Here is a 57,671-nt window from a genome sequence, read left to right as displayed (position 1 = left end):
AGAGGACAGATATGAATTTACATGATTTTTATTATGATCTCCCTCAGGAACTGATCGCACAGGATCCTCTGGAGGACCGCTCTTCTTCCCGGCTGCTGGTACTGCACCGGGAAACGGGGGAGAGAGAACACCGGATCTTCCGGGATATTGTGGAGTATCTGAAACCGGGAGACTGTCTGGTGATCAACGATACAAAAGTGATCCCTGCGCGTCTCATGGGAGTGAAAGAGGGAACAGGAGCCGGGATCGAAGTCCTGCTGCTGAAAAGAAAAGAGGGAAATGTCTGGGAAACGCTGGTGAAGCCGGGAAAGAAGGCCCGGCCCGGCGCGAGGATCCTTTTTGGAGACGGACTTCTGAAAGGAGAAGTGATCGATGTCGTAGAGGACGGAAACCGCCTGATCCGGTTTGAATACGAGGGGATTTTTGAAGAAATCCTGGACCAGCTGGGTCAGATGCCTCTGCCTCCGTATATTACGCATCAGCTCAAGGATAAAAACCGCTATCAGACGGTCTATGCAAAACATGACGGTTCCGCGGCGGCGCCTACGGCAGGACTTCACTTTACGCCGGAGCTGCTCCGCCAGATCGAGGAAATGGGCGTGAGCATCGCGCATGTGACACTTCATGTGGGACTGGGCACGTTCCGGCCGGTGAAGGTGGAGAATATACAGGAACACCATATGCACTCGGAATTTTATGTGGTGGAGGAGGACCAGGCGGAGCTGATCAACCGGACGAAAAAAGAAGGCGGACGGGTGATCGCCGTCGGAACCACAAGCTGCCGTACGCTGGAGTCTGCCACCGGGGAGGACGGTATACTGAAAGCAGGAGGCGGATGGACAGATATCTTCATCTATCCGGGCTATCAGTTCCGGATGATTGATGCTCTGATCACGAATTTCCATCTTCCGGAATCCACGTTGATGATGCTGGTGTCGGCATTCGCGGGAAGGGAACTGATTATGGAGACCTATGCGGAAGCGGTGAAAGAACGGTACCGGTTTTTCAGTTTCGGGGATGCGATGTTTATCGTTTAATATCAAAATCGTACTCAAGGCTTTGTGGACAGCAACAGGCAATGCTGCAATTAAAACTGAATAAGTTTACAGAGCAGGGATACCGTTTTTATCAATGCTTCCCAAAACAGGCTATTTCTAAGTTCTTGCCCTGTGGTAAGTTTGGGCATAATTGTCTATGCAGGATATAAAGTTAAGAATAAATTGCTTCTTACCCTTGCATATGTTATAATGCCAGTAGGCAAAAGGTAAGCAGAATATCTATGGCTAAAGAACGAAGCCCCGAACCGTGTTGCAGCACAGTCCGGGGCTTCTTCTTTTCTTTTATAGTGGCAAAGCACCCACTAGGCTATTCCTCCCGTTGCCGGGTGTCGGTTGGACAACGCCAAAATTATATCATGGCATTTTGTGTTCCGCTATATCTTTTTAACAACGGTTGTCATTATTATGTTGAAAAGTTATAATACAGATAATATGGGGACTTTCTAAAAAGCCTCCGTCCAAAGGAGACAGGATCATGAACAATATAACAGAGTTGAAACCTCCGGTAGAAGTGCGGTACAAGGAGGAACTGGAGGCTTTGCGAGCGCTGGATACCGGGCGCAGGCCCCTGAACTGGAAACTTTCCCCGAACGCGGTGCGGACTTTTATCCTGGGGAGCAGGGAACCGCTGGAGTGGAACGGGAAAAAGATCCAGGTGAAGAAAAAATATCTGGGAAATGACGCTCTGGTGGAGCGGTGCATCATCACGCTGGCGGGCAGCAGGGGACTGATGCTGGTGGGAGAACCGGGGACAGCCAAGACCATGCTTTCAGAGCTCCTGTCGGCGGCGATCAGCGGCACCAGCCTGAACACGATCCAGGGTACAGCCGGCACGACGGAGGATATGATCAAATACAGCTGGAACTATGCGCTGCTTCTGGCAAAAGGGCCGTCAAGGGAAGCGCTGGTTCCATCTCCCCTGTATACGGGAATGGAGAAAGGGATACTGACCCGGTTTGAAGAGATTACCAGGACTCCGGCGGAGATCCAGGACAGTCTGATCAGCGTGCTCAGCGACAAGGTGCTGAATGTGCCGGAGCTTGGAGACGATGGAATCCTTTTCGCGAAGGCCGGCTTTAATGTGATCGGAACCGCCAATACCAGGGACAAAGGCGTCAACGAGATGAGCAGCGCCTTGAAGCGCAGGTTTAACTTCGAGACGGTGATGCCGGTGAGAGATGTATCCATGGAAAAAGAGATCATCCTCAATGAAGTGAAAGAATTGTCCAGGGAGAATCGGATCGATATGGAACCGGACGAAGATGTGGCGGAGATCCTAGCGTCCACATTCCATGAACTGCGGGAAGGGGTGTCTTCCATGGGACACCGGATTGACCGTCCTTCCGCGGTGATGAGTACGGCGGAAGCGGTATCTGTCTATTATCAGACCATGCTTTCGGCGTATTATTATGGAGACTCTCATATGGACATGGGATGTCTGGTCCAGAATCTGGTGGGCGCGGTTCAGAAGGAAAACAGCGATGACCTGGAGAAACTGCGGGGATATTTTCAGACAGTAGTCCGCGACAGGGGAGGAAAAGAGGGCGGTTTATGGAGCAGCTATTACGAAGCGAGGAAATATCTGAGATAGGAGAGCATTACGACCTGAATGCGCCGGTTCTCTTTTTTCCGGTCCGCCATCACAGCCCGGTCTGTTCGTTCCATCTGAAAAAAGCCATCGAGGACTATTCTCCCGACTGTATCCTGATCGAAGGACCGAAGAACGCGGAAGCGCTGATCCCAACGCTGATCCACAGGGACACAAAGCCGCCGCTGGCATTGTACTATTCCTACAAGGACAGAGAGGGGTTTATCAGTCCCGCAAAGGAGGAATATAAATGTTATTATCCGTTTCTGGACTGTTCTCCGGAGCTTACAGCGCTCCGGCAGGCAGATCAGAGAGGGATACATGCAGAATTCATAGACCTTCCCTATATGGAGATCCTTGCGGGGACCGCCGAAAACCGCGGGATCCGGAGCGAGGGAGAGAAGCAGACTTATAATGACGATTATCTGCTGAGCAGGAGCCGTTATCTTAAGCTGCTCTGCGAGAAGACCGGGCTTCGGGATTTTGAAGAATTCTGGGAGAAATATTTTGAAATCCGCGGACTTTCCATGAAGACGTCTGAGTTTGTCCGTCAGATGCGCGTCTACTGCGGACTGTCACGCAGTCATACGCCGGCAGAAGAGCTGGAAGCGGATGGATGTCTCCTCCGGGAGAGGTATATGGCGCAGAAGATCGCCGGGGCTTCTGAAAAATACCGGAAAATTCTGGCGGTTACAGGAGGATTTCATACGGACGGGTTGAGAACGCTTCTGGAATATCAGGAGGGAAGAGGGGTTCGTTTTCTGGGAAAACCGGTACGGCTCCACAAAGCGGATGAGAAGGACCAGTCGGTGTATCCCATGGCCTATTCTATGGAAGCGGCGGATGCATTGAACGGTTATGCCAGCGGCATGCAGTCTCCGGGATTCTATGATCAGGTCTGGAAATGGCTGGAGGCGGAAGAATCCCCGGACAGAGCTTATCCGGATACAGTGCTCCATTTCCTGGCAGCCACAGGCAGGAGAGCGCGCAGAAAAGACGAAAGCATTTCCGTCTACGACGAAGCATGCGCTTTTTCCATGGCGGAAGGCCTGGCGTCTCTTCGCGGAAAGAGAAGTCCCGGCCTCTATGAACTGAGGGACAGCGCGCTGTCGTCTTTTGTGAAAGGAGAATACAGTGTGTCTACGGACGGACCGCTGAGGATTCTTTCACAGATCACGACCGGCGAGCAGACAGGAACGCTGTGCGCGGAAGCCGCAAGACCGCCGCTTCTGGATGATTTTGAAAGACAGTGCGCGCTGTTCGGACTGAAGATTCATTCTACGACAGAGCAGGAGTGTACGCTGGAAATTTTCGCGAAAAAAAAGCATCTTCAGATGAGCCGTTTCTTCTATCAGACAGAATTTCTGGGGTGCGGGTTTGCCAGGAGAAAAAAGGGATCGGATCTGGTGAAGCGCAGGGATCGGAACCGGGTCCGGGAGATCTGGTATTACCGGTGGTCAGCGCAGGTGACCGCGGCGCTCATCGACGCAAGTGTTTCCGGCGGCACGACAGAAGAAGCAGTCCGCACCCGGTTCCGGATGCGCTTCGCCGGATGCGGAGGCTGTCAGGAAGCGGCGGAATTGCTGGTATCCGGTTTCCTCATGGGACTTTATGATGAGCAGGAAAAATCGGCGGGACGGTTTGCGCGGATCCTTGCGGAAGACGGCGATTTCTTTTCCCTGAGCAGGGGATTTTCCCATCTGGTTATGCTGAGCGAGCTTCAGGATCTGTATCAGGTTCGTGACAGGATGGATCTGGACCGGCTGATCGAGATCTGTTTTCAGAAGATTCTGCAGCTTCTGCCGTTTATGGGACAGACCGGAGAGGAAGAACAGCAGGCATGTATGGAATGTCTGCGTTCTCTTTATCAGATCACGGAGAAAGAAACTTATGCTTTGTACCGGCCGGTATTTGCAGATGCGATGGAACGGATGCTGGAGCGCAGACCCCTGAACCCGGGTATTGAAGGCGCGGCGCTTGGACTCTTTTATGGCATTGACGGCAATTCCGGTGAAAGGATCAAAACTGCCGCGGAAGGATATATGCAGGGGACCGAAGAAGCGCGAAGGGGGAGCGCGGCATTTTTGCGGGGATTGTTTTTCACGGCCCGTGACTATGTGTTTGCCAGCGGGGACTTCCTGGAACTGATCGACGGACTGCTGGGGCGTCTCTCCACGGAAGAATTCCTGAAACTGCTGCCGGAGCTTCGACTGGCTTTCAGCTACTTTACTCCCATGGAGACAGACCGGATCGCGGCCCGCGCGGCAGCGTTCCATGGAAAGAAAGGGCAGGATATCCTGCGGGGGAGGGCGGCTTCACCGGAGGAGTATGCCTACGGAGAAACTCTGGACCATTATATTCGGGAGCAGATGAAAGGAGCGGATTCATGAACGGTACAGAACGGATGAACCGCTGGCGGCTGATTCTGGGAAAACAGGCAAAAGACCAGATCTCTTTCGGGGATGGAGGATGGCTGGAAGGGGGCATCTCCTGTTACGACCTGGAAGACGCGCTGGATTTCCTTTATTCACGGGAATACGGAGAAGATGTGCGGCGGGAAGGCGGCACGGAAGGAAGCCGGCTGACCGCTGCTGCCTGGATCACAAAGATCCGCCGGCTTTTTCCCAAAGAGACCGTGGAGATCCTGGAGAGACATGCGCTGGACCGCTATCAGCTCACCGAACTTTTGACGGACAAAGAAGTGTTGGAAAAGCTGGAGCCCAATCAGGAACTCCTGAAAACGATTTTGCAGCTGAAGCATCTGATGAAAGGCGAAGTGCTGGAGACGGCGCGCCGGATTGTGAAGAAGGTGGCGGAGGAGATCGCGGAAAAGCTGAATCAGGATATCCGCCGCTCCCTTCTGGGAAGCCTTGACAGGAACAGTCCCAGCCCGGTAAGATCCATCCGCAATCTGGATATAAAAAAGACCATACGGAAAAATCTCAGGCACTATGATACGGAAAATGAAAGACTCTGGCTGGAACAGGTCTATTTCAGCAGCAGGACCCGGAAATACAGCCAGTGGAGGGTGATCATCGCGGTGGATGAGAGCGGATCCATGCTGGACTCGGTGATCCACAGCGCAGTGATGGCGGGAATCTTTGTCAAACTGCCTATGCTGGATACCAGGCTGGTGATTTTTGACACCCAGGTGGTGGATCTGAGCGCTCACCTGGACGATCCGGTGGAGACGCTTATGAGCATCCAGCTGGGAGGAGGAACTAATATCGGCGGCGCGCTGCAGTACTGCGGGACGCTGATGGAGAATCCGCATAAGACCATAGTCGTGCTGGTGTCCGATCTGTGCGAGGGCGGAAGCCTTGCAGGGCTTCTTACAGTGAGCCGGGGGATCATCGAGAGCGGGGCGAAGCTGGTCTGCCTGACTGCTCTGGATATGGAGGCCAATCCGGTCTATGACCGCAGAACCGCGCAGCATCTGGCGGATCTGGGAGCGTATGTAGGAGCCATGACGCCGGAAGCACTGGGAGATTTCTGCGGAAAAGTAATGCGGTAAATATATGAGGACTGTAAGATGGAAGAGCTAAAAAGACTGCTGATCCAGGCAGGGGACGAATATCTGACCGGACTTTCCAACCGGGGGATGGTGAAGAGAGCATATAAGGATTTGGAGCAGGAGACACCGGAGGTATCCTGGAACGGGAATGAGGCGGAAGTCAGGCTGAAAGACGCAGTCTGCCGGATCAAGGTCCCTCTGGGGGACAGCGCCTGCAGCTGCCCGTCCAGAAGTATGTGCCGTCACCGGATTGCCGCCATGATCTTTCTGAGAAAAGGACTGGAAGGGGAAAGCGGAGAAAAGACCTCCGATGAAAAGATAAATCCTGAAAAGGAACTGCTTTCTGTCCCGCTTCGCCGGCTGCAGCAGGCGTGCAGAATCAAAGCGTACAGGGAATTTCTGTCCCATATAGAGAGAGGGGAATATCCCCGGATTGAGGAAGGAAGCACAGTCACCGTACAGATTCCATGGGAGAATGTGACCGTGAAACTTTTGAGTCCGCTGGAATATTCCACCTGCACCTGCCACAGCAGAGAGCTGTGCGCGCATAAAGCGCAGGCGATCCTGGCATATCAGCTCCTGAAAAAGACGATTACGCCGGGGCAGCTTAAAACACTGGAGGACAACCGGGAGAATCCGGACAGGGAAACGGTCCTTCAGGCAGTCCGTTCCATAAAAGAAGGGATCCGGCTGCAGCTTATGACCGGATTATCCAGGCTGTCGCCGGAAGCAGAGGAAAGTATGGAGCGGCTGGCGGTGATCTGCCATGGAGCCGGTCTTCCTGCCTTTGAGTCAAGGTTCCGGGGAGCGGCTGTGGAATTCCGGCAGTATTTCACCCGTTCTGCCGCTTTCCGGGAAGCAGATCTGATGGGACGTCTCCTCTTCTTGTATCGGGATGCCGTCCGCCTGGAACAGGCAGGACCGGAGGAAATGCGCAGCCTGGCAGGAACTTTCCGCGACACCTATGAACGGGTGCCGCCCCTGCATCTTATGGGAGTGGGGAGCAGTTATTTCAAAAACAAGACAGGTTATGAGGGAGAGAGATATTATTTTCTGGAATTGGAGCAGAAGAAGTGGTACACCTGGACGGACGCGCGCCCTTCCTTTTATGAAGGAATAAGACGGCGTCCGCCCGGGAATGAGAAACACGCGCAGGCGCCCTGGGGCCTGAACTGCAGCCGGGGAAAGATGATGGAACTGGAGTTTTATCTGACCGATGCGAAGGCCGCGAAAGGCGGCAGGCTGTCTGTGAGCCGGGAGACAAAAAGCGAGATTGTGGGAAACCGTGATCTGTCCGGTAAGGAGATCCGGGAGATGGTGATCTGGGATTACCGCCGGCTCTTCCAGCGGCAGATGATCCAGAACCGGGAACCGGTCCTGGCAGGAGCGGTTCATTGTAAAAAAGGCAGATTCGACACCGTGAAGCAGCGTTTCGATATGGAAATCTATGATGTACAGGGAAACTGCCTGCACGTGGCGGTGACTTATTCAAAAGAGGAAAGGCTTACGATCCGCGTGCTGGAGCGTCTGAGCGGGCGGCTGGACAGACAGGAAGACAGCCCGCTGGTATTTTTCGGGATACCATATCTGGAAGAAGGAAAAATCTGCCTTTATCCTGTGGAATATTTTGACGGCGCGGGACTTTGTCCATCTGTAAACGGTTCGGAAAGCGGGCAGGAAAACAGGAGAGATGTCGGCGCGCTGTCTGCCGGAGTTATCCGTGCCGCGGAACAATGTCTGCAGGAGATCAGAGTGACGCTGTCAGATCTTTTCCAAAGCGGACTCCGCTCAGTGCAGCCGGAAACATTATCCCAGATGTACAGTATGGAAAGAGAGGCAGCCGGTCTGGGCCTCCATCTGGCCGGAGAAGAACTGTCGCGTTTAAGAGGACAGCTGGAAAGTCAGAGACACCAGATAAAATCCGATCCGGAGCCGGTGATCGGGATCTGGGTCCGGCTAATGGAATACATTACATTGGGACTGCAGAGAACGCAGATGGATCTGGCGATGGCCGGAATGCGGGAAAACAGTTTGGAAGGGGAAGAAACGTATGAATCTGAATGAAGAAAGAAATTATCAAAAACTCATGGATGCTCTGGACGCATTGAGGCTTTCGGAAGAAAACCGGAAAACTGCGGATATATATTTCTCGCAGAGCGAAGGAAAAGAGGCAGAGATTCTGAAGCAGGTAAAGCCGCAGGATCTGTCGGAGCTTCCGGAGGAGGATCAGAACAAAAGCATATCCTATATAGAGCATCTGAAAAAGAGAGGAAAGAAGGAAGAACTGTCCCGGTATGTGCGGTTTGTGGCTGCGGCAGGCGGTTCCACGGCGAGATACGCGCTGTTCCATCATGTTTATATGCTGAAAGATTTACAAGAATATCTGCCGTCGGATCAGTCTCTGGCAATTCGGGCGGAGGCGCTGGTCTGGAACATGTGGACACTTTCCTGGATGAATATTAAAGAACTGGTCCGTCCCGTTCCAGACAACCTGAAGCTGCTACGCCAGGCCATGAGTCTGTGCTGCCATAAATATGACAATGCAAAAGTGCTTCTCTCTGCGCTCTATCTGAATGAGAAAAAGAAAAAGGAAGAGAATCAAAGAGCGATTCAGCAGATACTGGGCAGACATTTTTCTTCAGAAGGATCTGAGGAACGGGAAATAATCGGGTTTTTGATAAAAAATCTAGTCTCCAGTCTGCCGGCGGTATTCCAGTCTCCCGGTCTGAACGAGGAAGAAAAAAAGATGCTGCAGGATTATGTCGTGACAGGAAATCCGCAGGGTTCCTTTCCGCAGGATCTTGCAAAGGTCCTGACAGGGAAGCAGACGCATCAATATCTTCTTACACTTCTGTCAGGATGCGCGTTCCTGGCGCTGCCGTACTCCAAAAGTTTTCCGGCGTTTCTGCAGATTATGGCGGCGGCAAATCCGGCGGATACGATGAACGCCTGCAGACAGATGTCGGAGGATGCCTGGTTCCAGGAACATGCATCCAGGCTGGAGTGGATTCTTCCGGTAAGTACCGGATTTTTTGTTCAATGGTATATGAAGAACCGGGTTGACGGAAGATTCCGCCATATGATTTCCTGCGCCCAGGATCTGGTACTGGAAGAGATGGAGAAAGGCACCACGACTACAGAGGATTATCAGTATATCATGGAACAGATCCGGAAGACAGATCCGGTGCTGTACCGGAAAGCAGATACTGCCGTTTCCGGAACCTTTTACCAGAAACTGGCGGATGAACTGACGGGAGGGCTTACTGCCGGACGGGAGGAAGCAAAGAGGTATCTGCTGGGAGAAGGTTCTGTTGACGATCTTTGTCCTTATGTGAATTCCTGGAGAGGCGGATACGGATATTTTTATCAGGGAATGAAGCAGCTGGATTCTATGGAAAAAGGCGGAGGGCTGTTTTACAGGAGAGCAGTAGTCCTGGAAGCGCTGAAAATGCGGGGAGGTTATTTTGTCTATCATTATCTGCCCAGAGGAAAGGATTCCGGAAAGCTGAATGAAAAAGTGGAAGAACTGGTAAAAATGCTGGAGGAAGAGGACGTTCCGATCCAGTACCAGGCAGACGCCATGGAGGGAATCTATTCCGGATATTACTCGGAGACAGATAAAAATCATTTTATGGAAGCGGCGGTGGAGGCTCTTTCCAGGAGATTCCAGGCCCGTCGGCAAGAGTTCTGCACAGCGCTTAAAAACAGTACTGCGGTGGGCAGGGATATTTGTCTCAGGGTGCTGGATACATACTGGCAGCAGGAGAAAGAGACCATTCTTGCCTGTGCCCTGGACGGTTCCCGCCAGGTGCGCGCTGCCCTGGTTCTGATCTGCACAGGGCATCCTCAGTGGGAACCAGAGATCCGGGCATTCCTTTCTTCCGGGAAATCCCAGGAGAGGGAGATCGCGGTTCAGGTTATGAGAAACTGGGGCGTGGAAAATTACCGGGAAGAACTGGCAGAGGCGCTGGAAAAGGAAAAGAGCAAAAAACTGAAAGAACTGCTGCGGGAATGCCTGGGAGCGGAGCCGGAAGGAGAAGAGGCTGTTCCTGCGAAAGAACAGTCTGCGGAAAAAATGGTTTCGGAGATCCTGAAGGGCGGCAAAAAGAGAAAGGTGGCCTGGGCGTATGAGACGCCTTTTGGTCAGGTGCATAAAAGGGATGGAAGCGCTGTCCCGGAAGAATATCTGCAGGCGCTTCTGGTGTGCTATGCGGATATGTCCGTACCGGGAGTCAGCCCGGAGGCGGCTCTTCTGGCGGCGGAACTGGATGAAAAAGAGCTGGGACAGTATGTGAAGGAACTTTTTGACAAATGGATGGATACCGGGGCAGAGGCAAAGAAAAAATGGGTACTCTACGCGGCGGCGATCCACGGGGGAGAGGCGGTAGTCCCTCTTTTTCACCGGCAGATCCAGGAATGGCCCCAGCATTCCAGAGGCGCTCTTGCCGCGGAGGCAGTAAAGGCACTGGCACTGAACGGAAGTTCGGAAGCGCTTCTTCTGGTGGACCAGATCTCCAGGAAATTCAAATTCCGTCAGGTAAAGACGGCCGCCGCCCAGGCGCTGGATTATGCGGCCGCTGCCCTGGGGATCAGCCGCGCGGAGCTGGAGGACCGTATCGTGCCCACGCTGGGATTTGACGAGAATCTGGAGCGCACTTTTGACTATGGCTCCCGGTCATTCCGGGTCTATCTGACTCCGGCTCTGGAACTGGAGATCTTTGACGGAGAAGACAAACGGCTGAAAAACATGCCGTCGCCCGGAAAGAAAGACGATCCTGAAAAAGCGGCGGAGGCTTACGCGGACTTTAAGCAGCTGAAGAAACAGCTGAAAACGGTGGCCGCTAATCAGAAACTCCGTATGGAGCAGGCCATGTCCGCGGAACGGCTCTGGAATGTAGCACAGTGGAAAGCGTTGTTTATAAAGAACCCCGTCATGCACCAGTTCGCCATCGGACTGATCTGGGGGATCTATGAAAATGGTTCCTTAAAAGAAACCTTCCGTTATATGGAGGATGGAAGTTTTAACACCGTGGATGAAGAGGAATACGATTTCCCGGAGGAGGGGATGGCAGGGCTGGTGCATCCCATCGAACTGTCCGAAGAGGAACGGAATGCCTGGAAGGAACAGCTGGCTGATTATGAGGTGACGCAGCCCATCGAGCAGCTGGACCGTCCTGTGTACCGGATCCGGGAGGAAGAAAAGGGTAAGAATGAGCTGACCCGTTTTGGAGGCAAATTGTTGAATGGCTTATCCTTGTCCGGAAAACTGCAGAGTATGGGATGGTACCGCGGCTCTGTCCAGGATGCGGGCGTCTATACGGACTTTTACCGGGAAGATGGAAATCTTGGCGTGGAGCTGGAATTTTCCGGAAGCTATGTGGGAGATGAGAATGAGGAAGTGACGGTCTACGGAGCGGTCTTTTACAAAGCAGGAACCGTTGCACGGGGAAGTTATGTGTATGACACGGTGAAAGATGAGAACCGGTATACGCTGGATCAGGTGCCGCCCAGATATTTCAGCGAGATCATACTGCAGCTCGCGCGGGCTACGGCTTCCAGCCAGGAGCAGCTGGCTTATCCGGAGTGCAGACAGTGACATTTTTTAGATTGACATATTTCACTTCAAGTTTATAATTGACATATTGATAAATGACGAGGCAGTCTGAAAGAGGGAGATTACAATGCAGGATATGAAGCGACTTTTAAAACTTATGGGACCGTACCGGAAGGATGTGTGTGTCGGCGTGGTCCTGATATTGATTGAAAGCTGTTTTGAACTTTTTATCCCGGTTCTGACTGCGGATCTGATCGATGTGGGCGTGGTGAATCAGGATATTCCCTATATTTTTCATAAAGGTGTGCAGATGGGGATCTGCGCTCTTCTGGCACTGATTACGGGACTTCTATATGCCCGCTTTGCGGCAAGAGCTTCTTATGGCTGGGGAGCCCGGATCCGGGAAGCGGAATATACGCATGTACAGAATTATTCTTTTTCCAACCTGGATCATTTTTCTTCGTCTTCTTTAATCACAAGGATGACGACGGATGTGACCGTTCTGCAGAATGCGATCAACGGAGGCTTCCGCCCCATGGTCCGCGGGCCGTTTATGCTGATCATGGGGATCGGCCTCTCTTTCTGGATGAACGCGGAACTGGCGCTGATCTTTGTGGTATGCGCTCCGGCCCTGGGCATTGCCCTGTATTTTATCACCCGGAAAGTCGGCCCCATGTATACCCTGCTGCAAAAACAGGTAGACCAGCTGAACAGTGTGGTGCAGGAGTGTCTGACCGCGATCCGTGCGGTGAAGGCGTTTGTCCGGGGAGAATATGAAGAGGCCAGGTTCCGGGAGGTCAATACAGAGCTTTCCGACGCCAGCAGAAAGACCTTTCATATAGCGGTGCTGAATCTGCCGGTCTTCCAGGCGGCCATGTATCTGGTGGTCATACTCATGCTCTGGTTTGGCGGCAATATGATCCTGCGGGGCACGCTTCAGGTAGGAGATCTGACCGGATTTCTGAGCTATGTGATGCAGGTTATGAATTCCCTCATGATGATCGCCAACGTGTTCCTGCTGCTCAGCCGTTCTCTGGCCAGTGTTGTCCGGATCAATGAAGTCCTGGATGAGAAAATCGTTCTGGATTCTCCGGAAAACGCGGTCTGTGAGGTGCCGGACGGCCGTGTGGATTTTGAAAATGTGTCCTTTAAATATCGTTCAGACGCGAAGGAATATGCTCTGTCAGGGGTAGATCTGCATATCAGGGAAGGCCAGAGCGTGGGAATCCTGGGAGGTACCGGTTCTTCCAAGACCACGCTGGTACAGCTGATTCCCAGACTGTATGACGCCACGCAGGGCGTGGTGCGCGTGGGCGGCCGGGATGTGCGGGAGTATGACCTGAAGACGCTCAGAGATGCGGTGGCGATCGTTCTTCAGAAGAATGTACTTTTTTCGGGTACTGTCCGTGAAAACCTGAAATGGGGCAATCCGGATGCGGATGACGAGACGCTGTGGGAAGCATGCCGCGCCGCCTGCGCGGACGAATTCCTGGAACGGATGCCGGACGGACTGGATACGGATCTGGGGCAGGGCGCCGCTAATATTTCAGGAGGACAGAAGCAGAGACTCTGCATCGCGAGGGCATTGCTGAAGCATCCGAAGATCCTGATTCTGGACGATTCTACCAGCGCCGTCGATACGGCTACAGAAGGGAAGATCCGCTCCGGGCTTGCCTCCTGGACTGATGTGACGAAGATCGTCATTGCCCAGAGGGTGACTTCCGTGATGAATACGGACCAGATCGTGATCCTGGACGACGGAAAAGTACACGCCATAGGCACGCATCAGGAGCTTCTGGCCCATGATCCGATCTATCAGGAGATATACCATACACAGATGAAAGGAGGCGAGGAATAATGGCAGCGCGTCAGTTCAGCGGAAAGAGACCGGAAAATCTGGGATATACGATAAAAATGCTGCTGGCTTACATGGGACGGCATAAGTTTATGCTTTTGATTGTGGCGCTGCTGGTGACAGTAAGCGCTGCGGCAAATCTGCTGGGTACTTATATGATCCGTCCGATTATAAACAATCTGGCGGACGGGCAGATCTCCTCGCTCATCCGGGGCGTGGCAGTCACTGCCCTGATCTATGTGGTGGGCGCTCTTTCGGCATATGGATATACACAGACCATGGTAAAAGCCGCGCAGCAGGTACTGTTCGATATTCGCCGGGATCTTTTCGCCCATCTGCAGACTTTGCCTCTTAAATTTTTTGATACGAACCGTCATGGAGACGTCATGAGTTATTTTACCAATGACGTGGATACCATCTCGGACGCGCTGAATAACAGTTTTACCATGATGATCCAGAGTTTTATCCAGATCGTGGGAACCCTGACGCTTCTGTTTATCCTGAACTGGAAGCTGTCTTTTCTGGTAGTCATCGGATATGCCGCCATGTTCCTGTATATCCGGTTCAGCGCGGCCAGGAGCAAAAAATATTATTCCCGCCAACAGGAAAGTCTTGGAGACCTGGACGGTTATATCGAGGAAATGGTCAGCGGGCAGAAGGTGGTTAAAGTATTTAATCATGAAGAAGCGAATCTGGAGACATTCCGGAAGAAGAACCGCGCGCTTCAAAAGGCTGGTACGGGCGCGCAGGGATATGCTGCCACGATGGTCCCGGCGGTGGTCAGCATCTCTTATATGAATTATGCCATTGTGGCGGTGCTGGGAGGAATCATGGCCCTGAGGGGAATGACCGATGTAGGCGGCCTGGCAAGTTATCTGGTCTTTGTACGCCAGGCGGCTCTTCCTATCAATCAGTTTACCCAGCAGAGCAATTTTCTTTTGTCCGCGCTGGCAGGCGCCGAAAGGGTATTCCGTGTCATGCAGATGGAGCCGGAAGTAGATGAAGGAAAGACCGATCTGGTGCGTGTCAGAGAGCAGAATGGAGAATGGGTGCCCTGTGAGGAACGGACCGGACACTGGGCCTGGAAGAAACCGGACGGTACACTGGTGCCGCTGCGGGGGGACGTCCGTTTCGTGGACGTGGATTTTGGCTACGAAGAAAATTATCCGGTATTGAAAAATATCAGCCTGTACGCCCATCCGGGTCAGAAGATCGCGTTTGTAGGTTCTACGGGAGCCGGGAAGACGACGATCACCAATCTGATCAACCGGTTCTACGATGTGCAGGGAGGGCAGGTGCTGTACGACGGCATCGATGTTAAGGAGATCAAAAAGGACGCTCTTCGCCGTTCTCTGGGCATTGTGCTGCAGGATACTCATCTTTTCACAGGAACGATCGCCGACAATATCCGGTTTGGAAAGCTGGACGCCACACAGGAGGAGATCGAGAAGGCGGCGCGGATCGCCAATGCAGATTCCTTTATACGGCGTCTGCCGAAGGGATATGATACGATGGTGACTTCCGACGGGGCAAACCTGTCCCAGGGACAGCGTCAGCTCCTGGCCATCGCCAGGGCGGCCGTGGCAGACCCTCCGGTATTGATACTGGACGAAGCTACTTCTTCTGTGGATACCAGAACGGAAGCCCTGATCGAGAAGGGAATGGATCAGCTCATGGAAGGAAGAACGGTTTTCGTGATCGCCCACCGGCTGAGTACCGTGCGCAATGCGAACGCGATCATGGTGCTTGAGCACGGACAGATCATGGAGAGAGGCGATCATGAGGATCTGCTGGCTCAGAAAGGCAGATACTATCAGCTCTATCATGGTATGTTCGAGCTGAGCTGACATGAAAGGAATTCAGAATATATGACGGAAAAACAGAAAAAACAGGCGGCCGCAGGAATCCTGCTGGCAGTGATTCTGGCGGCAGTCCTGGGGTGCCTGTGGCTTCTGCCAGGGCCGGGGGGATCCGCCGTGCAGATCGTACAGGACGGGGAGGTCCTGTACACCTTTGACCTGGCAGATATGGGGGATCAGACCTTTGACGTGGAGTATGAAGGCAGGACCAATACGATCCAGATAGAAGGAGGACGGATCCGGGTGCTGGAAGCGGAGTGCCCGGATCAGACCTGCGTGCATATGGGATGGCTGGCGTCGGCAGCGCCCATTGTCTGCCTGCCAAACCATCTGGTGATCGAATATGTGCAGGACCAGGAATTAGACGCGGTAGTCCGGTGACGGCGGAACGGTAAGCCTTATGGCTTGTCTTTGAAAAGAAGTGAACAGCAGCATGGTATCATATCGGTTCAAACGTTCCCTGCATTCCTCCAGCGTGCCGACCGCGGGCGGACAGGCCCAGGTGGTTCCGTAATTGCGGCAGGTATTTTCTTCACAGATTTTCCGTATTTCCGGGTACAATACCAGCTCTTTGACAGAGATAAACTCTGCCTGTCCCATACCGCTCTGCATGGCGGCGTCTTTCACTTTTTCACGGGTATTCATCGAGTATTTCCTCCGATTGATTTTATATTATCATAAACCTGCCCGGATCGTTTGCCAAGATCTGCCGGCGCGTTCTGTCTGAATTATTTTGTGACAATCACAAAACTTTCATAAAAAATATCAGAAAATCACTTGTATTTTCTCTGAAAAACTTTCATAATATAGGTAACATAAACAGAAAGTGAGTGATGCCGATGGAGATTCATTGTTCGCCGGAGGTTTCTTCCGAGTACCTGGACGAGGTGTGGGAGATCCTCCGGGATAAGGAATTCCTGTCGCTGTGCCAGTACTGCCATCATCAGCGGAGCAACCGGCTTCTGCACAGTCTGAATGTTTCTTACATCTCATGGAAGATTGCGAAACGGCTTGGATGCGATGAGGGAGCGGCGGCAAGGGCGGGGCTGCTGCACGATTTTTGCCCATATGATTTCAGTGAGGAGACGCCTACCGGAGAGCGGCAGGTATTCTATCATCCGAAAGCTGCGGCGGAGAACAGCAGCCAGCATTTTGAGATCAGCCGGAAGGAACGCGAAGCCATATTGACGCACATGTTTCCGCTGGGACCTGTTCCCACGAACAGAGAAGGCTGGATCATCTCATTTGCCGATAAGATCTGCGCTGTCATGGAGGTCTGCAATGTGGCGATCGCCCTTGCCAGACACAACCGCGTAGTGGTGGTATCCGCAGCGATTTGAATGACTGGAAAAAAAGGGGACCGGCTCAGGGAATGGAGTCGGTCTCTTTTGGATGCAGCAAATCCATGATTTCTTTCAATGTATCCAGCACCTGTCTGTCCCCGAACCGTCTGCGGTTTTCCGAATAGGCATAATAACCGCCCTGGATCTGGTAAGTCAGGAAAATATTGAAACGGGCGTCGTCTCTGGTGTCCGGAAGGATCCGGAAGATGTGTTCTTTCAGGGCGGATTCGATCCGGATGGGCAGGACGGACGCCTGGGTTCCGGAGAAAAGGATATCGATCAGATGCTGCTGGGCATTAAAAGCGGAAAACAGCTGCATCGTGAAAAGCGTAGGATCTTCCATGAAAAGATCCGCCCGTTCGATGCTTTCCAGGACTCTTCGGATTACATCGTCCTGCATGCGCGTGGAGAGATCGTAGATATCCTGATAATGAAGGTAAAAGGTCGCCTTGCTGATCTGCGCCAGTTCCGCCAGTTCTTTTACCGTGATCCGTTCCAGAGGTTTGTGCGCCCGCAGTTCTAAAAAGGCATTGCGAATGCTTTTCTTTGTTTTCTGTTCTCTCAAATCCATATCATTCTCCTGTACGATTTTAAAAATATGTCCATTAGTTTACAATCGGGCAAGATTGTAAATAGTTTCCCGAAGCATAAACTGTTATGATGATTATAAGAAAATATTAGACGGCAGTCAATTAATTGATGGAGGTATTTTTATGGACATGTATGGATTTTATACGGGGACGATTTTTGACGCTTATGAATATCTGGGCGCGCATGTCACTCCGGAAGGGACCGTATTCCGTACGTTTGCGCCGGGCGCGGACCGGATCGATTTTCTGTGTGACGGACGGGTAATCCCCATGCAGCGGGTCCATGACGGAAATTTTTACGAAGCAGCCGTTCCAGATATAGAAGACGGGTGCGCGTATGAATACCGGATCTGGCAGAGAAATGGAAGTTATGTGGATCATTGCGATCCTTACGGATTCGGCATGGAGCTGCGTCCGGATCACCGGTCAGTGGTCCGGGATCTGGGACGCTATACATTTCATGACCAGCGATGGATGAAGCGCCGGACATCACGTCAGAATGAACCGCTGAATATTTATGAAATGCATATGGGATCCTGGAGACGAAAAGAGGACGGTTCCTGGTACCGGTATTCGGAATTAGGAGAGTTGTTGATTCCGTACCTGAAAAAAAGCGGATATAATTATGTGGAATTTCTCCCGCTGGGAGAACACCCCTGCGATGAGAGCTGGGGATATCAGATGACAGGTTTCTATGCGCCCACCAGCCGGTACGGCACGGCGGCGGAACTGATGGAACTGATCGATCAGCTGCATCAGAACGGTATCGGCGCGATCCTGGATTTTGTACCGGCGCATTTCGCACTGGACGCCTATGGAATCTCCCGGTACGACGGGACCGCATTGTACGAATATCCGCATCAGGACGTGGGAGTCAGCGAGTGGGGAAGCTGCAATTTCATGCATTCCCGGGGCGAAGTGAGGAGTTTCCTGCAGTCTGCGGCAAATTACTGGCTGAAAGAGTACCACTTTGACGGGCTTCGGATGGACGCGATCAGCCGTATGATTTACTGGCAGGGAGATGAACGGAGAGGCGTCAACGGAAACGCGGTGTCATTTTTGAAATATATGAATCGCGGTTTGAAAAGTCTGCATCCCGGCTGCATCCTGGCGGCGGAGGATTCTACCAATTTTCCGAACGTCACTCTGGAAACAGAAAAAGGGGGGCTGGGTTTTGATTACAAGTGGGATCTGGGATGGATGCATGACACGCTGGAATATTTTCAGAGCAATCCGGAAGACCGGACAGAGAAGTATCACAAACTGACTTTCTCCATGATGTATTTCCGGAATGAAAGATACCTGCTGCCGTATTCCCACGACGAGGTGGTGCATGGCAAAGCGACGGTCCTGCAGAAAATGAACGGACAGTACGAACAGAAATTCCCGCAGGCCAGAGCCATGTACCTGTATATGATGATCCATCCGGGAAAAAAACTGAACTTCATGGGAAATGAGATCGGCCATTTCCGGGAGTGGGATGAAAAAAGAGAGCAGGATTGGGAACTGTTGAAGTATCCCATCCATGACGCGTTCTATCATTACATCGCCGAACTGAACCGGCTCTATCTGACCCATCCGGCCTTTTCTGAGGGGGACTATCAGGAGCAGGGATTTACCTGGCTGGACTGCCATCAGGAAGAACGCCGTATCTATGCGTTGCAGAGAATGAGCGGGGGAGAACAGCTGGCGGCAGTCTTTAACTTCAGTGAATGTGAGCAGGAAAACTACAGAGTGCCGATCCCCGGAGTCACATCTGTGCGCGTGCTTTTGTACAGCGACTGGGAACGATTTGGAGGGACTACTGCTGAGCACACGGAAGTGGCCCGGATGGAGGATGATGAGCTGGTCTGTACGCTGCAGCCATTTTCGGGCATATTGTTAGAGGTGTGTTGATTTAATCAGCATTTCCGTAGATTGCGGCATTTCTGACGGTGTGGTATGATTATGAAATGAGATATCGTAAGAAACATCATTGGTTAACGATTGGAAAAATATTTTGTATGGCGGTTGTGCTGTGCCTGTCTGCCCTTATTGCGCTGGATAAAAGGCTGACAGTGCGGACTTACCGGGAAAGGACATCTCTTCTGCAGGAGCCGGTGTGTCTGGCGGTGATTACGGATCTGCATGCCGGGATCTATGGGGAAGCCCAGCAGAATCTGCTGCGCGCGGTTCGCAGGCAGGAACCGGATGCGGTCCTGTTGGTCGGGGACATTGCGGACGATGAGGTGCCGGATGACGGTGTGTGGATGATGCTTTCGGAACTCGCCGGGGATTATCCATGTTTTTATGTGTCAGGCAACCATGAATTCTGGAGCGGCAGGGCGGGAGAGATCAAAAAGGGGATCGAGGCATATGGGGTGGAAGTCCTGGAAGGGGAAGGCTGCATGCTGGAAGTACGGGGACAGAAACTTCAGATCTTTGGAGTGGATGATCCGGATTGTTTTGGCGGCGGAGCCCGCCTGACGGACGGATCGTCCGAAGCATGGCAGGCACAGCTTGCCGCCTGTGAAAGTTATCAGAAGGCAAACTTGTATCGTTTTTTAGAATGTGGTACGATTAAACAAAACGAAGTGTAATTGGTTTGACAATGACCAGGAGGGAGTTGCGATGAGTGATTATATACTGAGCTGCAGTTCGACGGTGGATTTAACGCCGCAGCAGATGAAAGAACGGAATATCCGCTATGTCTGCTTTCATTTTATCCTGGACGGACAGGATCATAAGGACGATATGGGGCAGTCCATAGCGCCGGAAGAATTATATTCCAGAATGGTGGCAGGAGCGGAGGCGAAGACTTCCCAGGTGGCCCTTGGAGAATATACAGAATATTTTGAACAGCTTCTCCAGGAGGGGAAGGACATTCTTCATGTGGAGTTTTCAAGCGGATTGTCCGGTTCCTATAACTCTGCGCGGCTGGTGGTGGAGGACCTGAAAGAGAAGTATCCGGACAGAAAGATCTATCTGGTGGATTCGCTGGCAGCATCCAGCGGGTACGGACTGATCATGGAAACTCTGGCCGATATGCGGGATGCCGGAAAGAGCGTGGAAGAGCTGTACCAGTGGATCGAAGAGAACAGACTCCGGATGCATCACTGGTTTTTCTCTACAGATCTGACTTTTTATATCAGAGGCGGAAGAATCTCCAAGACAGCGGGAGCGGTCGGCACGCTGCTGGGCATCTGCCCGCTTCTGAATATGGATAACCTGGGAAGGCTCCAGCCCAGGGAAAAAATACGCACGAAAAAGAAGGTGATCCGCCGGATCGTGGAGATGATGGAAGCCCACGCGCAGGACGGGACAGAATACAGCGGAAAATGCTATATATGCCAGTCCGCGTGCCTGGATGACGCAAAAGCCGTTGCCGCGCTTGTGGAAGAGAAGTTTCCAAAGCTTCAGGGAAAGGTGGAAATCTATCCGATTGGAGCGACGATCGGAAGCCATACCGGTCCGGGGACAGTGGCGCTCTTTTTCTGGGGCGATGAACGGAAGAACTGATTTTGGAAATTTTCATGAATAATGATTAATCAAAGAAAGGGTAAATGTCCGGGTCATGGGCAGTTACCCTTTCTTTGTGTATGTTTTTGAGAATAGATGTATTTTTTTGCACTGAGAGTGCAAAATTTTACCAAAAAGAATGTGAAAAAGGAAAGGAAGTTTGTAAAAATCACAAATCTATGACAAATTTGCGTATTGTAAATAGTTGTTTTGCACATAATTTCCGGACTAAAATAAGTGTAACAAGCTTTTCGCCGCATAACTGTTATAAACGGCAGTTATGCGGCGATTTTTTGTTTGGCAGATAAAAATCTGAAGGTTTTTACCAGCCAACACATTGTTTCTTCCACAGCTGCATGGAGAAGCCTATAATTGTCCTTAAGAAAAAGCTGAAGTTGACGGAGCACATGCAGGAAGATGACTGGAGGGGTGTATATCGTGTATGAAAAAATTTTCAGCAGAGGATATATTAATGGTGTAGAACTAAAAAATCGGGTTATCATGGGAGCTATGGACGAATGGGAGCTATGGACGAATCCTTTGGGGGATAATTCGGATTGATAATCTGATCCGCTACTTCAGGACTCAAATTGAGAAGGATTCTAATATAGAAGTACGCTTAGGGTATGGAAGTGACAGAAGAATCATGCCTGTATGGCGCAGTATGGAAGCACAGGACGGAGTCGCCAAACAGCATCAGGATAGCATGTACGGAGGAATCGATTTCCCGGACAGAGGAGGTTCTTTTGTGGAAGAGTATTATATCCGTGATGCGGATATGAATCTGGCGCTGATTCCGGACGGCGTCACACTGGAACAGGCTGTGATGGTGCCGGACATGCTGTGTACAGCATTCGAAGGGGTAGAGCAGCTGAATCCGGAGTTCGGTTCCTCTGTGGCTGTGCTGGGCATCGGGCCGGTCGGACTGACGGCAGTACGCTGGTAAACCTGAGTGCATATTTCAGCGGCGCGCCTATCGAGATTGATCCGGCTGTCTGGGGATTTGGATATGGGGATAAGACGATTAAGGGATCGGGCTGCCGGGGAGGACGTCTCTGGATGTCCAGGATGGCGCAGCTCATCGCCACCGGCAGAATTGAACCGGAAAAGCTTATTACAATTAAACCGGTGATTTATAATGATTGATGAAACATGTTGACAGGAATTTCATTTTGATGGTAGAATAACCATGCATTAAAACCCGTAGAGGGTATGTGGATTTTTCTAGCACAGTCTATTTTTCGCCACATAACTGTTATAAGCAGCAGTTATGTGGCGTTTTTTATGCAATGAACTAAAGGAGGAATTTGAAAGACCTATGAACGATCAGACATTTATGAAAGAACAGCCTGTTTCCAGACTTCTCTGGAAAATGTCGCTGCCCATGGTGATTTCCATGATGGTAAACTCCCTGTATAACATTGTGGACAGTTATTACGTGGCTCAGATCAGCGAGAAGGCCATGACGGCCCTGTCGCTGGTATATCCGGTACAGAATCTGGTCAATGCCGTAACCATCGGATTCGGAGTGGGGTTAAACGCGGTGATTTCTTATCATCTGGGAGCGCAGGAGAGCCGGAAGGCGGATCAGGCGGCGTCCCAGGGATTTCTGTTAAGCCTGATACACGGTATCGCCCTTACCGTGATAAGCATATGGATCATGCCTGTTTTTCTGCCGCTGTTTACTTCTGATGCGGAAGTGATCAGCCTGGGAGTCCGGTATTCCCGCGTGGTGTTCCTGTTTGCCACGGTGATATCCATGACCTTGTTCTATGAGAAGCTGTTTCAGTCTGTGGGAAGGATGGCTGTATCCATGTTCTGTATGATGTGCGGCTGTATCGCCAACATTATACTGGACCCGGTACTGATCTACGGTTACGGGCCGTTCCCGGTCATGGGAATCGAGGGCGCGGCTCTGGCCACCGGCATCGGGCAGGTGCTGACATTGATTCTGTATCTGGCAGTACATGCGGTAAGGCCGCTTCAGGTGAACGCGCATATCCGTCAGATGGGACTCACCAAAGATATGTGCAGGCGGCTCTATGGGATCGGTATTCCGGCGGTTTTAAATCTGGCGCTGCCGTCCCTCCTGACTTCGGCGCTGAATGCGATCCTGGCGGGTTATTCCCAGATCTATGTGGTCGTCCTGGGAGTATATTATAAGCTGCAGACATTTCTGTATCTGCCGGCCAATGGGATCGTACAGGGCATGCGTCCGCTGATCGGCTACAATTATGGCGCGAAGGAGCAGGAACGTGTGAGAAGAATCTATCGCACCGCGTTGGGAGCCATCATCCTGATCATGGGTCTTGGAACAGTTCTCTGTCTGGCGATCCCGGAACCGCTCATGGGACTTTTTGCGGAGAGTCAGGAGACAGTGGGGGCAGGGGCAAAGGCGCTGCGCATTATATGCGCCGGATTTCTGGTATCCTCGGTCTCCGTAACCACCTGCGGAGCTCTGGAAGGACTGGGGATGGGCGGGCCGTCGCTCCGCATCTCGCTGCTCCGCTATGCAGTCGTCATGATTCCGGCTGCCTGGCTTTTGAGCCTGGCTTTTGGCGCGGAAGGCGTGTGGCATGCATTCTGGATATCGGAGCTTCTGACTGCGGTGGCTTCTGTCTTTATTCTGAGGAAAGCCATGCCGCGTCAGGATTAGATTTTCTTAGGAAATTCTTTTGAAATTCTTAGGAATTCCTTCGGCGGGTCTTAGGATTATGCCAATAGATTATTAAGCTCCTTCTGATATGCTCAATATCAGAAGGAGTGATTTTTTTATGAAGAAGAAAAGAATAGCGGTGTTATTTGGAGGCTGCTCCACAGAATATCAGGTGTCTTTACAGTCGGCGTACGCGGTGATGAGCCAGATAGATACCTCTCTGTATGATTTAATTCCCATCGGGCTGGAACGCCATACGGGGAAATGGTTCTGGTACCGGGGAGAGCTATATGAGATCCCGAAAAACAACTGGTGCAGGGAAAGCGTCTGCACACCGGTTTTTCTGTCTCCGGACAGAGGAATCCACGGGCTTTTGTATCTGGAAAACGGAAGGCAGATGATGCTTTCTCTGGACGGCGCGCTTCCTGTGCTGCATGGAAAAAACGGGGAGGACGGCACCGTACAGGGAGTGCTGGAACTGTCCGGCATCCGCCTGATCGGCTGTGGAACTTTAAGTTCTGCTCTTTGTATGGACAAACTGGCGGCTCATCGGATGGCAGAAGCCGGAGGAATCCTGTGCCCCCGGTCTGTGCTGACAGAGAGCTCGGAAGAGGAATCCTTGAAAAAGGCCATATTCTCTCTCTCCTTTCCGGTATTTGTAAAACCGGTGCGTTCCGGTTCCTCTTTTGGAATCACCCGTGTAAAAGATAAAAGGGAACTGCTCCCCGCCGTCCGGAAAGCCTTTGAGCACGATACGAGGGTACTGATCGAAGAAGCGGTGGACGGTTTTGAAGTGGGATGCGCGGTTGTCGGCACTGAGAAGCTGCTCACCGGAGAAGTGGATGAGATTGAATTGTCGGGCGATTTTTTTGACTATACAGAGAAATATACGCTTAAAACTTCCAGAATCCATGTCCCGGCCAGGATCCCTGCCGCGTTGGCGCAGGAAGTGAAGGAGACTGCCTGCCGGATCTACCGGATCATGGGATGTTCCGGATTCGCGAGAGTAGATATGTTCCTGACACCGGATGGGAGAATCTGGTTTAATGAGGTTAACACCATCCCCGGATTCACGGCGCACAGCCGTTTTCCAAGTATGCTGAAAGCGGCCGGTATATCTTTCGATGAGGTGATCCGTATGATCCTGCAGGAGGGACTGGCATGAGCAAATACTGGATCCGCCCGGAAGACGGAGCGCGGGGCACATTGCTCCTCATATCTCCTGAGCATGCTCTGCACGGAGGGCCGGAACAGACAAAACTGGTTCCGGCAGTAGATGAGAATGCAGATGTCCTTCTGGAATATACAGCCGCCCGGATGCTCCGGAGGACGCTTATGGATGTGGGAGCCGGGCGCAGGATTACTGCCGTCAGCGGATACCGGCCCCATCAGGAGCAGGTTAAGATATGGGAAGATACGATGCGCAAAGAAGGAGAAAAGTTTACCAGAACCTATGTGGCGAAGCCGGGGCACAGTGAACATGAGAGCGGTCTGGCGGTGGACCTGGCCGAGCAGAGAGAGGAGATCGATTTTATCCGTCCAGAATTTCCGAGATCCGGGATATGCAGAAGGTTCCGGGATATGGCTCCATACCGGGGATTTGTGGAACGTTACCTGTCCGGAAAGGAGAATGTGACGGGGATCGGGGCAGAGCCGTGGCATTTCCGGTATGTGGGTTATCCCCATTCGGTGATCATGACCTGCAGAGGCCTGGTACTGGAAGAATATCTGCAGTTTTTAAAGGAAGAAACATCTCCGGAACATCCGTATATCTACCGGTCCGGGAATGCGCGGATCGATATCTGCTATCTGCCGCTGGACCAATGGGCGGGTGAAGAACTGGAATGGCCGGATAATCTGCCTGCATTGATATCGGGAACCAATGAAGGCGGGATTGTGTGGACCCGCTGGAGGGAACGGTATGCGTAGAGCAGTATATGCGGGTGTAGACTGGTTCCGGCTTCCGGCCGCGCTTCTGGTCATAGCGATCCACACGGCCCCGCTGTCCAGCATTTCGAAGGGGCTGGACGCAGCGGTGACTTACGGGCTGGGCAGGATCGCGGTTCCCTTCTTTCTGATGACGACCGGTTATTTTCTTCTGGCGCCGTGTTTTGGCGAAAAGCCGGGCAGCCGGGAACGCTGGCGCAGATTTGAGAGAAAGATACTGCTGATCTATGCGGCGTCGACCCTTCTGTACCTTCCGGTCGCCTGGTATGCGGGCAATCTGCCGGGGAATCTGACCGAGGCAGTCCGCATGCTGTTATTTGACGGGACGTTCTATCATCTCTGGTATTTCCCGGCGCTGCTGATCGGAGGCAGGATCGCGCTTGGACTGGGACGGGCAGGGTACCGGAAAGCGCTTACGGCGGCGGGAATCCTGTACCTGATCGGACTTTTCGGCGACAGCTATTATGGCCTGACGGAAGGAATTCCGCTTTTGAAAAAATTATATGGATATCTTTTTCAGATCAGCAGTTATACCAGAAACGGGATCTTTTATGCGCCTTTGTTCCTGCTTATGGGAGCATTTCTGAGAAATACGGGGAAAAAGATCCGGCAGATGGATCTGTGGGTTCTGATTCCGGGAATGGTCCTTCTGGCTGCTGAGGCATATCTGGTCTTCCGGCTGGATCTGGCAAGGCATGACAGCATGTATTTTTCGCTTCCGTTTGTGATGTACGTATTGTATCAGGCGCTGCTGTCCGTAAAAGGGACAGCTCCGGGGTGGCTTCGGAACGGGACACTATGTGTGTATGTGATCCATCCGCTGATGATTGTTCTGGTAAGGGGAGCGGCCAGATGGACAGGAACTTCCGCTCTTCTGGTGGAATGCGCGCCGGTGCACTGGCTGGCGGTCAGTATGGCCAGTTTCGCGGCAGCAGCGGTGTATGGCGTTCTGTGTGAAAGGAGTCGATGGTTATGGAAAAGACCCGCCGTGCATGGAAAGAAATAAATCTTGAAAATCTGCGGCACAATGTTAACGAATTAAAGAAGCTGCTTTCCCGCGGATGTATGCTGATGCCTGCGGTTAAGGCAGACGCCTATGGGCACGGAGCTGTGCCGGTGGCGCGGGAACTGCAGCGATTGGGGATCCGGGACTTCTGCGTCGCGTCGCTGGGAGAGGGGATCCGGCTTCGGAGAGCCGGTATCCGCGGACAGATCCTGATCCTGGGATATACGCCGGCAGAAGGTCTTGGGGATGTATCCCGTTATCATCTGACGCAGACTGTGGTGGACGAAGCCTATGCCCGTGAACTGGCGTCATTTCAGGGCCGGCTTCAGGTACAGGCCGCGGCAGATACGGGTATGCACCGTCTGGGCATTCCCTGGGACAGGCAGGAAGCCTTTGCGGATCTGTGGAGATATCAGAATCTGGACATAACGGGGATCTTCTCCCATCTTTGCGTGTCGGACGGAGATTCGGAGGAAGAACGATTATTTACAGAGGAACAGGGAAGAAGATACCGCCGGGTGCTGGATATCCTGCCTGAAGCATTCAGGGCCGGACTGCAGACACATCTTTTAGGAAGTTACGGAATCCTGCGGTATCCGGAACTGGCATTTGGCGGAGCGCGGCCGGGGATTATCCTCTACGGAGTCTGCAGCACCGGACAGGACGCGGATCAATACGCGAAAGGCACAGATTTCCGGCCGGTATTGAGTCTGAAAGCAAGGATTGCCTGTGTGCGGGATGTGGAAGATGGAGAAGGAGTAGGATACGGACTTGCATATCGGGCCAGGGGAAAAAGACGGATTGCCGTAGCTTCCATCGGATATGCGGACGGGGTTCCCAGAGCTTTGTCAGGAAAAGGACATGCGCTGGTAAGAGGAGTCCGGACTCCCATAGTAGGAAGAATCTGTATGGACCAGCTTTTCCTGGACGTGACCCGTGTGCCGGGCGTGCGGTCCGGTGACGAGGCAGTCTTTATCGGGGAAAGTATGGGGCGCCGGATCCGGGCGGAAGAGATGGCCGATGAAGCAGGCACCATCACCAACGAGCTTTTGAGCAGGCTGGGAAAACGGTTGGACACAGCGGTGCTTGCAGAAAAGGAAGATTCTGTATATAATGATTCCAGCACAAGACGCGGGAGGTATCAGGATGGACCGGGAAAAACTGGAGCGGCAGATCGCGCGGTATCCGATCTGCGAGTACGCATTTATCAGGACGGAAGAGATCCGGTTTCTGGATAAGGTACGCTATATCTGCGAGACAGAATGCCCGCAGTATGGAAAGTCCTGGTCCTGTCCGCCGGCTGTAGGTACTGTGCAGGAATGCAGGGAGCGGTGCGCCCGGTTCGAGGGTGGATTTCTGTTTACCACACTTGCGGAAGTGAGCGATATGGAAAATATGGAAGAGATGCTGGCGACCCGGATGGATCATGAAAAGGTTACGGAGGCGGTGCAGGCGCTTTTCCAGGAGCAGTGCCAGGAGGTGCTGACGCTCTCCACAGAGTCCTGCGCGATCTGCGAAAAATGCGCCTATCCGGATGCGCCCTGCAGACATCCGGACCGGATGTTTCCCTGTGTGGAAAGTTACGGGATTCTTGTGACGGATCTGGCGGAAAAGAGCGGCATCAGCTTTATGAACGGAGCGGGAGTAGTGACCTGGTTCAGCCTCATCCTGTACCGGGAATCCGCGCCGGCCGGACATAAAACATGATTTTCTGCATATAGTATACCAAATGTTCCGGCGGAGGCCTGAACCATGAAATTTCGGGAACGGATGGCGGAAAAACTGAAACTGCCGAAAGACCTGGTGATGGGGGCGGCCGTGCTGACGGTGACCGGGAGAAGCGAAGCCTATGTGGAGAACTACCGGGGGATCATCGAGTACACGGACCAGCGGATCCGCCTTCAGACCAAAACCTGCCAGATGACGCTGTGTGGGGAATGTCTCCATATTGATTACTACACGGAAGACGAGATGAAAATATCGGGGCAGATAGGGGAAATCCGCTATTGTTGACAAACATTCTGAAATTCATCAAGGGCTATGTAGTGATCCGGCTCGGCGGTTACGCGCCGGAGCGTTTCTTAAATCTGTGCAGCCATCATCACATTATCCTGTGGGGGATGAGATCGGTCGGGACAGAATATGAGATGTGCGTCAGTATCGGCGGTTTCCGCAGACTTCGTCCACTGGTGCGCAAAACAAGAACAAAGGTCGTGATTCTGGAAAGGCACGGCCTTCCTTTTATTCTTCACCGGTACCGGAACAGGAAGCTGTTCGCCGCCGGAGCCGTGGCAGGAGCCGTTCTTCTCTATGTCATGTCGCTTTTTATCTGGAATATTCACATCGAGGGCAATTACAGCCTGAGCGACCCGGTGGTGCTGGGCTATCTGGAAAATATAGGCATCGTGCATGGCATGAAAAAAAAGGACGTCCACGGAGAGCAGATAGAGGAGATGCTCCGGGAATATTTTCCGGAGATTACCTGGACCTCTGTGGAGATGAAGGGAACCAGGCTCATCGTTCATATCCAGGAAAATGAAGACGCCGCCTATGATACGGTGCCGGATGAGGAACCTGCCGACCTGGCGGCAGCGGACTCCGGCACGATCGTTTCCATGATCGTCCGCAGCGGGACGCCGTTGGTCTCGGAAGGGATGGAAGTGCAGGAGGGCGATCTTCTGGTGTCGGGAAAAGTAGAAATACTGGATGATGCGGGAGAAGTGGCAGAGACCCATTACGTCCACGCGGACGCGGATGTCCGTATCCGCCGTACAGAGACTTATCAGGAGTCATTTTCCATGAACTATGATAAAAAAGTGTATACCGGACGGGAAAAGACGTCGTTCTATCTGGTGCTGGGCAATAAAAGAATCAATGCGGGAGGTTTTGGGGGTGCATTTGAACAGTCTGAGAGCCTGACAGATGAATTCCCTCTGAAGATCACGGAAAATTTTTATCTGCCAATAGTCTTCGGAAAAAATACAGAAAAAGAATATTTTCTGGAGCCGGCCGCATACTCGGAGGAAGAGGCAAAGGAGAAAGCAGAAGAGGAACTGAACCTGTTTTTCAGAAAAATGGAAAATAAGGGTCTTCAAATTATTGAAAATCGTGTTAAAATAGAGGTCAATGGAGATTTGTGCACCGCCGCCGGGACCTGGGTCCTGGAGAAAGAGACGGCGAAGGAGCAGACTCCGGACATGACAGAGCCTGTGCAGGAAGAACCTGCCGGGGAAAGGGAACAGACATAAGTGACATTAGAAGAACATATTTTTAACATTCCATCGGAACATGAACAAAATGTATGCGGACAGTTTGACGCATATCTGAAAAAAATCGAGAGAACGATCGGCGTGACGGTGATCTCCCGGGACGGAGGACTGAAGCTGATCGGAAATGAGGAACAGGTACGCAGAGCAGGACAGGTGCTGCTGGAACTGGTGGAGCTGTCCAAAAGAGGAAACCAGATCACAGAACAGAATGTGGACTATGCACTGGCGTTGGCTGTGGAAAAAGACAGCGGAGGCGCTCTTTTATCCATCAACGAAGATACAATCTGCCATACGATCAGCGGAAAATCCATCAAACCCAAGACGCTGGGACAGAAACAGTATGTGGATGCGATCCGGAAAGACATGATTGTCTTCGGCATCGGCCCGGCGGGAACGGGCAAGACCTATCTGGCGATGGCCATGGCGATCAGCGCGTTCAAGGCCAATGAAGTGGAACGGATCATCCTGACCCGCCCGGCCATCGAAGCTGGAGAAAAGCTGGGATTTCTTCCGGGAGATCTGCAGAGCAAGGTGGATCCTTATCTGCGGCCGCTGTATGACGCGCTGTATCAGATCATGGGAGCGGAGAGCTTTCAGAAGAATATGGAAAAAGGCCTGATTGAGGTGGCCCCGCTGGCATATATGAGAGGACGCACCCTGGATAATGCGTTCATTATCCTGGATGAAGCGCAGAATACCACGCAGGCCCAGATGAAGATGTTCCTGACCCGTATCGGTTTCGGTTCCAAGGTGGTGGTGACCGGAGATGCGACTCAGAAGGATCTTCCTGCCGATACGCCGTCCGGTCTGGAAGTGGCGGAGAAAGTGCTGCATAAAGTAGAAGGGATCTCTTTCTGCAAACTGACCAGCCGGGATGTGGTGCGCCACCCGCTGGTGCAGAAAATTGTGACCGCCTATGAAGAGTATGAGAAGAAAACGGCGCAGAGAAAGGAACGAAATGACATTAAACATCGAAGAGGAATACGCTCTGGATCTGGGCGTTGACTATGAAGGAACTGCCAGACTGGTCATAGACCGGGTGCTGGAATCGGAGAAGTGCCCCTATGAGGCGGAAGTGAATCTGCTGCTGGTCTCGGACGAGGAGATCCACCGGATGAACCGTGAATTCCGGCAGATCGACCGCTCTACGGATGTGCTGTCTTTCCCTCAGGTGGAATATCCGTCGCCGGCAGATTTTTCCTGGGCGGAAGAACACGAGGCGGACTGCTTTGATCCGGACAGCGGAGAACTGGTGCTGGGAGACATTGTGGTCTCTCTGGATCATGTAAAAGAACAGGCAGCGCAGTACGGACACGGCTGCCGGAGAGAGTTTGCGTTTTTGATTGCCCACAGTATGCTGCATCTGCTGGGATATGACCATATGGAAGCGCGGGAGGCTGCGGTCATGGAGAAAAAACAGGCGGATATTCTGGACAGCCTGGGTATTCGCAGACAGCCTTCGGAAGAATAATACGTAAAGAGGAACTCTATGAGTACAAAAAAACAGAAACAGTCGTCTAACTACATCGTGCAGGGAGGCATCCTGGCAGGAGCATCAATTCTGGTCCGCATCATCGGCCTGATCTACCGGATTCCGGTGACGAGGATCCTGGGACCGGTGGGAAACAGTTATTATTCCGCGGCCTATGAAGTCTATTCCATGATGCTTCTGATATCGTCCTTCAGTCTTCCGCTGGCTGTATCCAAACTGGTGTCCGCGAGACTGGCGAAAGGAAGGGCGAAAAGCGCGTACAAGCTGTTTGGCTGTACGATGCTGTTCGCGCTGGTATCCGGCGGCGCCGCGGCGCTGATTGTGTTTTTTGGCGCTGGATTTTTCAGCGAAGTAGTGGTCAGCACTCCGGAGAGCCGTCTGGCGCTGCAGGTCCTGGCTCCCACCATCCTGATCGTAGCTCTGATGGGGTGCCTGAGGGGATATTTTCAGGGGCTGGGAAGTATGGTGCCGACGGCGATTTCCCAGATCATAGAGCAGATCATCAATGCTGCGGTCAGCATAGGCGCGGCATGGTATCTGTTTCGTTATGGAGCCAAGCTGGATGCCCTGTTATCTACGGAGACGGCTGCATATGCCTATGGCGCGGCGGGAAGCACACTGGGTACCGGTCTGGGGGCGTTGGCGGGCTTTCTGTTTTTGATTTTCCTGACCCTGGTTTTCCGAAGAGTGATGAAAGAACAGATTGCCAGGGACCGTCATGAAAAGACGGAGTCAACCGGACAGATCCTGTATCTGATCCTTGCGACGATTCTTCCGGTCATCCTGAGCACGGCCGTCTACAATATCAGCGGTATTATAGATCAGGGTATCTTCAAGCACCTGTTGGACTACCGTCAGTATGACAGTATGCGAATTGACGAACTATGGGGGATTTTCAGCGGAGAATACAAGCTTCTGACCAATGTGCCCATTGCGGTTGCATCTGCCATGGCATCTTCCGTAATTCCGGAGATGACCCGTGCAAGAGTCAACCGGGATCGGAAACAGATGAGGAAAAAGACAGAGAATTCCATCCGCTTCGTGATGGTGATCTCAATTCCGTGCGCGGTGGGCATGTCCGTTCTCGCGGAACCGATTCTCACGCTTTTGTTCGGAGCGGAAGAGCATACGGCGCTGTCTGCCAGCCTTTTGCAGATGGGAAGCATATCGGTGGTGCTGTACGGCATGTCCACGCTGACGAACGGCATCCTTCAGGGAATGAACAAGATGCGGCTGCCGGTCATACATGCGGCCATAGCGTTGGCGGCGCATGTGGTGCTTCTGGTGGTGCTGCTTCAGGTATTCGATCTTCATATTTATGCGGTAGTATGGGCCAATATCTTTTTTGCATTCCTGATGTGCATATTAAATTCCCGTTCCATTGCCAGATACATGCGTTACCGGCAGGAGGTTCGCCGAACTTTCGTGATTCCGCTTGTCGCGTCGGCTCTGATGGGAGCAGTCTGTTACGGATGTTATCGGGGACTGATGCTCGCGGCTAAAAATAATTCCATTGCTACGCTTGTTTCCTGCGCGGCGGGCGTGTTTGTTTATGGAATTGCCATGCTGCTGCTTAAAGGCCTGACGGAAGAGGAACTTCGGCGGTTCCCCAAAGGGTATCTTCTGGTGTCCGTGGCTAAAAAACTGCGTCTGATGTGACATATTTTAGCGTATAAACCTCTTTTTTCCAGTTCATACTAGTGAAAAAGGAGGTTTTATCATGTCCAGAAAAGTTTTGGGAATACTTTTGGGGGCGGTCGTTGTACTTGCCCTGTTCATTTTCGGGTACTGGTACCTGGGAAAAGATGCGGGGACGCCGCCGGAGGAACAGAGAGGGACTGAATTGGTGGAGTCTCTTCCCGCGGAGAACCAGCCGTCGCAGACGGCGGCTGGACAGGATGTCCGGGAAGAAGAACCACAGGCGGAAGAATATCAGTTTGTCCTGGTAAACAACAATAATTATGTGGCAGTCTACAAGCTGCCGGAAAACGAGATCTATGAGTACACGGATGTGATCCTGGATGTGCTTCCCGAGGAACTGCAGGAAGAAATCCGGGAGGGGAAATACCTGAAAGGAGAGGAAGAACTGTATAATTTTCTTGAAAATTATACAAGTTAGCCATTGCCTTTAAATGGCAGATGTTGTACAGTATAAAAGACTAAACTGCCACAACGGGCTGGGTATAAAGATGAATTTAAGAGAACACTTAAAAGATAAAAAAAGAGTCGTGATCAAAGTGGGGACGTCTTCACTGACGCACCCGGAGACAGGGATGATGGACCTGATCAAGCTGGAGAAGCTGGTCAGGGAACTGTCGGATCTGCATAACCAGGGAAAAGAAGTGATCCTGGTAAGTTCCGGCGCTATCGCCGTAGGACGCAAGACTATCGGAATGAAAGAACGCCCCCGGAAGCTGGAGCTGAAACAGGCGTGCGCTTCCATCGGGCAGGCACGGCTGATGATGATCTATCAGAAGCTGTTTATGGAATACAATCAGATCGCGTCACAGATCCTGATGACTAAGAACACTTTTATCAACGGAGAGAACCGGATCAACGCCCGCAACACCTTTGAGACGCTGCTCTCTCTGGGAGCGATTCCCATCGTCAATGAAAACGACACGATCTCCACGTATGAGATCCGCTTTGGAGACAACGATACACTGTCTGCCATTGTAACCGCTCTGGTGGAGGCAGATCTTCTGATTCTGCTTTCAGATATCGACGGCTTATTTACGGATGATCCGAACAGGAATCCGAACGCGGAGTTTATAGAGTATGTGGATCATATAGACCGGGACCTGGAGAAAATGGCGAAGGGAGCCGCAAGCGATCTGGGAACCGGCGGAATGTCTACCAAGCTGCATGCGGCGCAGATCGCTACAGCGTCCGGCGCGGAGATGATCATCGCCAATGGACGGGATATGGGAGTCATTCACCGGATCATGGGCGGAGAACCGATCGGAACCCTGTTTAAAAGCAACCGGACGGAAGATTTTTATCTGATTGATTATTTGGAAGAGGATTGATGGAGATTATTGTATGATGGAAGAAAAGATTGCAAGGATCAATGAGCTGGCGCGCAAAGCAAAAGCGGAAGGGCTGACGGAGCCGGAGAAAAAGGAACAGCAGCTTCTGCGGCAGGAATATCTGGCAGATATCCGCAGGAACCTGAAAAGCCAGCTGGATCAGATCGATATGGTAGAAGCAGACGGAAGCATCGTGAATCTGGGGGAAAAATATGGGCATGCTGGGAAAAAAGGAAATTAGGGCGGAAGTCAAAAAAAGACGGAGAGAAGCGGATGAAGAGACGCTGCATGAAAAAAGTCTGCAGATTCTGGAACGCTTCAGGCAGTTGTCCGCCTATAAAGACGCTTCTCTGCTGCTGGCCTATGTGGATGCGAAAAGAGAGGTGGAAACCCGCTTCCTGATGCGCTGCGCCTGGGATGACGGAAAGAAAGTGGCCGTGCCCAGAGTAGACGGGGACGGAATCATGCATTTTTACTATCTTCGGAGTCTGAAAGATCTGGAGCCTGGAGCTTTCGGCATTATGGAGCCGCGAGCCGACTGCCGGATCTGTGAACCGGAAGAAGGGCTTCTTCTGATGCCGGGAGTGGCCTTTGACGAACAGGGCCATAGAGTGGGGTACGGAGGAGGATATTATGACCGATATCTGGAAAAGCATCCTCATCTGATACATATTGCGCTGGCGTTTGAATTTCAGATTTTTCCGGAAGTGCCGTCAGAAAAGCACGATATCTGTCCTGACCTGATCGTAACAGAAAACAGAATATTGGGAGGGAAAATCGGAAGATGAAGACACTGAAAGAAATCGGAAAATGTGCGAAGGCGGCCGAACCTGCGCTTCGTGTTCTGAACGCAGGCGAAAAAGACAAAGCGCTGCTGGGAGTGGCGGAAAAATTGCTGGCAGATGCATCATACATTCTGGAGGCAAATGAGAAAGATGTGGTACGGGCTAAGGAAAATGGCATGAAACCGGGGCTGGTGGATCGTCTGATGCTGGATCGGAGCCGGATCGAAGGCATGGCGGAAGGGATCCGCCAGGTGGCGGCGCTGCCGGATCCGGTAGGAGAAGTGCGCTCCATGAAGCAGCGCCCCAACGGCCTGCTGATCGGTCAGAAGAGAGTCCCGCTGGGTGTCATCGGCATTATCTATGAGGCCCGTCCCAACGTGACGGCGGATGCGTTCGCACTTTGTTTTAAGGCCGGTAATGTGGTGATCTTAAGAGGCGGCAGCGATGCATTTTACTCTAATCTGGCTATTGTGGAAACGATCCGCACGGCGCTTAAAGATCACGGCGTTCCGAAGGACGCTATTCAGCTGATCGAAGATACCAGCCGGAAGACAGCCCAGGAATTTATGAAGATGGACCTCTATGTGGATCTGCTTATCCCCAGAGGCGGAGCAGGTCTGATCCGCAGCGTACTGGAGAACAGCCGTATTCCGGTCATTGAGACAGGAACGGGAAACTGCCATATTTTCGTGGACGAGAGTGCGGATCTTCAGATGGCTGTCTCTATTATTTTTAACGCAAAGACTCAGCGGATCGGCGTGTGCAATGCCTGTGAGTCGCTGGTGGTACATGAAAGAGTACTGGATCGTCTGATGCCGCTGCTGAAGAAAAAACTGGATGAAAAACAGGTGGAGATCCGCGGCGATAGAAAAGCGGCTGCTGCAGCGGAGGGAATAGTTCCGGCCACGGAAGAAGACTGGGGAACAGAATATCTGGATTACATTCTGTCTGTAAAGACTGTGGATAGTATCGATGAGGCGATCGCCCATATCAATCGTTACAATACAGGGCACTCTGAAGCGATCATTACTTCTGATTATGCAAATGCGCAGAGATTTTTAAACGAGGTTGACGCTGCCGCAGTTTATGTGAATGCGTCTACGCGCTTTACAGACGGATATGAATTCGGCTTTGGCGCGGAAATCGGCATCAGCACGCAGAAACTGCATGCCAGAGGCCCTATGGGGTTGGAAGCATTGACTTCCTATAAATATATTATTTATGGAAATGGACAGATTCGATGAGAGTAATAGCAGGTACGGCCAGAAGTATGCCGTTAAAGACCGTGAAAGGGATGGATACCCGACCCACAACTGATAAGATAAAAGAGACTTTATTCAACGTGCTGCAGGCGGATGTACCCGGAAGCCGTTTTATGGATTTGTTCAGCGGAAGCGGAGCGATTGCGGTGGAAGCTTTAAGCAGAGGCGCGGAGCATGCCGTGTTGGTGGAACAGAATCCGGGAGCGGTAGAATGCATTCGGGAAAACCTGACATTCACGAGACTGATGGACCGGGCAGAGATTCATAAATGCGATGTGATGACGGCGCTTTACCGGCTGGAGGGGCAGAAACCTTTCGACATTATTTTTATGGATCCGCCCTATAATCAGGGACTGGAACATCAGGTGCTGTCATATCTCGCGGACAGTACGCTTGCGGACGAATACACCGTGCTGGTGGTGGAAGCATCGCTGGAAACGGATTTTTCCTGGCTGGACGGGCTGGGATATCATGCATATAAGACTAAAAAGTACAGAACAAACCAGCACCTTTTCCTGCAGAAAAATTCCTGACACTATAAAGGCAGACGGTTTGGAAAGGATAACAAATGATTCGAGCAATTTATCCCGGGAGCTTTGATCCGGTAACTCTCGGTCACCTGGATATTATCAACAGGGCGTCCCGGACTGTGGGAGAACTGATTGTCGGTGTGTTGAATAATGGCGGAAAAACTCCGTTGTTTTCCATTGAAGAACGTGTTAATATGTTAAATGAAGTAACCGGAGATCTGCCCAATGTAAAAGTGATGTCTTTTTCCGGGCTTCTGGTGGACTTCGCAAAGCATACGCAGGCCACTGTGATCGTACGCGGACTGCGGGCCATATCGGATTTTGATTATGAACTGCAGATGGCGCAGACAAATCGGAAACTGAATCCTGATGTGGATACTATGTTTCTGGCTACAAGCCTGGAGTATGCTTATCTGAGTTCTACAACTGTAAAAGAGGTCGCCAGTTTTGGCGGCGATCTGCGGGAATTTGTTCCGGAATGTATTATCGGGGAGATCCGGCAGAAGATAAAAGAACAAGGATAATCTGAGTATAGAATGGAGAATGCAGTATGGGTAACAGTCGTATAGAGCAGATAATTGAGGAGATTGAAGATTATATTGATACCTGTAAAGGGCCGCTTCTGGGGTCTTCGGATAAGATTGTGGTGAACCGGGAACGGATGGAAGAGCTGCTCAGGGAGCTTCGCCTGAAGACGCCGGAGGAGATCAAACGATATCAGAAAGTGCTGGCAAATAAAGATGCGATTCTGGCGGATGCCCAGGCCAAGGCGGACGCGATCATCGCCCAGGCCAATATCCAAAATCAGGAGCTTGTCAATGAGCATGAGATTATGCAGCAGGCTTATGAACAGGCCAACCAGGTAATCGAAATGGCAACGAATCAGGCTCAGGAGATTCTGGATAACGCTACCAGGGACGCCAATGAGATCCGTCTGGGGGCGATCCAGTATACCGACGATATGCTTGCCAATCTGCAGACAATGGTACAGAATCTTGTGGATTCGTCCAACAGCCGATACGAAGCTATGATGAATAATTTCCAGGATTTTTATAACGTGATTACCAGTAACCGCGCAGAACTGGCGCCGCAGACAAATACAGATAAGTCAGAAGAAGAACCGCAGGAAGAGTGATCAGACGGCCCTTCAGCCAGTCCCGTACGCTGAGCGGGCTTTCTGAAAGTACGCTTTGAGTCTGGGCACAGATACATAAGCCGCCGAAAGCGGCACATGCGCATGCAAAGACACTTTTCCAGACAGTGGAGAATCCTTTTGCGCTGCATATGCGGTCGATGCCGCTGCTTACTTCCAGCAGGGCGCTGAGAAATATCTGAGCCGGTTCCGGTATGCGAAGCAGGTTCAAAAATTGCGCGATAATCGTAAAAAGTATGATATATCCGCCCAATCGGGTTACAGTAGTAAAACTATCCATAATACAGGCGTCCAGCATCGGAAAATCCGGTCGATGCAGGACTGCCTGTTCTTTTTTTTCCTGATCAGAAGAAAAATGAAAAAAAGGCCGGCTCAGGATGCCGTACAGGACAGGCAGAGAGTAAAACAGCAGAAACAGTCCCCAGGGAGGTTCCGCACAGCCCAGCCCTGCAGCGCAAAGATAGTTCAGAAAAAATGCAGGGCTGACATTGTTGCAGAATCCCAGCAGATAACGTCCTTCTTCAGAAGAAACGTGGCCGCTTTTCACCAGATCCGCAGTGACTTTTGCCCCCATGGGAAATCCGCACAGAAAACCAGTCAGGACCACATAGCATCCGGATTCGGAGATGTGAAATATTTTTTTTAGGACATGGGCATAGGACCGGTTCAGTATATGAAACAAGCCCGTATGTACCAGCAGTCCGGACAGAATCATGAAAGGAAGCAGAGAAGGCAGGACAGAGGTGTACCAGAGATCCAGACCGCGGGCGCATCCGGCGGCGATCAGCGCCGGATGGGTGAAAATCAGAAACAGTGCGGAACTGGCCAGGCAGAGGAAAAGTATCTTTTTCAAGAAGCCACCATATAATGAATTGATTCTTTACAGTTTATGGGGCAGGCCGTAAAATATGAATCCAATCCGGCAGATTGCATTTTATCTTACTGCTGTTCTTTTTTCTGCATGCCTGATCCAGGGAGAAATGGTCTGGATCAGCGAATACTCCGGAAAACGCATGCCTGCAGAACAGAACGACGCGGATCTGTTTCAGGAGTACCAGCAGGCAGTGGAAGCCGTATGGGAAGAACTGGAATGGTTTCCGATTCCTCTGTCCGACACGAATCCGCGGGCGGAAGTGACATTTGAAAATTCGTGGCTGGCAGAACGTAATTATGGAGGTATGCGGCAGCATGAAGGTACGGATCTGATGGCTGCCATAGACCAGGCGGGATACTATCCGGTTATCAGCATCACAGACGGAACGGTGGAGCAAATAGGATGGCTGGAAAAAGGAGGATGGCGCATCGGGATCCGTTCCGGAAACGGAAATTACTATTATTATGCCCATCTGCATTCCTACGCGTCTGAATGGAAAGCAGGGGACGCGGTTCAGGCGGGGGAACTTCTGGGTTACATGGGAGATTCCGGATACGGTCCGGAAGGGACTACAGGGGAATTTCCCGTGCATCTGCATCTGGGTATCTATCTTCCGTTGGGAGCGGACCAGGAGAAAGCGGTCAATCCTTACTGGATGCTGCGTTATCTGGAAAGCAGAAAGCTGACATATGCGTATTAGGCAGTTGACAAACCGATTTTCAATGATTATAATGAGCCTGTAATTAATTGAAAAAGCGTTGATGAGACAAGTAAGCTGCAGTAACTGTGCCAGAGAAGGGCGGGAAGCTGGAAATGCCCCCACAGAAAGTATGCTGAAGACCAGCTCGGAGCGGCCCTAATCCGGCCCGGTGACCCCGTTATCGTCAGAATGAAGCGGCTTGTCCGATGTTTTTCGGAGAGCAAAAAGGGTGGAACCGCGATATGAGAGATCGTCCCTTTCTGTCAGAGATGACAGAAAGGGTTTTTTGTTGCACAAAAAACAGAAACGGCTCTCGTAAGAGTGATGATTCTGAAAAAATAAAAGGAGTGTAGAGATCATGAAAGTAACGTTGAAAGACGGCTCCGTGAAGGAGTACGATAAGAGCATGTCTGTATATGATATTGCTCTTGACCTGAGTGAAGGACTGGCGCGGGCGGCGTGCGCGGGAGAAATCGACGGTGAGGTTGTAGATATCCGTACGGTGGTGGACAAGGACTGTCAGCTGAATATTCTGACGATGAAAGACGAAAAGGCCCTGCCGGTGCTGCGGCATACTGCCAGCCATGTGATGGCGCAGGCCGTGAAACGCCTTTACCCGGGAGTCAAGCTTGCGATTGGTCCCTCTATATCGGACGGCTTTTATTATGATATGGAATTTGAGACCCCTCTGACTTCAGATGATTTCGGCAAGATAGAAGCGGAGATGAAAAAGATCATTAAAGAAAACCTAGAGATTGTCCGGTTTACCAAACCGCGTGCGGAGGCAATCGCCTTTATGCAGGAAAAAGGAGAGCCGTATAAAGTGGAACTGATTCAGGATCTGCCGGAAGACTCGGAAATCAGTTTTTATCAGCAGGGAGAATTTGTAGATCTCTGCGCGGGCCCGCATCTGAAGAGCACCAAGGACGTGGGAAAAGCTTTCAAGATCATGAGTCTGGCCGGAGCGTACTGGAGAGGCGACGAGCATAACAAGATGCTTACCCGTCTGTACGCAACTGCTTTTCCGAAAAAAGAAGAGCTGGAAGCTTATATTACCATGATGGAAGAAGCAAAAAAGAGAGATCACAGAAAGCTGGGAAAAGAGCTGGGGCTTTTCATGATGCATGAGGCCGGTCCCGGATTTCCGTTCTTCCTGCCCAAGGGAATGGTCCTGAAAAATACACTGCTGGATTACTGGAGAGAAATCCATAAAAAAGCCGGCTATGTGGAAGTGTCCACGCCGGTGATCCTGAACCGCAGTCTCTGGGAGACTTCCGGACACTGGGATCATTATAAAAACAATATGTATACGACGGTGATTGACGAAGAAGATTATGCCATCAAACCGATGAACTGTCCGGGCGGCGTGCTTGTGTATGCGTCCGAACCCCGTTCTTACCGGGATCTTCCTATCCGTATGGGAGAACTGGGGCTGGTACACCGTCATGAGAAGTCGGGACAGCTTCACGGTCTTATGCGTGTGCGCTGCTTTACGCAGGACGATGCCCATATCTTCATGACGCCGGATCAGATCAAGGATGAGATCAAGGGCGTAGTTGCGCTGATTAATGAGACCTATTCTCTGTTCGGATTCCAGTACCACGTGGAGCTGTCCACCCGTCCGGACGATTCTATGGGAAGCGATGAAGACTGGGAGATGGCAACGGACGCTCTGAGAAACGCACTGGATGAATTGGAACTTCCGTATGTGGTCAACGAAGGGGACGGCGCGTTTTACGGGCCGAAGATAGATTTCCATCTGGTAGACTGCATCGGACGTACCTGGCAGTGCGGTACGATCCAGCTGGATTTCCAGCTGCCGCAGCGTTTTGAACTGGAATATGTGGGCGCCGACGGAGAAAAACACCGTCCGATCATGATCCACAGGGTGGTTTTCGGATCCATCGAACGTTTTATCGGTATCCTGATCGAGCATTATGCAGGAGCCTTTCCGACCTGGCTGGCGCCGGTGCAGGTACGCGTGCTTCCGATTTCTGAAAAGTATATGGGATATGCGAAAGAAGTGGAGAAGAAACTGAATGATGCAGGCGTGCGCGTGGAACTGGACGAACGTTCCGAGAAGATCGGATATAAGATTCGTGAGGCGCAGACTGCCAGAATCCCGTATATGCTGGTGGTCGGTCAGAAAGAAGAAGAAGACGGCGCAGTTGCAGTAAGGAGCCGCGCAGCCGGAGATGAAGGTGCAAAGGCGCTCGACGATTTCATTGCAGGCATTCTGAAAGAAATAGAGACAAAAGAAAATCGGCAGGCACAGCAGAAATAGATATCCGAAGTCCAGCAAAGCAACAGTCAGCCTTGTCAATCGGGAAAAAAAATGGTATGCTGTTAATAGTCAAGACGACACACCATACGACAGGAGGCATTGCAGTGATCGAGGCAACGAGCTGCGGCGGTGTGGTTATATTTCGAGGGAAGATTCTGCTCTTGTATAAAAATTATAAGAACAAATATGAGGGTTGGGTGTTGCCGAAAGGAACCGTAGAACCTGGCGAAGACTATCCTGAGACGGCAGTCCGGGAAGTCAGGGAAGAGACGGGAGTCAGTGCCAGGATCGTCAAATATATCGGCAAGAGCCAGTATTCATTCACCGTACCGGAAGATGTGGTGGAGAAAGATGTTCACTGGTTCCTGATGATATCAGACAGTTATTACAGTAAGCCACAGCGCGAGGAATACTTTGTAGATTCTGGGTATTATAAATACCATGAGGCGTATCATCTGTTGAAGTTTCCAAATGAGAAACAGATTCTGGAAAAAGCGTATAACGAGTATATCGAGATGAAGAAAAATAATCTTTGGGGAAATCACAGATGAGAAAAGAGGTTGTTGGAAACAGCAGCCTCTTTTTCAGAAAAGGGTGAAAAGATGAGATGGTATCGGGAACTGTATCTGGGACCCACGGCGTCCCGGCACATCCGCAGGATCCGTAAAAAAGCCAGAGACGGTCGGGTTATGGCAGGCGTATATTATATCACCCCTTCTTCGGCCGGAGAGGGGCTTTTGGATGTATATCACAACGGGATGCTGAAACAGCCTCTGTTTGCTCATCTGCAGTGCACGGATATTGTGGGCGTGGCGTACGGAAAACTTGAGGCGACGGAACTTGTCCGGGTGATTATAGAAGATATCTATCGGAAAACCGGTGGACTTGATGTCCGAAATTATTTCAAAGATCAGGATTTTGGGGAATACTAATGGTGCATATCATACTGTTGATTTTGAAGACAGCGGGAATTGTATTCCTGTCTCTTCTCGGAATTGTACTTTTGCTTCTTGCCGCAATATTGTTTTTGCCCGTCACGTATAGGGTGTATGCGGAAAAAGAAGAAAAGATAAAAGTACACGCTGCCGGAGGATGGATGTTCCGTATGTTGTCGGTTCACTACCGATTGGACGAAAATGGTCGGGATTTTGTGGTCTGTTTTTTAGGAATCCCCATATATCGGCCGGGAAAAGAAAAACGATCATCTCGCTCTTCAAAAAAGAAGCGAAAAACATCTCTGCCGCATAAGCAGCTGACAGAATCAAAGCCTGAGTGCGGTACCAGAGAAGAATCTTCCCGTGTACATGCGTCCGAGCAGAATGAAGAGCCGGCGGCAGCGGCAGATACTTTGGCTGATCCGAAAGAAGAAAAAGGCGCAGACCGGAAAAGAACAGACCGGAAGAGGGGATTTTTTGGCAGACTTGCCTATGCAATCCACAGGATCTGTGATAGAATTAAAACAATATGGAATGCATGCTGTAAAATTCCACGTACAGTTCGTTCTCTGCTGGATCGCAAGGATCAGTTGCTGGAATTTTGGGATCTGGAGGAGCATCGGCGGGCACGTGAGGCGATCTTGAAAGAGTTCCTTTATTTGAGAGATAAAATCCGGCCAAGAAAAATCCTCGGATATATTCATTTTGGATTCGATGATCCGGCTGTGACCGGGATCTGCATGGGAGCTGCCAGTGTCCTTTATTCATGGTATCCGGAAAAGTTTGAACTGAGACCGGATTTTGACCGGCAGGTTCTTGAGGGAGAGATATTCTTTCGAGGAAAACTCCGGCTTTATGTTTTGGTAATGATTGGTCTGCGAATCTGGTTTAATCGGGATATCCGCCTGATGTATGCACACTGGAAAGAATTATAGGAGGTTCTTATGAGCGAAAAGAGCATGAACAACAATTTTGAATCTACAGTGTCTTCTCTGTTCAAGGGGATGGATCATTTTATCTCCAGCAAGACAGTAGTGGGAGACGCCATTACTGTAGGGAATACTATCATACTTCCGCTGGTGGATGTCACATTCGGCGTCGGTGCGGGAGCCGCGTCCAACGATAAGAAAAATAACGGAGGAGGAGGTCTGGGCGGAAAGATTTCCCCCAGCGCTGTGCTGGTAATCAAGGATGGAAATATCCGTCTGGTCAATGTCAAAAATCAGGATGCAGTAACTAAAGTACTGGATATGATTCCGGATTTCGTAGACAAGTTTACTTCGGGGAAGAAATCAGATCCGGAAGTAGAAAAGGCGGTAGACGATATATTGCACGGAGAAGATTAATGATCTGCTAAGAAATATGAAAATGCATAAAAATAGTTGCAGTCTTCTGCTGCAGATGGTATTGTTTTATTAACTACTGTATACAAAGGAGATTGTGTTATGTGGAAACAACGGAATGTTGCGCTGGGGATTATTTTCAGTCTTATTACCTGCGGTATTTACGGACTGTACTGGTTGGTATGTCTGACGGAGGACACCAATGCGGCAGCAGGAGAAAACGGAACGTCTGGTGTGATGGCTCTGATTTTTACTATTATTACCTGCGGCATTTATGGACTGTATTGGGCATACAGATGCGGGGAAAAACTGGATAAGGCGAAAACCATGAGAGGAATACCTGCTTCCAATGGGGGAGTTCTTTATCTGATCCTGTATATTTTCGGCGGTGTAATCGCGTACGCGCTGATTCAGCATGAGCTGAATAAATTGGCAGAAGCATGATGAATTACAAAAGAGGACTGAAGGTTCTGGCGGTGCTTGTACTTCTTGCCGGATATTATCTGTTCCTGAGATACACCGGAACAGGCATTCCCTGCCTGTTCCGGTATTTTTTTCATATGGAATGTCCCGGATGCGGAATCAGCCGGATGATTCTGGCCATATCCACGGGGGAATTTAGAGAGGCTTTTCTGTCCCATCCGGTTCTTTTCTGCTGGAGTCCGTTCCTGCTATGGCTTATTGCGAAAAATACAGCGGCGTATCTGTATGGAAAGCCGGTTTTTTTGCGTAAATGGGAGAAAGCAGGAACCGTTTTGCTCCTGATATCTTTATTGCTATTTTTTGTGTGGAGAAATCTCCCTCCGGCGTTTTCAGAGACGATCTGGATAAAGTTTGTTGACATTTCAGCAAAAATATAAAAATTTTGCTTGCAAATCGGAAGAACTTCTGATAGAATAACAGAAGTTGTGAGTCTGCAAGGCTCAAATAAGCCTAAGGAGGTGCAATGATGGCTAAGTGTGCAGTTTGTGACAAGAGTGTTCACTTTGGAAACAATGTGAGTCATTCCCATAGAAGATCCAACAAAATGTGGAGATCCAACGTGAAGTCCGTGAAAGTGAAAGTGAACGGCGGAGCAAAGAAAATGTATGTATGCACTTCTTGCTTAAAATCCGGTAAAGTAGAGAGAGCTTAACCGGCTGTGATATGATCGAAGATGCAGGGTGGAGCTGCCGCGTGTGCGGTGGCTCCGCTTTTTATACCCCGCCGTACTGGTGTTCAGCAGCTGAAATAACAGAGATATCCGCAGATCAAAAAGACGGCGGAGAGCAGAATCCGAATGAAGAAATTATCTTCCGGAAGAAATAGTGTAAGAAAGATGCCGAGTCCGATCCAAAACAGGACAAATCCAACTGTTTTTTTCATGATTGCTTCACCGCCCTGTCTTTTATTCTAAATATATGCAGGAAAAATGAAAAAAGCAAAATTTTATTTCTTTTTTACAGTGATTAGGGTATAATAAATATTGATTATGCAGATTAACTGGGAGGTATTCATATGCAGGGACAGATTAATACAGACCTTGGAAGTATTTTGATTGACGCCGATGTGGTTGCCACATATGCAGGCTCTGTAGCGCTTGGCTGCACTGGCATTGTGGGTATGGCATCGCTGGACATGCGTGACGGGATCATGAAGCTGTTGAAAAAAGACAGTATAAAGAGGGGTATCGAAGTCGCGATTGAAGACAATGAGATTTATCTGGCATTCCATGTCATAGTGGCTTATGGGGTGAATATTCCGGTAGTTTCTGAGAACCTGATTGATTCGGTGAAATATCAGGTGGAAGAATTTACCGGCATGAAGATCGGTAAGATCGACATCTTCGTGGAAGGTGTAAGAGTGATAGATTAGTGAGGGAGGATCTTAATTGTGATTAAGACGATCGATGCCCGGATGGTCGCGAAGATGTTTCTGGGCGGTGCAAAAAATCTGGAATCAAAAAAAGAATGGATTAACGAACTGAACGTATTTCCAGTGCCGGACGGAGACACGGGAACAAACATGACACTGACGATCACCGCCGCTGCGGCTGAAGTAAACGCTCTGTCGGATCTGAATATGGAGAACCTTTCCAAGTGTATCTCTTCCGGATCCCTGCGCGGCGCGAGAGGTAACTCCGGTGTGATTCTTTCTCAGCTGCTCCGCGGCTTTACCAAAGGAATCAAAGAACATGAAGAGCTGGATGTGATCGATCTGGCGGGCGCCATGCAGAAAGCAGTCGAGACGGCGTACAAAGCGGTGATGAAGCCAAAGGAAGGAACAATCCTGACTGTGGCAAAAGGAGCTGCGAATAAGGCGGCAGAACTGGCGCAGACAGAGGAAGATATTGAAGAATTCTGTATACAGATTCTGGCAGAAGCAGAGGCTGTCCTGGAAAAGACTCCGGACATGCTTCCGGTTCTAAAAGAAGCGGGCGTCGTTGACTCCGGCGGACAGGGTCTGGTGGAAGTGCTGCGGGGAGCGTTGGATGCGCTTCAGGGCAAAGAGATTGATTATGCGTTCGAAGCGCCCAGGAAAGAAAATATAGTAAAGATCAGCCCGCAGACAGAGACAGATATTAAATTCGGATATTGTACAGAGTTTATCATCATGCTTGAAAAACCTTTCGATGAAAGGACAGAGATGGATTTTAAAGGTTTCCTGGAATCCATCGGCGATTCGATCGTAGTCGTGTCAGACGATGATATCGTCAAGGTACACGTACATACGAACGATCCCGGACTGGCCATCCAGCGGGCGCTTCAGTATGGCGGACTGTCGCGTATGAAAATCGATAATATGCGTTTGGAGCACGAAGAAAAGCTGATCAAGGATGCCTCTAAAATCGCTGCAGAAGAAGCAAAGAAAGAAAAGAATTTATCCGCGCCAAAAGAAGGGCCTCATAAAGAGATGGGGTTCATCGCTGTATCAGCAGGCGAGGGACTGAGTGAAATATTCCAGAGTCTTGGTGTGGATTACCTGATCGAAGGCGGACAGACCATGAATCCCAGTACGGAAGACATGCTGCAAGCGATCAGCCAGGTGAATGCGGATAATATTTTTATTTTGCCGAATAACAAGAATATTATCCTGGCGGCCAATCAGGCAGGTTACCTGACCAAGGACAAAAAGATTTATGTGATTCCGACCAAAACGGTTCCTCAGGGCATTACGGCCATGATCAATTATATTCCGGAAGAAACCCCGGAACAGAACGAGGCCCGCATGCAGAGCGAGATCATGAACGTGAAGACCGGCCAGGTAACTTATGCTGTTCGGGATACCAGAATCGATGATAAAGAGATCCATGAAGGAGACATCATGGGTATCGGAGACAAAGGAATTCTTTCTGTTGGCAAAGATATTGCGGATACAACTCTGGATATGCTGGACCAAATGGTAGATGACGATACAGAGATTGTCAGCGTCTATTATGGAGCGGAAGTGGAAAAGTTCCAGGCGGAGGAACTGGGCCGCAGAGCAGGAGAGAGATATCCGAATGCGGAGGTAGAAGTGCATGACGGCGGTCAGCCGGTCTACTATTATGTAATATCGGCGGAATAATGATAAAGGTGCGGGGATCTCACACATAAGGAGTGTTCCCGCGCTTTTTTAATGGAGGAATATATGGAACTTCAGGATCCCATTACCGGCCTGAAAGGTATAGGAGAAAAAAAAGCTGTACCGTTTGCGAAAGCAGGGATTTATACAATATCGGATTTGCTGCAGTATTACCCCAGATCTTATGATACTTTTGAGGAACCTGTCCCCGGATGCATGCTGGAAGAAGGAACCCGCTGCTCGGTTTATGCCTGTGTACTGTCGGTATCAGGTATCCGACGCTTTCAGAGATATCAGATTTTTACCGCGCAGCTGCAGACAGAAGATGGAGAGACAATTCAGGCGGTTTGGTTTAACATGCCTTTTCTGCGAAAGTGTTTTCCGGCCGGCAGCCGCTATGTTTTCCGCGGAACCATCAGCAGGAAAAAAGACCAGTGGAGAATGGAACAGCCAGAGCACTTTGCGCTGGATGCATATGAAAAAATGCGTAATGTTATGCAGCCCAGGTATCCTCTGGTATCCGGTCTGACGGGACATATGGTTTCCAAAGCGGTAAAGCAGGTACTGGATGGAGGAATGGTCTATGTTCCGGAGTACCTTCCGGAGTCTGTCCGGGAAAAATACGGCCTGGAAAAAGAATGGGACGCATTAAAAGGCGTCCATTTCCCGATTGAAGAAAGGCAGATGATCCGATGCAGAAACCGTCTGGTATTTGATGAATTTCTGTTGTTTATTCTGGCTCTGCGCAGGCTGAAAGAGAGCGGCGGTTTGCAGGTGTCGGAGGTACAGATGGTAGAGACGGCTTATACAGCCCGCCTGACAGAATCGCTCCCTTATGAACTGACCGGGGCACAAAAACGGGTCTGGGGAGAAATACTGGGGGATATGACTTCCTCTAAAGTAATGAACCGTCTGGTTCAGGGAGACGTGGGATCCGGTAAGACTATTCTGGCTGTATTGGCACTGATCACGGCCGGGTGCAACGGATACCAGGGGGCGATCATGGCGCCGACAGAAGTCTTGGCAAAACAACACTATCAGTCCATTACTCAACTGTTCCGAACGCATGATATTCCGCTGAGACCTATTCTTCTGACCGGTTCTATGTCCGTGAAAGAGAAAAGGGCGGCCTATGAAGAAATTCAAAGCGGTACCGCGCAGATCATTGTGGGAACGCATGCTCTGATCCAGGAAAAGGTGGTCTACCACAGGTTGGGACTGGTAGTGACGGACGAACAGCACCGTTTCGGGGTGCGTCAGAGGGAATCCCTGGCTGAAAAAGGGTGTTTTCCTCATGTACTTGTTATGAGCGCAACTCCGATCCCCAGAACTCTCGCTATTATTGTTTATGGAGATCTGGATATTTCTGTAGTGGATGAGATGCCGGCTGACCGCCTTCCCATAAGGAATTGCGTGGTGGATGAATCTTACCGTCCTAACGCCTATCGTTTTATAGAAAAGGAAGCGTCTCAGGGGCACCAGATCTATATTATCTGTCCCATGGTGGAGGAGAATGACGAGCTGGAATTGGAGAATGTCACAGATTATGCCAGAAAACTGGAAAAAGTCTTTCCGCAGTTTCAGGTTGCCTGCCTTCATGGAAGGATGAAGCCGAAAGAAAAAAATGAGATCATGGAGCGTTTCGCGGAAGGGGAGATCCAGATTCTGATCTCGACAACTGTGATTGAAGTGGGGATCAACGTGCCCAATGCCACCGTTATGATGGTGGAAAATTCAGAACGTTTCGGGCTTGCGCAGCTTCATCAGCTCCGCGGACGTGTGGGCAGGGGAAAAGCCCAGTCTTACTGCATTTTCATGACCAGCAGCAAAAGCAGGGAAACCAGGAAAAGACTGGAAGTATTGAATCGTTCCAATGACGGTTTTTATATAGCCAGCGAGGATCTGAAGATGCGGGGGCCGGGAGACCTGTTCGGAATCCGGCAGAGCGGGATCCTGGAATTCAGAATCGGAGATGTGTTTCAGGATGCGAAGGTGCTTCAGATGGCGGGCCGGGCGGCAGACGAGTTCCTTGAAAGGGATCCGGATCTGTCTCTGAAAGAGCATCGCATGCTTTTCGAAAGGCTGGAGCGCTATCTGGAAAAGAGCGGAGAACAGCTGAATCTGTGAGCTGATATAAAGACGGCGGACTGCCGCATATTTTGCAGCAGCCCGCCGTTATTTACTGGGGGTTTATAAACAGAGATTATTTCCCTGCCATCTGACGTTCCTGGGCTTCGATCATTTTTTTGACCATATATCCGCCTACGGAACCATTTTGTTTTGAAGTCAGGTCGCCGTTGTAACCGTCGGTCAGCGGGACACCGATCTCGCTTGCCACTTCGTACTTGAAACGTTCGAGGGCATTCATAGCCTCCGGTACTGCAGCTTTGTTAGTAGATTTAGACATAATAAACTCCTCCTTACTGCAGAGCTTGAAAATAATCCGCTCTGCAATTTGTTGTTGTTTGTTACATCCCTAGTATGTGCATGAACAAAAACAATACACTGTCAATAGTTTCATTTTTTGTCGGACTGTGCCAGAAAAATATATTTTGACCACAGCCTGAAAGTATTGTATGATGATTAAATGTACGGAATACGGATGAGGAGGAAAGAAGATGGAACTTTACATGGTCCGGCACGGACAGACGGATTTTAATAAAAATAAAAGACTGCAGGGCGTGATCGACATTCCGCTCAACGAATATGGAATTGAACTGGCGGAAAAGACGGCGGAAGGTCTGAAAGACGTACCGTTTGATGTGATTTATTCCAGCCCGCTTTCCAGAGCGTTTCAGACGGCGGAAATTATCCGCGGAGACCGTCCTGTCGAAATTATTCCCACAGACAGCCTTCTGGAGCTTAGTTTTGGAGAATATGAGGGACTGATCTGCAAAGGAGAGCACTACAATCTGCCCGATCCGGATTTTATGAAATTTTTTGACAATATGGAAGAATATCATGTTCCGCCCAAAGGCGAAACTATAGAGCATCTGGTAAAACGGACATCTTCTTTTGTTCTCGGTCTTATGAATGATCCGGCAAATGCGGACAAGACGATTCTTCTGTCTTCCCATGGAGCGGCGATCCGCGGACTTCTGACCGGGATCTGGCCGTATGCCAACGGAGGAACGTGGAGCGGCATGGTACATAAAAACTGCGGAGTAACCTGCCTGCACGTGGAGAACGGCAGATTTGACCTGGTATTTGAGAACCGGATTTACTATTGATAAAGTATGAAAGGGTCAAGAAACGTGAATACTACAAATATAGATACACAAATGCAACAAGAGATCCAGATGATGGATTTGTCGGCGCCCGCGCCGATGCAGGAGCCGCAGAGGCAGTATTATTTCCTGAAAAGGGCCAGAGAACTGACCGCCGGCAAAGAACGGGAACTGGGCCGTCCGCTGACCTGCTGCGTTACCACTTTCGGATGCCAGATGAACGCCAGGGATTCGGAAAAACTGCTGGGGATCCTGAAAGAAGCAGGATACCAGGAGACGCAGGACGAGAATGCGGACTTTGTCATTTATAATACCTGTACCGTCCGGGAAAATGCCAACCTGAGGGTCTATGGCAGGCTGGGCGTGCTTCATGGATACAAAAAGAAAAATCCTCATATGAAGATCGCTCTCTGCGGCTGCATGATGCAGGAGCCGGATGTGGTGGAGAAGCTGAAGAAAAGTTATCCGTTTGTAGATCTGATCTTTGGCACCCATAATATTTTTAAATTTGCCGAACTGATGGTAACTATGCTGGAATCGGACCGGATGATCATTGATATCTGGAAAGATACCGACCAGATCGTGGAAGACCTGCCGGTGGAACGGAAATACTCGTTCAAATCCGGCGTGAATATTATGTTCGGCTGCAATAATTTCTGCAGTTATTGTATCGTTCCTTATGTACGGGGGCGGGAGCGCAGCCGGGAGCCGGAAGAGATCCTGAAAGAGATCCGTAAGCTGGTGGATGACGGAGTCAAAGAAGTCATGCTGCTGGGACAGAACGTGAATTCTTATGGGAAGAATCTGGCGCGTCCGGTCACTTTCGCGGAGCTCCTGCGTGAGGTGGTAAAGATCGATGGTCTGGAAAGAGTAAGGTTTATGACCTCTCATCCGAAGGATCTGTCGGACGAGCTGATTCAGGTTATGGCAGAGTCGGAAAAGATCTGCCGTCATCTGCATCTGCCCCTGCAGTCGGGCAGTTCCCGTATCCTGAAGATCATGAACCGGAAATACACCAAGGAGCAGTATCTGGATCTGGCAGACCGGATCCGGAAAGCGGTCCCCGATATCGCCCTTACGACGGATATCATCGTGGGCTTTCCGGGAGAGACAGAGGAAGATTTCCGGGAAACTCTGGATGTGGTGCGCAGGGTGCGCTATGACAGCGCGTTTACGTTCATCTACAGCAAGCGGACCGGGACTCCGGCTGCAGTCATGGAAGACCAGATTCCGGAAGACGTGGTGAAGGATCGGTTTGACCGGCTGCTGAAAGAAGTCCAGACGATCTCAAAAGAGATGGCGGAGCGTTTTACCGGTTCCTGTCAGAAGGTACTGGTGGAAGAGAAGAACAGCCAGATGGAAGGGTATGTGACAGGCCGCCTGAGCAATAATCATGTGGTGCATTTCCGCGGGCCCGAAAGCCTGATCGGACAGATCGTGGAAGTACGGCTGGACGAGTGCAGAGGCTTCTACTATATGGGAAGCCTCACAGGCTGATCCTGCGCGGAAGGGCCGGATACGGAGGTCAGGGCAGTATGAACATAGCATGGAAAAAATCGGCAGGGAGATTTGCGCTGCTTACGGCGGCGCCGCTGATATACGGGGCAGGGATCAGTCTGTTTCTGGATCCGAATCATCTGGCTCCCGGCGGCATGACAGGGATCTCTGTGATCTTAAGTTATCTGACCGGAGCCGGAACAGGAACGATTCTTTTTCTGCTTAACCTTCCGATACTGATCCTGGGAGCTTGGAAATTCGGTCTGCGTTTCATCATGAAAACCGGCTATGTAGTGATGCTGACCTCTTTTGTCACCGAAATACTGGCGGACCGGGGCGCGGTTACCGAAGATCCTCTGCTGGCGGGACTGGCGGGGGGCGTATTGATCGCCTGCGGTATCGGCATAGCTTTTCGGGCGGGAGCCACTACCGGCGGTATGGATATTATTATTAAAATTCTGCGCAGACGCTATCGTCATCTGAAGACAGGCTTCTTATTTCTGTGTTCGGATCTGGTTATCGCGTCTTTATCAGGATTTATTTTCCGGGATTTGAATGTGGCGCTGTATGCCCTGATTACAGTTATCATCTCTGGACGTACATTAAATTTTGTGCTTTATGGAGGAGACGAAGCACGGATGTTCTACATTATAACGGAAAGACCCCGGGAAATCGGGGAGCGTCTCCTGAAAAATCTGGAAGCGGGCGTCACTTATCTGCAGGGGAAAGGCGGATTTACAGGGAAGGATAAAGAGATCGTTTTCTGCGCCGTACATGGCCCCCAGGGTCCACAGGTGGAAGAAATCGTGAAAGAAGAGGATCCTTCCGCCTTTATGATCGTCACCAGCGCCAGCGAGATCTACGGAGAAGGATATAAAGATCTGTTCGCCGACGTGCTCTGAATGGAATCCTGCATTCTGTAGGATGGATTCCCTCTTGCATCTTTCATCAGTTAGTGGTACTATATTTAGCGCAAGATGTTTAAAACAAATACCAGATATAGACACGGAGGGAAGGTTATGAGGGAAACTGCCATCGTGTGCCCGGAAATGATAAAAAAGAGAAATGGAATTCCGGTGCCGTTCGATGTGAAAAAGATCAGGGATGCGATCCGGAAAGCCAATGACGCGGCACGGGTGGAAGCGATCGCCCCGTATCAGTTTGAAAAGCTGGTAGATGAAGTCGTGGAAGCGATTCCGGAAGGAGAGACTCCCAATGTGGAGCAGGTGCAGGATCTGGTGGAGGAGAAGCTGATCCAGAATGGATTTGCCAAAACGGCCAAGGCATATATCCTTTACCGAGAAGAACATACAAAGCTGCGCAAGACAGAAGCGGACCTGGTCAAGATCTACCGGGAGCTGACGTTTACCAGCGCGGCAGACGCGGATATCAAACGCGAAAATGCCAATATAGACGCCGACACGGCCATGGGTACGATGTTGAAATACGGGTCCGAAGGGGCCAATTATTTTGTGGACAATTATATTCTGCCCAAAGATATCGCGGCTGCCCACATTAACGGAGATATCCACATCCATGATAAAGATTTCTATATGCTGACGGAGACCTGCTGCCAGATTGATCTTTTGAAGCTGTTTCACGGCGGCTTTTCCACGGGGCACGGATATATCCGGCAGCCGAAGTCTATCCAGAGCTACGCGGCGCTGGCCTGCATCGCCATCCAGGCAAACCAGAATGAGATGCACGGCGGTCAGTCTGTGCCGAACTTCGACTATGCCATGGCAGAGGGGGTAGCGTGTACCTACCGTAAAGAATATTATGATGCGGTACAGCGCTACTTCTGGCTGGAGTACAACTGTGAACAGGCTTTGGATGAGTCCTTCCGCCAGGCGCTCAAAGACGCCATGCCGGAACGGATTCATATGGGAAATGTGGACCAGTATGAGGAAGATCTGGTGGGCTGGATGAGCGGCGAGGGCGGAAAGATGCTGGGAATCCGGCCGGACGAAGCGGATATCCGCAGATGTCACAAAACGTCTGTGCGGATCGCCACCCATAAAACGGATCTGGCGACCTATCAGGCGATGGAGTCATTGGTTCATAACCTGAATACCATGAATTCCCGCGCGGGAGCGCAGGTGCCTTTCAGCTCCATCAATTATGGAACCTGCACCACGCCGGAAGCGCGCATGGCAATCAAGAATCTGCTGAAAGCGACGGATGCCGGTCTCGGAAACGGAGAAACGGCTATTTTCCCGGTACAGATTTTCAAGGTAAAGGAAGGCGTCAACTATAATCCCGGCGATCCCAATTATGATCTGTTCCGGATGGCGATCAAAGTGTCCGCCAAGAGACTGTTTCCGAATTTCAGTTTTCTGGATGCTCCTTTTAATCTGCAGTATTACAAAGAAGGGGATTATAACACGGAAGTGGCATATATGGGATGCCGGACCCGCGTAATGGGCAACCATTATGATCCGACCAAGGAAGTGACCTGCGGAAGAGGCAACTTAAGCTTTACTTCCATTAATCTTCCCCGTCTGGGAATCCAGGCAAAGGGAGATCTGGATGCCTTTTATAAGAATTTGGACAAAAGGCTTGCTCTTTGCTGCCGGCAGCTGCTGCACCGGTTTGAGATCCAGAGGAAAAAGACCGTAAAGAACTATCCGTTCTTGATGGGCCAGGGTATCTGGATCGATTCCGATCATCTGGCCATGGGGGATCAGGTGGGCGAGATCCTGAAAAACGGAACATTGAGCGTGGGATTTATCGGTCTGGCGGAGACACTGGTGGCACTGACGGGACACCACCACGGAGAGAACGAAGAAAGCCGCAGACTGGGATATGAGATTGTCTCTCACATGAGAAAATATCTTGACAACAAATCTGAGGAAACAGGACTCAATTTCACGCTGCTGGCTACGCCTGCGGAAGGCTTGTCCGGCCGTTTTGTGCGGATGGATCAGAAGCGCTACGGAAAGATTCCGGGAGTCACGGATCGTGAGTACTATACTAATTCTTTCCATGTACCGGTATATTATCCGATAAGCGCCTTTGAAAAGATCCGGATCGAAGGTCCTTATCATGCGCTGACCAACGCGGGCCATATCAGTTATGTGGAACTGGACGGAGATACGGCGAAGAACCCGGAGGCTTTCGAAGCGGTGATCCGCTGTATGAAGGAAAACGGCGTGGGATACGGCTCCGTAAACCATCCGGTAGACCGGGATCCGGTCTGCGGTTATACCGGCGTCATCGATGATGTGTGCCCGCGCTGCGGAAGGCGGGAAGGAGAAGCGGTGCCTCTGGAGAAGCTGAACGAACTGCGTAAAAAATATCCGGACGTGCCGGTTTATCTGGACGCCAATCATTGACAGAAGCCGCCATGCGGCGGAATCTATAGATAAAACTTATTACAGGAGGTAATACATATGGCAGGAAGAGTGATTGCAGAAAACGGAATGGCGGGAGAAAATGTGAAATTTGACCGAATCCGCAGGATTACCGGTTATCTGGTGGGGACCACAGACCGGTTTAACAACGCAAAACGCGCGGAGGAAAGAGACCGTGTTAAACACACCTTGTCCTAAACCGCTTCGAATCGCCGGGACCGTCCAGGATTCTATTGTGGACGGTCCCGGTCTTCGATATGTGATCTTTACCCAGGGATGTCCCCACCACTGCCCGGGCTGCCATAATCCGCAGACCCACGATTTTCAGGGAGGAAAAGACGCAGATACAGATCAGATACTGGAACAGATCTTTGATAATCCGCTTACTTCCGGAGTCACTTTTTCCGGAGGAGAGCCGTTTGTACAGGCCGACGCGCTGGTACCTCTGGCCGAGGTCATCAAAGCCCGGGGAAAACATCTGATGATTTATACTGGATATTTGCTGGAAGAACTGCAGGCCATGGACTGCCCGGGCGTGAGGCGGCTGCTGGAACTGGCAGACATTCTGGTGGACGGCCCCTATATCGAGGAACAGCGGGACCTGACCCTTCAGTACCGGGGAAGCGCTAACCAGCGGGTCATCGATCTTAACAAGAGCCGGGAGCGCGGAGAGATCATCCTTTATCGGAGCGAGTATGAAGACCTGTGGTGATTCAGTAAAAATTAAGATGTCAAAATACTGAAGGAATGATATAATGCATATGACAAACTTTTCTTCAGGAGGGAGAAAATAAATATGATGTACGCAAGAGACTACCGAAGGATCGGCCGGGAGAGCCTGAGAGGAATGTGGCCCACAGCGATCCTGGCAAGCTTTGTATCAGGGCTTCTGGGCTGTACTATGTACGGCTCCAGCTGGATCAATTTAAACAGTGTCGTACAGGGTAACGCCAGCGTATCGGATATGTCTGATCCATATGCGGTGATAGAAGCAGGGGACGGTACGATCCAGAATTTTGTAGAAAGCGATTTTTTTATGCCGATGATGGCATTTTTGGGAACGCTGCTGACCGTATTGCTGATCTATGTGTTGGTCTGTATAATTATAGGAGGAGCCGTTACCCTGGGATACGCCCGGTTTAACTTGAATCTGGTGGATGGGAACCGGCCCGGGGCAGGAGATGTATTTTCAAACATCGGGCGCCTGGGAGCAGGTTTCTGCATGTGGTTCTGGCGCGGACTGTATATCACCTTATGGAGCCTTCTTCTGGTAATCCCGGGAATTGTGGCTACATACAGCTATGCTATGGTGCCTTATATCATGGCAGAACATCCGGAGCTGAGAGCCCGGGAAGCTCTTCGGGAATCCAAAAATATGATGAAAGGAAAACGTTGGCGCCTGTTTTGCCTGGAACTGTCTTTTATCGGATGGACTCTGCTTGCCGCGCTGGTGTTTGCTGCTATATTCACAGCAGGATTTCTGACTGGCAGTATGGGGCTTTCCATGTTTGGTTTAGTAGTTTATATTGTCGAACTGCTTTTCCTGTATCCTTATGTTGAAGCGTCCAGAGCGGCGTTTTACAGGGAACTGACCGAGCAGCGCTACAGCAACCCGCAGCCGGAAGCCCAGTGGCGCGAGGTTCCGCAGGATGAGATGAAGGAGGAGACTTATGATTACAACAACGACCCCTTCCATTGAGGGCAAAAGAATCCAGGAATATAAAGGAATTGTGTTTGGCGAGGTGGTCGCCGGCGTGGATGTGATCAAGGATTTCACCGCCGGGATCAGCAATTTCTTTGGAGGACGCTCCAGTACCTATGAGGGCGAGCTGATTCAGGCGCGTCAGAATGCGCTCCGGGAGATGGAAGAGCGTGCCCGGGAAATCGGTGCTAACGCAGTCGTGGGAGTGGATATCGACTACGAAGT

At 50.9% G+C, this 57,671-nt stretch carries 57 protein-coding genes (1 of these 57 running past the window's edge); 53 read left to right on the top strand and 4 right to left on the bottom strand.

The genetic code is table 11. The annotated features are described in order from the left end of the window. The first annotated feature begins 11 nt into the window (after positions 1-11). From queA to B5F29_RS13140, 9 genes are all read left to right on the top strand, one after another. Entirely contained in the window at positions 12-1,037 is a 1,026-nt protein-coding gene (queA, locus tag B5F29_RS13180) for a tRNA preQ1(34) S-adenosylmethionine ribosyltransferase-isomerase QueA (protein WP_087155080.1), read from the top strand. 496 nt (positions 1,038-1,533) lie between these two features. Beyond that, entirely contained in the window at positions 1,534-2,649 is a 1,116-nt protein-coding gene (locus B5F29_RS13175) for an ATP-binding protein (RefSeq protein ID WP_087155079.1), read from the top strand. Further along, entirely contained in the window at positions 2,610-5,036 is a 2,427-nt protein-coding gene (locus tag B5F29_RS13170) for a DUF5682 family protein (RefSeq protein ID WP_087155078.1), read from the top strand. The genes B5F29_RS13175 and B5F29_RS13170 overlap by 40 nt, the downstream gene beginning before the upstream one ends. After that, complete coding sequence (locus tag B5F29_RS13165) at positions 5,033-6,160, top strand: VWA domain-containing protein (protein WP_087155077.1); 1,128 nt, start codon at positions 5,033-5,035, stop codon at positions 6,158-6,160. The genes B5F29_RS13170 and B5F29_RS13165 overlap by 4 nt, the downstream gene beginning before the upstream one ends. Positions 6,161-6,178: 18 nt before the next feature. Beyond that, on the top strand, positions 6,179-8,224 hold the full coding sequence (locus tag B5F29_RS13160; protein WP_087155076.1) for an SWIM zinc finger family protein: 2,046 nt from the start codon (positions 6,179-6,181) through the stop codon (positions 8,222-8,224). Continuing rightward, positions 8,211-11,756, top strand: coding sequence for a DUF4132 domain-containing protein (locus B5F29_RS13155; protein WP_087155075.1), 3,546 nt, complete (start codon positions 8,211-8,213; stop codon positions 11,754-11,756). The genes B5F29_RS13160 and B5F29_RS13155 overlap by 14 nt, the downstream gene beginning before the upstream one ends. A gap of 94 nt (positions 11,757-11,850) precedes the next feature. Further along, positions 11,851-13,572, top strand: coding sequence for an ABC transporter ATP-binding protein (locus B5F29_RS13150; RefSeq protein WP_330397622.1), 1,722 nt, complete (start codon positions 11,851-11,853; stop codon positions 13,570-13,572). After that, the gene (locus B5F29_RS13145; RefSeq protein ID WP_087155073.1) at positions 13,572-15,416 is read left to right on the top strand and encodes an ABC transporter ATP-binding protein; all 1,845 of its coding nucleotides are present in this window, start codon (positions 13,572-13,574) and stop codon (positions 15,414-15,416) included. The genes B5F29_RS13150 and B5F29_RS13145 overlap by 1 nt, the downstream gene beginning before the upstream one ends. Before the next feature lie 21 nt (positions 15,417-15,437). Beyond that, complete coding sequence (locus B5F29_RS13140) at positions 15,438-15,809, top strand: NusG domain II-containing protein (protein WP_087155072.1); 372 nt, start codon at positions 15,438-15,440, stop codon at positions 15,807-15,809. Here B5F29_RS13140 and B5F29_RS13135 read toward each other — a convergent pair. Next, a complete protein-coding gene (locus B5F29_RS13135) occupies positions 15,789-16,073 on the bottom strand; it encodes a DUF2284 domain-containing protein (protein ID WP_087155071.1) in 285 nt (94 codons plus the stop codon). The genes B5F29_RS13140 and B5F29_RS13135 overlap by 21 nt on opposite strands. A 188-nt stretch (positions 16,074-16,261) precedes the next feature. Here B5F29_RS13135 and B5F29_RS13130 point away from each other — a divergent pair, with 188 nt between their 5' ends. Further along, positions 16,262-16,768, top strand: a complete 507-nt coding sequence (locus tag B5F29_RS13130; protein WP_242955669.1) for an HD domain-containing protein — start codon at positions 16,262-16,264, stop codon at positions 16,766-16,768. 25 nt (positions 16,769-16,793) lie between these two features. On the opposite strand, the gene B5F29_RS13125 is transcribed toward B5F29_RS13130, so the two are convergent. Continuing rightward, positions 16,794-17,342, bottom strand: a complete 549-nt coding sequence (locus tag B5F29_RS13125) for a TetR/AcrR family transcriptional regulator (RefSeq protein WP_087155070.1) — start codon at positions 17,340-17,342, stop codon at positions 16,794-16,796. Between the two features lie 142 nt (positions 17,343-17,484). On the opposite strand from B5F29_RS13125, the gene glgB reads away from it, so the two are divergent. From glgB to B5F29_RS13010, 23 genes are all read left to right on the top strand, one after another. After that, a complete protein-coding gene (gene glgB / locus B5F29_RS13120) occupies positions 17,485-19,257 on the top strand; it encodes a 1,4-alpha-glucan branching protein GlgB (RefSeq protein ID WP_087155069.1) in 1,773 nt (590 codons plus the stop codon). Between the two features lie 107 nt (positions 19,258-19,364). Continuing rightward, on the top strand, positions 19,365-19,940 hold the full coding sequence (locus B5F29_RS13115; protein ID WP_162608437.1) for a metallophosphoesterase: 576 nt from the start codon (positions 19,365-19,367) through the stop codon (positions 19,938-19,940). 31 nt (positions 19,941-19,971) lie between these two features. Beyond that, entirely contained in the window at positions 19,972-20,859 is an 888-nt protein-coding gene (locus B5F29_RS13110; RefSeq protein WP_087155067.1) for a DegV family protein, read from the top strand. Positions 20,860-21,505: 646 nt separating this feature from the next. Beyond that, positions 21,506-21,805 carry a hypothetical protein gene (locus B5F29_RS13105; protein WP_087155066.1) on the top strand — a complete coding sequence of 100 codons (300 nt, stop codon included), beginning with the start codon at positions 21,506-21,508 and terminating at the stop codon, positions 21,803-21,805. A gap of 372 nt (positions 21,806-22,177) precedes the next feature. Next, the gene (locus B5F29_RS13100; protein ID WP_087155065.1) at positions 22,178-23,515 is read left to right on the top strand and encodes an MATE family efflux transporter; all 1,338 of its coding nucleotides are present in this window, start codon (positions 22,178-22,180) and stop codon (positions 23,513-23,515) included. A 118-nt stretch (positions 23,516-23,633) separates the two neighbouring features. Beyond that, positions 23,634-24,680: a D-alanine--D-serine ligase VanG gene (gene vanG, locus B5F29_RS13095; protein ID WP_087155064.1), complete on the top strand. Its 1,047-nt coding sequence runs from the start codon at positions 23,634-23,636 to the stop codon at positions 24,678-24,680. Continuing rightward, on the top strand, positions 24,677-25,444 hold the full coding sequence (locus B5F29_RS13090; protein WP_087155063.1) for a D-alanyl-D-alanine carboxypeptidase family protein: 768 nt from the start codon (positions 24,677-24,679) through the stop codon (positions 25,442-25,444). The genes vanG and B5F29_RS13090 overlap by 4 nt, the downstream gene beginning before the upstream one ends. Then, on the top strand, positions 25,437-26,468 hold the full coding sequence (locus tag B5F29_RS13085) for an acyltransferase (protein ID WP_162608436.1): 1,032 nt from the start codon (positions 25,437-25,439) through the stop codon (positions 26,466-26,468). The genes B5F29_RS13090 and B5F29_RS13085 overlap by 8 nt, the downstream gene beginning before the upstream one ends. Then, entirely contained in the window at positions 26,435-27,706 is a 1,272-nt protein-coding gene (gene vanT, locus B5F29_RS13080; RefSeq protein ID WP_087155061.1) for a serine racemase VanT catalytic subunit, read from the top strand. Before B5F29_RS13085 ends, vanT begins: the two co-directional genes overlap by 34 nt. Further along, the gene (locus B5F29_RS13075; protein WP_087155060.1) at positions 27,615-28,175 is read left to right on the top strand and encodes a DUF2284 domain-containing protein; all 561 of its coding nucleotides are present in this window, start codon (positions 27,615-27,617) and stop codon (positions 28,173-28,175) included. The genes vanT and B5F29_RS13075 overlap by 92 nt, the downstream gene beginning before the upstream one ends. A gap of 45 nt (positions 28,176-28,220) precedes the next feature. Continuing rightward, positions 28,221-28,481, top strand: coding sequence for a YabP/YqfC family sporulation protein (locus B5F29_RS13070; RefSeq protein WP_087155059.1), 261 nt, complete (start codon positions 28,221-28,223; stop codon positions 28,479-28,481). Next, positions 28,475-29,716 (top strand): sporulation protein YqfD, encoded by a 1,242-nt coding sequence (locus B5F29_RS13065; RefSeq protein WP_162608435.1) that lies wholly within the window; start codon positions 28,475-28,477, stop codon positions 29,714-29,716. The genes B5F29_RS13070 and B5F29_RS13065 overlap by 7 nt, the downstream gene beginning before the upstream one ends. After that, positions 29,717-30,742 carry a PhoH family protein gene (locus B5F29_RS13060; RefSeq protein WP_087155057.1) on the top strand — a complete coding sequence of 342 codons (1,026 nt, stop codon included), beginning with the start codon at positions 29,717-29,719 and terminating at the stop codon, positions 30,740-30,742. It begins immediately after the preceding gene. Beyond that, entirely contained in the window at positions 30,696-31,208 is a 513-nt protein-coding gene (ybeY, locus tag B5F29_RS13055; protein WP_087155056.1) for an rRNA maturation RNase YbeY, read from the top strand. The genes B5F29_RS13060 and ybeY overlap by 47 nt, the downstream gene beginning before the upstream one ends. Before the next feature lie 18 nt (positions 31,209-31,226). Then, a complete protein-coding gene (locus tag B5F29_RS13050) occupies positions 31,227-32,888 on the top strand; it encodes a putative polysaccharide biosynthesis protein (RefSeq protein WP_087155055.1) in 1,662 nt (553 codons plus the stop codon). Between the two features lie 61 nt (positions 32,889-32,949). Continuing rightward, on the top strand, positions 32,950-33,348 hold the full coding sequence (locus B5F29_RS13045) for a hypothetical protein (protein WP_087155054.1): 399 nt from the start codon (positions 32,950-32,952) through the stop codon (positions 33,346-33,348). Positions 33,349-33,418: 70 nt separating this feature from the next. Continuing rightward, on the top strand, positions 33,419-34,258 hold the full coding sequence (proB, locus tag B5F29_RS13040; RefSeq protein ID WP_087155053.1) for a glutamate 5-kinase: 840 nt from the start codon (positions 33,419-33,421) through the stop codon (positions 34,256-34,258). 13 nt (positions 34,259-34,271) lie between these two features. Continuing rightward, the gene (locus B5F29_RS13035; protein WP_087155052.1) at positions 34,272-34,499 is read left to right on the top strand and encodes a DUF896 domain-containing protein; all 228 of its coding nucleotides are present in this window, start codon (positions 34,272-34,274) and stop codon (positions 34,497-34,499) included. Further along, a complete protein-coding gene (locus B5F29_RS13030) occupies positions 34,477-35,046 on the top strand; it encodes a 5-formyltetrahydrofolate cyclo-ligase (RefSeq protein ID WP_087155107.1) in 570 nt (189 codons plus the stop codon). The genes B5F29_RS13035 and B5F29_RS13030 overlap by 23 nt, the downstream gene beginning before the upstream one ends. Continuing rightward, complete coding sequence (locus B5F29_RS13025; protein ID WP_087155051.1) at positions 35,043-36,287, top strand: glutamate-5-semialdehyde dehydrogenase; 1,245 nt, start codon at positions 35,043-35,045, stop codon at positions 36,285-36,287. The genes B5F29_RS13030 and B5F29_RS13025 overlap by 4 nt, the downstream gene beginning before the upstream one ends. Then, positions 36,284-36,838 carry a 16S rRNA (guanine(966)-N(2))-methyltransferase RsmD gene (gene rsmD / locus B5F29_RS13020; protein ID WP_087155050.1) on the top strand — a complete coding sequence of 185 codons (555 nt, stop codon included), beginning with the start codon at positions 36,284-36,286 and terminating at the stop codon, positions 36,836-36,838. The genes B5F29_RS13025 and rsmD overlap by 4 nt, the downstream gene beginning before the upstream one ends. Positions 36,839-36,873: 35 nt before the next feature. Beyond that, on the top strand, positions 36,874-37,359 hold the full coding sequence (coaD, locus tag B5F29_RS13015; RefSeq protein WP_087155049.1) for a pantetheine-phosphate adenylyltransferase: 486 nt from the start codon (positions 36,874-36,876) through the stop codon (positions 37,357-37,359). A 26-nt stretch (positions 37,360-37,385) separates the two neighbouring features. Beyond that, on the top strand, positions 37,386-37,970 hold the full coding sequence (locus B5F29_RS13010; protein ID WP_087155048.1) for an ATPase: 585 nt from the start codon (positions 37,386-37,388) through the stop codon (positions 37,968-37,970). On the opposite strand, the gene B5F29_RS13005 is transcribed toward B5F29_RS13010, so the two are convergent. After that, positions 37,897-38,841, bottom strand: a complete 945-nt coding sequence (locus B5F29_RS13005) for a hypothetical protein (protein ID WP_087155047.1) — start codon at positions 38,839-38,841, stop codon at positions 37,897-37,899. The genes B5F29_RS13010 and B5F29_RS13005 overlap by 74 nt on opposite strands. A gap of 55 nt (positions 38,842-38,896) precedes the next feature. Here B5F29_RS13005 and B5F29_RS13000 point away from each other — a divergent pair, with 55 nt between their 5' ends. The 12 genes from B5F29_RS13000 to recG all read left to right on the top strand — a co-directional run bounded on the left by B5F29_RS13000 (position 38,897) and on the right by recG (position 49,794). Then, positions 38,897-39,562 (top strand): M23 family metallopeptidase, encoded by a 666-nt coding sequence (locus tag B5F29_RS13000; RefSeq protein WP_087155046.1) that lies wholly within the window; start codon positions 38,897-38,899, stop codon positions 39,560-39,562. A 358-nt stretch (positions 39,563-39,920) separates the two neighbouring features. Further along, positions 39,921-41,846: a threonine--tRNA ligase gene (gene thrS / locus B5F29_RS12995; RefSeq protein ID WP_087155045.1), complete on the top strand. Its 1,926-nt coding sequence runs from the start codon at positions 39,921-39,923 to the stop codon at positions 41,844-41,846. Positions 41,847-41,950: 104 nt separating this feature from the next. Further along, entirely contained in the window at positions 41,951-42,397 is a 447-nt protein-coding gene (locus B5F29_RS12990) for an NUDIX hydrolase (RefSeq protein ID WP_087155044.1), read from the top strand. Between the two features lie 51 nt (positions 42,398-42,448). After that, positions 42,449-42,778 carry a hypothetical protein gene (locus tag B5F29_RS12985; RefSeq protein WP_143449157.1) on the top strand — a complete coding sequence of 110 codons (330 nt, stop codon included), beginning with the start codon at positions 42,449-42,451 and terminating at the stop codon, positions 42,776-42,778. Next, on the top strand, positions 42,778-43,716 hold the full coding sequence (locus tag B5F29_RS12980; RefSeq protein WP_087155042.1) for a DUF2953 domain-containing protein: 939 nt from the start codon (positions 42,778-42,780) through the stop codon (positions 43,714-43,716). The genes B5F29_RS12985 and B5F29_RS12980 overlap by 1 nt, the downstream gene beginning before the upstream one ends. Before the next feature lie 9 nt (positions 43,717-43,725). Beyond that, complete coding sequence (locus tag B5F29_RS12975) at positions 43,726-44,127, top strand: GerW family sporulation protein (RefSeq protein ID WP_242955668.1); 402 nt, start codon at positions 43,726-43,728, stop codon at positions 44,125-44,127. 99 nt (positions 44,128-44,226) lie between these two features. Continuing rightward, complete coding sequence (locus B5F29_RS12970; RefSeq protein ID WP_087155041.1) at positions 44,227-44,568, top strand: DUF4234 domain-containing protein; 342 nt, start codon at positions 44,227-44,229, stop codon at positions 44,566-44,568. Beyond that, entirely contained in the window at positions 44,565-44,984 is a 420-nt protein-coding gene (locus B5F29_RS17315; protein ID WP_087155040.1) for a DUF2752 domain-containing protein, read from the top strand. Before B5F29_RS12970 ends, B5F29_RS17315 begins: the two co-directional genes overlap by 4 nt. Positions 44,985-45,073: 89 nt before the next feature. After that, complete coding sequence (gene rpmB, locus B5F29_RS12960) at positions 45,074-45,259, top strand: 50S ribosomal protein L28 (RefSeq protein ID WP_087155039.1); 186 nt, start codon at positions 45,074-45,076, stop codon at positions 45,257-45,259. Between the two features lie 362 nt (positions 45,260-45,621). Continuing rightward, complete coding sequence (locus B5F29_RS12955) at positions 45,622-45,978, top strand: Asp23/Gls24 family envelope stress response protein (protein ID WP_087155038.1); 357 nt, start codon at positions 45,622-45,624, stop codon at positions 45,976-45,978. Positions 45,979-45,993: 15 nt separating this feature from the next. Next, complete coding sequence (locus B5F29_RS12950) at positions 45,994-47,670, top strand: DAK2 domain-containing protein (protein ID WP_087155037.1); 1,677 nt, start codon at positions 45,994-45,996, stop codon at positions 47,668-47,670. Between the two features lie 63 nt (positions 47,671-47,733). Beyond that, positions 47,734-49,794, top strand: coding sequence for an ATP-dependent DNA helicase RecG (gene recG, locus B5F29_RS12945; RefSeq protein WP_087155105.1), 2,061 nt, complete (start codon positions 47,734-47,736; stop codon positions 49,792-49,794). Between the two features lie 76 nt (positions 49,795-49,870). Here recG and B5F29_RS12940 read toward each other — a convergent pair whose 3' ends face one another. Further along, positions 49,871-50,077, bottom strand: coding sequence for an alpha/beta-type small acid-soluble spore protein (locus tag B5F29_RS12940; protein WP_087155036.1), 207 nt, complete (start codon positions 50,075-50,077; stop codon positions 49,871-49,873). A gap of 208 nt (positions 50,078-50,285) precedes the next feature. Here B5F29_RS12940 and B5F29_RS12935 point away from each other — a divergent pair, with 208 nt between their 5' ends. From B5F29_RS12935 to B5F29_RS12900, 8 genes are all read left to right on the top strand, one after another. Then, positions 50,286-50,897 (top strand): histidine phosphatase family protein, encoded by a 612-nt coding sequence (locus tag B5F29_RS12935; protein ID WP_087155035.1) that lies wholly within the window; start codon positions 50,286-50,288, stop codon positions 50,895-50,897. 69 nt (positions 50,898-50,966) lie between these two features. After that, positions 50,967-52,391, top strand: coding sequence for a tRNA (N6-isopentenyl adenosine(37)-C2)-methylthiotransferase MiaB (miaB, locus tag B5F29_RS12930; protein ID WP_242955667.1), 1,425 nt, complete (start codon positions 50,967-50,969; stop codon positions 52,389-52,391). 38 nt (positions 52,392-52,429) lie between these two features. Beyond that, complete coding sequence (locus tag B5F29_RS12925) at positions 52,430-53,293, top strand: YitT family protein (protein ID WP_087155033.1); 864 nt, start codon at positions 52,430-52,432, stop codon at positions 53,291-53,293. A gap of 117 nt (positions 53,294-53,410) precedes the next feature. Continuing rightward, entirely contained in the window at positions 53,411-55,726 is a 2,316-nt protein-coding gene (locus tag B5F29_RS12920) for an anaerobic ribonucleoside triphosphate reductase (RefSeq protein ID WP_242955666.1), read from the top strand. A gap of 57 nt (positions 55,727-55,783) precedes the next feature. Then, on the top strand, positions 55,784-55,942 hold the full coding sequence (gene nrdD / locus B5F29_RS12915; RefSeq protein ID WP_087155032.1) for an anaerobic ribonucleoside-triphosphate reductase: 159 nt from the start codon (positions 55,784-55,786) through the stop codon (positions 55,940-55,942). Further along, positions 55,920-56,456, top strand: coding sequence for an anaerobic ribonucleoside-triphosphate reductase activating protein (gene nrdG, locus B5F29_RS12910; RefSeq protein WP_087155031.1), 537 nt, complete (start codon positions 55,920-55,922; stop codon positions 56,454-56,456). Before nrdD ends, nrdG begins: the two co-directional genes overlap by 23 nt. An 84-nt stretch (positions 56,457-56,540) precedes the next feature. Next, the gene (locus B5F29_RS12905) at positions 56,541-57,443 is read left to right on the top strand and encodes a DUF975 family protein (protein ID WP_087155030.1); all 903 of its coding nucleotides are present in this window, start codon (positions 56,541-56,543) and stop codon (positions 57,441-57,443) included. Continuing rightward, positions 57,415-57,671 carry the 5' portion of a putative heavy metal-binding protein gene (locus B5F29_RS12900; protein ID WP_087155029.1) on the top strand. It continues 64 nt past the right edge of the window, so only the first 257 of its 321 coding nucleotides appear in the window; its start codon is at positions 57,415-57,417; its stop codon lies beyond the right edge, outside the window. Before B5F29_RS12905 ends, B5F29_RS12900 begins: the two co-directional genes overlap by 29 nt.

This window comes from Lachnoclostridium sp. An196 (assembly GCF_002160135.1).
Classification (GTDB): Bacteria; Bacillota; Clostridia; order Lachnospirales; family Lachnospiraceae; genus Hominiventricola; species Hominiventricola avistercoris.
This window is presented reverse-complemented; position numbering and strand designations above follow the sequence as displayed.

Bases quoted from the DNA above. Each gene is read 5' to 3' on its own strand.
- B5F29_RS13035 (WP_087155052.1), top strand. From the start codon at position 34,272: ATGATGGAAGAAAAGATTGCAAGGATCAATGAGCTGGCGCGCAAAGCA.
- glgB (WP_087155069.1), top strand. From the start codon at position 17,485: ATGGACATGTATGGATTTTATACGGGGACGATTTTTGACGCTTATGAA.
- B5F29_RS12920 (WP_242955666.1), top strand. From the start codon at position 53,411: ATGAGGGAAACTGCCATCGTGTGCCCGGAAATGATAAAAAAGAGAAAT.
- B5F29_RS12970 (WP_087155041.1), top strand. From the start codon at position 44,227: ATGTGGAAACAACGGAATGTTGCGCTGGGGATTATTTTCAGTCTTATT.
- proB (WP_087155053.1), top strand. From the start codon at position 33,419: ATGAATTTAAGAGAACACTTAAAAGATAAAAAAAGAGTCGTGATCAAA.
- B5F29_RS13110 (WP_087155067.1), top strand. From the start codon at position 19,972: ATGAGTGATTATATACTGAGCTGCAGTTCGACGGTGGATTTAACGCCG.
- B5F29_RS12975 (WP_242955668.1), top strand. From the start codon at position 43,726: ATGAGCGAAAAGAGCATGAACAACAATTTTGAATCTACAGTGTCTTCT.
- B5F29_RS13105 (WP_087155066.1), top strand. From the start codon at position 21,506: ATGCCTGTATGGCGCAGTATGGAAGCACAGGACGGAGTCGCCAAACAG.
- B5F29_RS17315 (WP_087155040.1), top strand. From the start codon at position 44,565: ATGATGAATTACAAAAGAGGACTGAAGGTTCTGGCGGTGCTTGTACTT.
- B5F29_RS13145 (WP_087155073.1), top strand. From the start codon at position 13,572: ATGGCAGCGCGTCAGTTCAGCGGAAAGAGACCGGAAAATCTGGGATAT.
- B5F29_RS13030 (WP_087155107.1), top strand. From the start codon at position 34,477: ATGCTGGGAAAAAAGGAAATTAGGGCGGAAGTCAAAAAAAGACGGAGA.
- B5F29_RS12935 (WP_087155035.1), top strand. From the start codon at position 50,286: ATGGAACTTTACATGGTCCGGCACGGACAGACGGATTTTAATAAAAAT.
- B5F29_RS13170 (WP_087155078.1), top strand. From the start codon at position 2,610: ATGGAGCAGCTATTACGAAGCGAGGAAATATCTGAGATAGGAGAGCAT.
- miaB (WP_242955667.1), top strand. From the start codon at position 50,967: ATGATGGATTTGTCGGCGCCCGCGCCGATGCAGGAGCCGCAGAGGCAG.
- B5F29_RS12925 (WP_087155033.1), top strand. From the start codon at position 52,430: ATGAACATAGCATGGAAAAAATCGGCAGGGAGATTTGCGCTGCTTACG.
- queA (WP_087155080.1), top strand. From the start codon at position 12: ATGAATTTACATGATTTTTATTATGATCTCCCTCAGGAACTGATCGCA.
- B5F29_RS13140 (WP_087155072.1), top strand. From the start codon at position 15,438: ATGACGGAAAAACAGAAAAAACAGGCGGCCGCAGGAATCCTGCTGGCA.
- B5F29_RS13025 (WP_087155051.1), top strand. From the start codon at position 35,043: ATGAAGACACTGAAAGAAATCGGAAAATGTGCGAAGGCGGCCGAACCT.
- B5F29_RS13155 (WP_087155075.1), top strand. From the start codon at position 8,211: ATGAATCTGAATGAAGAAAGAAATTATCAAAAACTCATGGATGCTCTG.
- B5F29_RS12955 (WP_087155038.1), top strand. From the start codon at position 45,622: ATGCAGGGACAGATTAATACAGACCTTGGAAGTATTTTGATTGACGCC.
- B5F29_RS13010 (WP_087155048.1), top strand. From the start codon at position 37,386: ATGGGTAACAGTCGTATAGAGCAGATAATTGAGGAGATTGAAGATTAT.
- B5F29_RS12985 (WP_143449157.1), top strand. From the start codon at position 42,449: ATGAGATGGTATCGGGAACTGTATCTGGGACCCACGGCGTCCCGGCAC.
- B5F29_RS13090 (WP_087155063.1), top strand. From the start codon at position 24,677: ATGAGCAAATACTGGATCCGCCCGGAAGACGGAGCGCGGGGCACATTG.
- rpmB (WP_087155039.1), top strand. From the start codon at position 45,074: ATGGCTAAGTGTGCAGTTTGTGACAAGAGTGTTCACTTTGGAAACAAT.
- recG (WP_087155105.1), top strand. From the start codon at position 47,734: ATGGAACTTCAGGATCCCATTACCGGCCTGAAAGGTATAGGAGAAAAA.
- B5F29_RS13150 (WP_330397622.1), top strand. From the start codon at position 11,851: ATGAAGCGACTTTTAAAACTTATGGGACCGTACCGGAAGGATGTGTGT.
- vanG (WP_087155064.1), top strand. From the start codon at position 23,634: ATGAAGAAGAAAAGAATAGCGGTGTTATTTGGAGGCTGCTCCACAGAA.
- B5F29_RS13045 (WP_087155054.1), top strand. From the start codon at position 32,950: ATGTCCAGAAAAGTTTTGGGAATACTTTTGGGGGCGGTCGTTGTACTT.
- B5F29_RS13050 (WP_087155055.1), top strand. From the start codon at position 31,227: ATGAGTACAAAAAAACAGAAACAGTCGTCTAACTACATCGTGCAGGGA.
- coaD (WP_087155049.1), top strand. From the start codon at position 36,874: ATGATTCGAGCAATTTATCCCGGGAGCTTTGATCCGGTAACTCTCGGT.
- B5F29_RS13100 (WP_087155065.1), top strand. From the start codon at position 22,178: ATGAACGATCAGACATTTATGAAAGAACAGCCTGTTTCCAGACTTCTC.
- thrS (WP_087155045.1), top strand. From the start codon at position 39,921: ATGAAAGTAACGTTGAAAGACGGCTCCGTGAAGGAGTACGATAAGAGC.
- B5F29_RS13135 (WP_087155071.1), bottom strand. From the start codon at position 16,073: ATGAATACCCGTGAAAAAGTGAAAGACGCCGCCATGCAGAGCGGTATG.
- B5F29_RS13130 (WP_242955669.1), top strand. From the start codon at position 16,262: ATGCCGATGGAGATTCATTGTTCGCCGGAGGTTTCTTCCGAGTACCTG.
- B5F29_RS12905 (WP_087155030.1), top strand. From the start codon at position 56,541: ATGATGTACGCAAGAGACTACCGAAGGATCGGCCGGGAGAGCCTGAGA.
- vanT (WP_087155061.1), top strand. From the start codon at position 26,435: ATGGAAAAGACCCGCCGTGCATGGAAAGAAATAAATCTTGAAAATCTG.
- nrdD (WP_087155032.1), top strand. From the start codon at position 55,784: ATGGCAGGAAGAGTGATTGCAGAAAACGGAATGGCGGGAGAAAATGTG.
- rsmD (WP_087155050.1), top strand. From the start codon at position 36,284: ATGAGAGTAATAGCAGGTACGGCCAGAAGTATGCCGTTAAAGACCGTG.
- B5F29_RS13165 (WP_087155077.1), top strand. From the start codon at position 5,033: ATGAACGGTACAGAACGGATGAACCGCTGGCGGCTGATTCTGGGAAAA.
- B5F29_RS13000 (WP_087155046.1), top strand. From the start codon at position 38,897: ATGAATCCAATCCGGCAGATTGCATTTTATCTTACTGCTGTTCTTTTT.
- B5F29_RS12980 (WP_087155042.1), top strand. From the start codon at position 42,778: ATGGTGCATATCATACTGTTGATTTTGAAGACAGCGGGAATTGTATTC.
- B5F29_RS13075 (WP_087155060.1), top strand. From the start codon at position 27,615: ATGGACCGGGAAAAACTGGAGCGGCAGATCGCGCGGTATCCGATCTGC.
- B5F29_RS13175 (WP_087155079.1), top strand. From the start codon at position 1,534: ATGAACAATATAACAGAGTTGAAACCTCCGGTAGAAGTGCGGTACAAG.
- B5F29_RS13125 (WP_087155070.1), bottom strand. From the start codon at position 17,342: ATGGATTTGAGAGAACAGAAAACAAAGAAAAGCATTCGCAATGCCTTT.
- B5F29_RS13085 (WP_162608436.1), top strand. From the start codon at position 25,437: ATGCGTAGAGCAGTATATGCGGGTGTAGACTGGTTCCGGCTTCCGGCC.
- B5F29_RS13115 (WP_162608437.1), top strand. From the start codon at position 19,365: ATGGCGGTTGTGCTGTGCCTGTCTGCCCTTATTGCGCTGGATAAAAGG.
- B5F29_RS13070 (WP_087155059.1), top strand. From the start codon at position 28,221: ATGAAATTTCGGGAACGGATGGCGGAAAAACTGAAACTGCCGAAAGAC.
- ybeY (WP_087155056.1), top strand. From the start codon at position 30,696: ATGACATTAAACATCGAAGAGGAATACGCTCTGGATCTGGGCGTTGAC.
- B5F29_RS13160 (WP_087155076.1), top strand. From the start codon at position 6,179: ATGGAAGAGCTAAAAAGACTGCTGATCCAGGCAGGGGACGAATATCTG.